Genomic DNA, 55030 nt, shown 5'->3' with positions numbered 1-55030 from the left:
TGACGAGGACGTTGTTCATGAAGGCCTCCTTCGTGTCGAGGGTCTCCACGCTAGGTGGCCCAGCGTTGCGGCGAGGTTGCATGCTGATCGAACCGGAGGGTGATCAGCCCTAGGACCTTTCGCTGGTGCCCCGGCTCCTCAGCCGGAGTCGACCCCCTACGCCAGCAGGAGGGACCCCGAGAGGTTGATCATGTTCGTGAACCGCCGCGTCCGCATGACACCATCACACCGCATCGACGCTGAAGGGGGACCCCACCAGGCGTGCCGCGCCGTCACCGGGGAGGCCAGTCGAGCCCGATGTCGAGCACCCGGGCGCTGTGGGTGAGCCATCCCACGGAGATCAGGTCCACCCCCGACTCGGCGACAGCCACCGCGGACTCGGGAGTGATGCGCCCGGACGCCTCGGTGACCAGCCTGCCGGCCACCAGGTCCACGGCCTCACGCAGCTGGTCGGGGCCCATGTTGTCGAGAAGGACCGCGTCCACCGGGAGCGTCAGCAGCTGGCGCAGCTGGTCGAGGGTGTCGACCTCGACCTCGATCTTGACCAGGTGCTCAACGTTGGCGCGCGCTCGCGTCACCGCCTCGGCGAGTCCCCCGGCGGCAGCGATGTGGTTGTCCTTGATGAGGACGGCGTCGTCCAGTCCGAACCGGTGGTTCCCGCCGCCACCGCACCGCACGGCGTACTTCTGCAGGGCGCGGAGGCCGGGGATGGTCTTGCGCGTGTCCACGACCCGGGCCCCGGTGTGTGCGACGGCGTCCGCGATGGCGGCCGTTCCCGTGGCGACCCCCGAGAGGTGCCCCAGAAAGTTGAGTGCCACCCGCTCGCCGCTGAGGAGCCCGCGGGTGGGTCCGGTGGCGCTCCCGATCGTGTCGCCGGGATGGACGCGGGCACCGTCCTGCATGGCCCACCGCACCTCGATGCGGGGGTCGACCAGCTGCCACGCGAGCGCGGCGCAGGCGGTGCCGGCCACCACGCCGCGCTCCCGCGAGACCAGGACGACCGTGGACACCTGGTCATCGGGGACGATGCTGTCGGTGGTGAGGTCACCCGCCTGGCCCAGGTCCTCCCGCAGGGCGGCCCGGACGAGGGGTTCGATGACCAGTGTGGGCAGTGCTCTCATTGCTCCTCCAGATCAGCCAGGCTCACCAGGGTGTGTGCGGCCTCTGACGTCGTGCGGGGGAAGTCCGTCCGGAACTGGGCGCCCCGCGACTCCTCCCGGCGCAGTGCTGACCGGACCACGAGGGAGCCCACCAGACCGGTGTCGTCGTCGAGGTGATTCCGCAGGGTTGCCAGGGCGGCGCGGAGGCTGTCGGCGTCCCGGAGCACGCCCGCAGCGGCGGTGACCACCGCGCGGACCTGCTGGACCTCCGGACCGGGGGCAGCGCCAGTGGCCCCGGCCCAGTGCCGGTCGGCCACGCCGGGGGTCTCCCGCTGCGGCGCATGGACCTCCTTGAGATGCTGGGCCACCCAGCGCGCGCACACGACCGCCTCCAGCAGGGAGTTGCTGGCCAAGCGGTTGGCGCCGTGCAGGCCGGTCGATGCCACCTCCCCCGCGGCGTACAGCCCCGGGACGGTGCTCTCGCCTCGCCGGTCCACCAGGACGCCGCCCATGTGGTAGTGCGCCGCGGGTCGCACGGGCAGCAGGTCCCTCGTGGGGTCGAGCCCGACCTCGCAGGCCTTGGCGTGGATGGACGGGAACAGCTCGGCGAAGCGCTCCCCGGGGTCACGGGTCGCGTCGAGGAAGACGCGGTGGCCCGCCTGCAACTGCGCCCACTCCGCGCGCGACACCACGTCGCGCGCGCTGAGCGGGTTCTTCAGCACCCGGTCGCCGTTGCCGTTGACCAGGACGGCCCCCTCGCCGCGGACAGCTTCGCTGACCAGCGGGAGCGGGTCGAGGTCGACGTCGAGCGCGGTCGGGTGGAACTGCACGAGCTCGAGGTCCCGGAGCACGGCTCCGGCGCGGAAGGCCAGGGCCAGGCCCTGACCGCGGGAGGACAGGGGATTCGTGGTGTGCGTGTACAGGCCGCCGATCCCGCCGGTGGCGAGGATGACCGCGGTCGCCCGCAGCTCGACGGGGCCGTCCGGCGTGTCGACGAGGACACCGGCGGCGCGGCCGTCCCGGACGAGGATCTCGCGGGCGGGGGAATGGTCCCAGAGCGCCACGGAGGGGGTGTGTCGGGCCGCGTCCACCACCGTGCGCAGCAGTTCGGCGCCGGTGCAGTCGCCCTGTGCATGGACGATGCGGCGCCGGCTGTGGGCCCCCTCCAACCCGAGCCGCAGTGAACCGTCGGGATGGCGGTCCCACCGCGCGCCGTGGTCGGTGAGCCACCGGATGGCCCCGGGGGCCGCACGCGTGACGGCGTCCACGACATGGGGGTCGCAGAGCCCGGCGCCGGCGGCGACGGTGTCGGCGGCGTGGCGGACCGGGTCGTCGTCCGGACCCACGGCGGCGGCGACACCCCCCTGCGCCCACCCGGTCGACGTCCCGGTCGACACCGCCCCCGCGCTGAGGACGATGCACCGCAGGGGGGCCAATTCGAGGGCGCACGCCAAGCCCGCCAGGCCGGCCCCGACGATGACGGGCCCGCCTGCGTCGACGACGCCGGAGACCGCCCGGCTCATGTCGGGGGCGTCCCGAGGTCGAGCATTCGCTGGACGGCCGCCCGCGCCCGCTCGGCCACGTCCCCGGCGACGGTGACCTCATGTGTCATGGTCTCCAGGGCGTGCCGGATCGCGGCGAGCGTGTTGCGCTTCATGTGGGGGCACAGGTTGCAGGGGCGGATGAAGTCGAGGTCCGGGTACTCCTGCGCGACGTTGTCGCTCATCGAGCACTCTGTGATCAGGGCCACGCGGGTCGGCCTGCGCTCGGCGACGAACCCCACCATCTGTGCGGTCGAGCCGGAGAAGTCGGCCTCGTCCACGACCTCGGGCGGGCACTCGGGGTGGGCCAGCACCGTCAGGCCCGGGTGCTCACGGCGGAGCTGGGCGATGTCGCCGGGGGTGAAGCGCTCGTGCACCTCGCAGGCCCCCGGGTGCGTGACCACCTCCACGCCCGTCTGGCGCGCCACGTTGGCCGCCAGAAAGCGGTCGGGGATCATGATGACCTTCGGCACGCCGAGGCTCTCGATGATCTGCACCGCGTTGCCGGACGTGCAGCAGACGTCCGATTCCGCCTTGACGGCCGCGCTGGTGTTCACATAGGTCACCACCGGGACGCCGGGGTGCCGGCGGCGCAACGCGCGCACGTCCTCGGCCGTGATCGACTCGGCCAGCGAGCAGCCGGAGCGCAGGTCGGGGATCAGGACGGTCTTGGAGGGGTTGAGCAGCTTCGCGGTCTCGGCCATGAAGTGGACGCCGGCGAGCACGATGACGTCGGCCTCCACGGCGGTCGCCTCGCGGGCCAGGGCCAGGGAGTCGCCGACGATGTCGGAGACGCCGTGGAAGATCTCGGGGGTCATGTAGTTGTGACCCAGGATGACCGCGTTGCGCTCCTTCTTGAGCCGCAGGATGGCGTCGACGTCGTCCGCCATCGTCGCCCACTCGACGGAGGGGATCACGTGCTCGACCCTCCGGTAGAGCTGTCGGGCGGTCGGTGTGGTGGTCATGAGGCCTCCCAGCCTTTTCTGGTCTCGACAACCCCCTTATGCTACATCTGAGCATAAGGGCTGCCAAGTCGGCTCCCCGGTGGGGATCGGCACGACGGCTCAGCGGACGCGGCTGGCGGGAAGCTTGGTTCCGGCGGCCTGCCGCTCCTGGAGGACTGCGCGGCGGAACCGGTGGAGCCGGGCCGGACGGCCGCCGGTGTCGGCCAGGCGATCCGTCTCCTCGACCAGTTCCTGCTGATCGATCAGGCGACGGAAGTTCTGGGTGTGGACGACGCGCCCTGCCAGCGCCTCGACGCAGGACTGCAGGGCGCGGAGCGTGAACTCCTCGTCGAGCAGTTCGAAGACGACCGGGCGGTACTGGATCTTGGCGCGCAGCCGGGCCACGCCGGTGGCGAGGACCCGACGGTGGTCCCCTGACATCCGGTCGCCGGGGACCAGATCCTCGTCGGGTCGTCGCCACCGGTCGGGGGACTCGGGGACCAGTCCCGCCTCGTACAGCAACTCGTAGCGCTGGAGCGCCAGTTCCGGCTGCCAAGGGTGCCCGTCGAGACCGAAGGTGACGGCGCAGCGCTGCCATCGCGCGGCGGCGTCGCTCCCTCCGGCCTCGGCCCAGGGCGCCAGCGCGGCGCCGAGGTTCCCGGTCGCCCTGCGGAGGTCCTCCCACGGCATGAGGTCGTACCACCGTTGCCAGCCGCCCTGCGCGTCCCCCGCGGCCGGGGCGGCGTCCACGGTGAGGCCGAGATAGGAGATGGACAGGTGGCGTCCGGATGAGCCCGCGCGGTCGACGTCGGCGAAGGTGTACAGCTGCTCGAGGAAGCCGAGCTGGCGCCCGGTCTGCTCCTCCGCCCAGGCGCGCGTGGCGGCCTGCAGGGAACGGTGGCTGGGCAGCAGGGGCCCGGCCGGCAGCCGTGGGGGGTCGCCCAGGGCGAGCACGCACGGCTCACCGCCGACCATGGCCACGATGACGGCCAGCACTTCGGCGGAGATGGCACTCACGTGACCTCCTCAGCCCGCCGGGATGCCGCCACGGTACCGCAGCACGGGCTCCCGGCCCGACTGCGGTACCGTGGGACGGACCCGGTGTCGCCCGGGTCAGTGGGGGGACCTGAGCTGTGACGACCGTTTCCGCGCGCGCCGAACCGGCGCGGCGACCTGTGCTGCGCCTCAACCCTGGGCGGTGGTTCGAGCCGTGGCCCTCGCCGGGCGCCCGGCCCGGCTACCGGAGCGAACTGCAGGGCTTGCGCGGGGTCGCCATCGGCATGGTCGTGGCCTACCACATCTTCTTCTCCCGGGTCAGTGGCGGCGTCGACGTCTTCCTGCTGATCTCCGCGTTCCTGATGACCGGTTCGTTCGCCGATCGCATGGAGCGCGGCAGGCCGTTGCGGATCGTGCGGTATTGGATCAAGGCGTTCAAGCGGCTGCTGCCGCCCGCCGTCGTGACCGTGGTCGGGGTACTGGTCCTGATGCGGTTGTTCTACCCCGCCTACCGCTGGCGCGAGATCCTCGCCCAGGCGCTCGCCTCGGTGTTCTACGTCGAGAACTGGCATCTCGCGGCGTCATCCGTGGACTACTACGCGAGCGACAAGTCGCTCGCCAGCCCCCTGCAACACTTCTGGTCCCTGTCCGTCCAGGGGCAGGTGTTCCTCCTGTGGCCCCTCCTGTTCGTGCTGGCGTCACTGCTGGCCCGACGGTTCGGCTGGAGCGTCCGCCGCGCCCTCACGGTGGTGTTCGGTGGCGTGTTCGTGGCGTCGCTGGGCTGGTCGGTCTGGGCCACCTCGCACCAGCAGGTGCATGCCTACTTCGACACCTACGCCCGGCTCTGGGAGTTCGCACTGGGTTCGTTGCTCGCCATCGGCCTTCCTGTGATCGAGCGGAGGTGGGGCTTCGGCCCGTCGTCGCGCGGCGGGCTGCAGCCGTTCCGGACGCTGCGGGTGCTGGCCGGGTGGACCGGGCTCGTGAGCATGCTGGCGGTCGGTCTCGTCGTCGACGTCGAAGGTGCCTTCCCCGGCTGGATCGCCCTGTGGCCCCTTCTGTCGGCCTGTCTGGTGATCGCCGCCGGCAACACCGGGACGCCCTGGGGCGTCGACCACTGGCTGTCCTCCCCGCCGCTGCGCCGGCTGGGTGACATTTCCTACAGCCTCTACCTCGTCCACTGGCCGATCCTCATCACCCTGCTCGTCATCCAGGACACGGCGCGCCCGGGCCGGCTGGCGGGATTGGTCCTCGTCCTCGTCGCGCTGAGGGCCGGCTGGGTCCTCACCAAGCACGTCGACGCGCCCATCCGCCGCTCGAGCACGCTTGCGACGCTGCAGGGCCGGGCGGTCCTGGTGGTCCTCCTCTCGCTGGTGCTCGGGGCGGGCCCTGCGCTCGTCATGCGCCAGGCGCTGGACATGCAGGCTGCCCGGGCCCTCGCCGCGTCCGCGGTCGACCACCCCGGCGCGGCGGTCCTCACGGGAGGAGCTGCGCCGACCGACCCGTCGGTGCCGCCGATCCCGCTGCCCCAGGACGTGCCTTCGGACTGGGTCGGTACGGACCGAGCCTGTTCGGGGCGGCTGGCCCCGGACGACCCGGTCCTGCAGGCGGCGTGCGGCATGACGAACGGTGAGGAGGGCAAGGTCATCGTGGTGGTCGGCAACTCGCGCGCGCAACAGCTCAACGGGGCGCTCAAACCACTCGCCGCGCTGGGCGGCTACACCATCGTGGCCGTGCTCAAGGGCGGGTGCCACTACGCCTTCGAGGGCGTCGACGGGGCCTGCCTCGACTGGAACGAGCGGGTCCGCGACTACCTGCTCCACCTGCGGCCCCGGGCCGTGTACACGACCACGACGTTCGTGCCGGGTGGGGATCAGGGTGAGGTCGCCATCCCGGGCATGGCCGCCTCCGTGACAGAGCTGACCGCGGCCGGCATCGACGTCATCGGACTCCGCGACCAGCCGCGCCTGCCGATGAACCCCATCGCCTGCGCCAGCGAGCGCTCGATTGAGCAGTGCACCATCCCGACGCGGGGGATGCTGGCGGACGAGGACCTGAACGCCCCTCTGGTCCTCGCCGCGCAGCGCCCGGGCCGCTTCCACCCGATCGACCTCACGCCCTGGATCTGCCCGGACGGTGAGTGTCCGCCGGTCATCGGCAACGTGTTCGTCTACCTCGACGCCGCGCACCTCTCCGGGGTGTACGCCGCCACGCTCGCGCCGGTCCTGAACGAGCAACTCGAGGCGAGCGGGTGGCGCTGGTAGGACGGACCTGCCGCCACCCCGGCACGTACATCGCCCGCGAAGTGGGCATCGATGTCGGGCTGCCAGGTTCGTCCACGGTTTCAGCCGCGGTACGGACGCCGCACGACCCAGGCCCCGGCGTCCGGCCCGACCGGCCGGGGGACCCCGTCGACGAGCGCGAGCTCGACCGGCTCGGTGAGCTCGCCCACGAACCGGCCCTCGTCGTCGGCGTTGCGGAACGCCATGAGCAGGGTCCGTCCGGTTCCGCGCTCGCGGACCGGGCGCGCCACGTAGTAGCGGTCGTCGGTGAGCTGGTGCGCGCCGGCGATGTCGTAGGGTCCCAGGGGCCCGGCCGCCGGGGCGATCCAGGTGCCCCCTGTGGTCTCCGGACGCCGCTCCTCGGGCATGTCGCCGGCCATGCAGTTGAAGAGCAGGAACTGCTCCCCGCCCAGCTCGACCGTCTCCATGACCTCGAGCTGGCCGAAGCCCTGACCCACGGCCGACAGGGGCGGCTGCAGGGTCCACGCCCGCAGGTCCGGGGACGTGGCGTGCCCCACGACACCGCGGTCGAGGCGGGGGCCCTCCGGCATCCGGGCCGTGATGAGCATGTGCCAGCCGTCGCCGTCCGGGTCCCGGAAGACCCACGGGTCGCGGAAGGCCTCGTCGTGCCACGCCCCGTCCGACAACTGCTCGTAGAACGGCTTCTCCGCACGCAGCAGGGGAGCGGGCGCCTTCGTGAAGGTCTCGAGGTCGGGTGAGGTGGCCACCGAGATCGTCTGGACGTTGCCGGCGGTCGTGAGCGTCGCACAGGTGTAGAAGAGGTACCACAGGCCGTCGTCGTCGCGGACGACCGAGCCGGTCCAGGTGGCCAGGTCGTCGGCCTCGCCCGGGGCGCCCTTCGCCACGGCGTCCGCGCGCCGTTGCCAGGAGCGCAGGTCGCGGGAGACGGCGTGCCCGATGGTGGCGTTGTGGTGCCGCAGGTCGGGGTCGCCGAGCGACTTGGGTGCGTGGAGGAAGAACAGGTGGTAGTCGGTGCCGTCGTCGACGACCCAGAAATCCCAGACCCACGAGTCGGTGAGTGCGAACATCAGCCCTTCACCCCGCTCGAGGCGATGGAGTTGATGAACGCGCGCTGGAAGGCGACGAACAGGGCCAGCACGGGCACGGTGATCATGCTGGCGTAGGCCATGATCTGGCCCCAGGCGGTGCCCGAGGCGGAACTCATCTGCTTGAAGTAGTCGATGCCCACCATGGCCGGGCGCAGGCCCTCGGACTGGACGACCATGAGCGGCCACAGGTACTGGTTCCAGGCCGGGAGGAAGGTCAGGATCGCCACGGTTGCGACCGCGGGCCCGGCCAGCGGCATGACGATGCTCCGGTAGATCCGGAACCAGCCGGCGCCGTCGACGGTCGCCGCCTCGTCCAGCTCCTTCGGGATCGAGTCGAAGTACTGGTAGAAGAGGTAGATCGAGAACGCGTTGGCGATGAACGGGATGATCTGGACCTCGTAGGTGTCCAGCCAGCCGACCGTCAGTCCGTCTCCGGTGAGGTAGGGCAGCTGGTTGACCCACCACAGCAGCGGTAGGGCGAGGGTCTCGAAGGGCACGATGAGCGTGGCGAGGATGACTCCGAGGATGATCTTCTGGCCCCTGAACTCGATCCGGGAGAGTGCGAAGGCCGCCATGGAGTTGACCAGCAACCCGAGCACCACGGTCGCCACCGCGATGATCACGGAGTTCATCAGGAAGGTCGCGAACGGCACCCGACCGAACACGCCGGTGTAGTTGTCGAGGCTGATGTCCCCGACGGGCAGGAAGGCCGCCGGTGAGCCGAGGTCGGCGAAGATCTGCAGGTCCGGCTTCAGGCTGGACATGATCATGAACACCAACGGCAGGCCGAACACGAGGCACAGCACGATCCGCAGCACCATCACCAGGGTGGGACGGAGCCAGGAGCGACGCTCGCCCGCGGTGTGGAGTCCGGGTTGGGCGGGGGCGTCGGCGACGTGGGCGAGGTGGTCGCTCATCGGGTGACCTCCTTGTCACGGGTCAGGTGGCGCTGCGCGAGGGACACGGCGAGCACGATGGCGAAGAACACCAGGGAGATGGCGGACGCGTAGCCGGTCTGCTGCTGCTGGAAGCCGGCACGCACCGCCATGAAGACCACCGTCGAGGTGGAGTCCAACGGTCCGCCCTGGGTCATGATGTTGACCTGGGTGAACAGCGAGAACGCGGCGATCGTGATGGTGATGAGGATGAAGACGCGCGTCTGCCGGAGTCCGGGCCACGTGACGTTCACGAACTGCTGCCACGTCGAGGCCCCGTCGAGGGACGCGGCCTCGTAGAGCTCGCCGGGGATCGTCTGGAGGCCGGAGAGCCAGATGACCATGTGGAAGCCGACGGCCTGCCAGATCGACAGCAGGATGATCGCGAACAACGCCCACGCCGGGTCGCCCAGCCAATCGGGACCGGCGATGCCGACCTTGGCGAGGAGGACGTTGATGAGCCCGTTGGGCTGGTACATGAAGGTCCACAGCATCGAGACCACGACCATGGACGTCACCACGGGCAGGAAGTAGACGGTGCGGAAGAAGTTGGTGCCGCGGACCTTGGCGTTCACCAGGACCGCGAGGCCGAGGGCGAGGCCCGCCTGCACCGGCACGATGACGGCGGCGAAGATGACGGTGTTGAGCAGCGACTTCCAGAACGTCTCGTTCTCGAACAGCCGGACGAAGTTGTCGAACCCGATGAACCGGGCCGGCACCGGGGAGATCAGCCGCGCGTTGGTGAACGCCAGCCCGAAGGTCAGGAAGATCGGGATGATGAGGAACGTCACCATCAGGAGGACCGCCGGCGTCAGCATGGCGACCCCGACCGAGGTGGGGCGCTTGGCGGAACGCCGGGGTGGGCGGAGCGTGCGGCCCGGCGGAAGGGCCTTGGGAGCAACAGGTTCGGCGACGGCGGTGTTCACGCGCTGCTCTCCTTTCTGGTCGGAGGGAGAAGGAGCCCGGGGGCCGGAACCGGCCCCCGGGCGACGGGTCACTCGTAGTGGTTGTTGGCCTTCTGGTTCTCGTCGATGTCCTTGACCGCCTGGTCGAGGGCAACCTTCGGGTCGGCACCGTTGAGGATGTCCTGGGCGGCCTTCGTGAAGGTGGTCGCGATGAACGGGTAGCCGGGGGTCTCCGGCCGCATCACGGAGTACTTCTTGGAGATCTGCCGGAACACGTCGTTCGTGCCCCCCGGCTCGAACCCCGGGACCATCGCGGCCGCGGCGTCGGTGGTCGGGATGTTGTTGGTGTCCTTCGCGACCTTCGCGACGTACTTGTCCTGGGCGGCGAACTTCAGGTAGTCCAGGGCGCCCTCGGGCGAGGGGCAGCCGGTGGAGTATCCCCACGTCCAGCTGCCGCCGCCGACCTTGCCGCCGTTGCCGAAGTCGACCGGCGGGGCGAAGATCACGTCGTCGCCGAACTTCTCGCGGGTCGGGACGGCCGTCCATGAGCCGTTCCAGAGCAGGGCGGTCTTGCCGTTCATGAAGTCGGCGGCCGGGTCCGCGCTGGACTTCTTCGGCATGTAGCCCTCCTTGGCCATGGTGGCGAACCACTGGGCCCACTCGACGGCCTCGGGTCCGTTGAGGACGCCCTCGGCGCTCTTGTAGTCGCCGCGGTCGATGAGGTCACCGCCGAAGCTCTGCAGCTGGGGCGAGTAGCCGTACGGCCACCACTCGCCGGTCCAGCCCGTCGCCATGTCGACGGGGTACTCGAAGTCGCCGGAGTCCTTGATGGTCTTCACCGCGGCCATGAACTCCTCGCCGGTCCAGGGCTGGTCGACCGACGGGACGCGGATGCCGTACTTCTCGAGGATCGACGCACGGGTCACCCAGGCGAGCGAGACGTCGTAGTAGCCGTAGGCGTACACCTTGTCGTTCCACTTCGCGACCGTCGACGGGAGGAACGTGGAGAGGACGTCGTCCATGCCCTCGATGGGGGCGAGGTAGCCCGCCCACGCCCAGTTGGCCACGTTCGGCTGGTCGATGTCCAGGATGCAGGGCAGCTTCCGGGCGGACGCCGCCGCCACGACGGACTGGTTGTACGAGTCCTGGGGGAAGGCCTGCAGCTCCACCTTGTACTGGGACTGGCTGGCGTTGTAGTCGTCCACGACCGTCTGGATCGCCCCGAGCTCGCCCTTGTTGCCGGCGTTGTGCGTCCACAGGGACAGGGTCTGCGTCGCGCCGGGCGCGGCGGTGGTGCCGGCGCCAGGGCTGCCGCCCTTGGAGCAGGCGGCGAGCGAGATGGTGAGGGAGGCTGCGACGACCGTCGCCGCGACCATCTTGGCTGTGCGCTTGAGCACGGTTCCTCCGTTGGATCCTGGGGAGCCGTGGTGGCTCCGCGTCTGCCGGTGATGCTAAAACCATTTAGCAGGAAGAAGCTAACACCGCCGGGACCTGGATGCAAGAGGGTGCTAAGTCGATTTTGCAGAAGGGGCCGGTATGCTCGACCCCGACGGATGACGAAGGGAAGGCCCATGGCGAAGCGCGCGACCCTGGCCGACGTGGCGCGGCTGGCCGGGCTGTCCCCGACGACGGTCAGCCTCGTGTTGAACAACCGCCCCAACTCGCGTCTGTCGCCGGAAGCCGCCGAGCGCGTGCGGACGGCCGCGGCGAAGCTCAACTACCGGCCCAACCCGGCGGCGCGGGGCCTGCGCCTGGGGAAGACCCGGACCGTCGGCTTCATCTCCGACGAGGTGGCGATCACCCGGTACGCGTCCGCCATGATCAGCGGCATGCTCGAGGAGGCCGAAGGGCGCGACCACACGGTGCTCATCGCCGAGTCCGGACGCCGGCTGGACAGGGTCGCCAAGGCGCTCGACCTCATGCTCGACCGGCAGGCCGACGGCATCCTGTTCGGCCACATGGGCGCCAAGCTGATGGAGGTCCCACCGCTGGCCGTCGACGTGCCGGTGGTGCTGGCGAACGCGCGTTCCACGCGGGGGCACCCCTGCGTGCTTCCGGACGAGTACCGGGCCGGGTACGACGCCGCGCGTCACCTGCTCGACCGCGGCCACCGCAGGATCGGCTTCATCGGGCGGTCGGACGCCCTCCTCGACCCGGCCCTCTCGGTGACGGTGGGCGCGCGGTACGCCGGTCTGGACGCCGCCCTTGCCGAAGCGGGCGTCGGGTTCGTGCACCAGGTGGAGGGCATCTCGTGGGAGCCCGACCTCGGCTACCGGGGCGTCGGGGAGATCCTCGACGTCGGACCCGTCACCGCGATCATCGCGGCCAACGACCGGGTCGCGTTCGGGGTGTACCAGTGCGCCCAGCAGCGCGGGCTCCGGATCCCGGACGACCTGTCCGTGGTGTCGTTCGACGACGAGTACCTCGCGTCCTACCTCCGCCCGCAGCTGACGACCCTGCAGATCCCGTATCTGGAGATGGGCCGGACGGCGATGCGCCACGTCCTCGACGGTGACCCGCCGCCGGAGACCCTCGTCCCCATGCCGATCCAGGAACGGGGCTCGGTGCGCGCCCTCACCTGAGCGGGCGTGCGCCCCGGGTGCGGAACGCCAAGGCCATCGCGACGGCCCGGGTGGCTCCGTGCAGGTCCGGCGTTCGGGCGGCAGGGAGGGCCATCAGGCGGTAGCATGCTCGCGGCAACCAATCCGCGAGGTGCCCGAGTCGACGAGGGTCGGCCGGGAGAATCGGGAAGCCGGTGTGAATCCGGCACAGGGCCCGCTGCGGTGAACCCGAGCGGCCGACCAAGCGCACCAGCGCAGCCACTGGACGTCGTTCCGGGAAGGTGGTCGGCCGTGGTGAAGGGAAGTCCGAAGACCGGCCTCGCGACCACTGCCGCCCCGCTCGTGGGGTGGCCCGACCACGGAGCCTGCCATGATGTCTCGAAGCCTGCCCACCAACGACCTGTACGACGTGATCTCCCGCCGGCGCGATGTCCGCGCGGAGTTCACCGGAGCACCCCTGGCGGACGGAGTTCTGAACCGTCTCCTGGGTGCAGCGCATGCTGCCCCGAGCGTGGGCCTCAGCCAGCCCTGGGATTTCATCATCGTGCGTGACGGAGACACCCGTCAGGCGTTCCAGGAACACGTCGAGACCGAGCGGCAGGCCTACGGGCGAACGCTCGACGGCGAGCGACGCCGGCTCTACGACGGGATCAAGATCGAGGGGATCCGGGAATCGACCCTGGGGATCGTCGTGACCTACCACCCCGGACGCGGTGGGCCCGGCGTGCTGGGGCGGAACACGATCGATGACGCGGGCCTCTACTCGGTGGTGGCGGCCATCCAGAACTTGTGGCTGGCCGCGACCGCAGAGGGGCTGGGTGTGGGCTGGGTCTCCTTCTACAGGGAGGCCTTCCTGCAGCAGCTTCTCGACATCCCCGACGGTGTCCGGCCGGTGGCCTGGCTCTGCGTCGGGCCGGTGAGCGTCCTGCACGAGACGCCCGACCTCGAGCGGCGCGGCTGGACACACCGGCGGCCGCTGGAACTCGCCGTCCACCAGGAGCGCTGGGCGGGCGACCGCTGACACACGCTCCCCGCGGCTGACGGGCCGCGGCGGAACGGTGGGGGTGGCTGCCGACCCCGGCAGCCACCCCCACCTCAGGGCTTCACTCCTTGCCCGAGACCGCGAACGACGCGAACGTCGCCATGTCGCGCAGGATCGCGGCCGAGGCCTGCACGATGGGCAGCGAGGTCAGCGCACCGGACCCCTCTCCGAGGCGCAGGTCCATGTCGATGACCGGCGTCAGGGCGAGGGTCTCGAGGGCAGCCCGGATGCCCGGTTCCGCCCCGTCGTGACCGGCGATGAGGTATCCGCGGACATCCGGGGCCAGGGCGACGGCGGCCAGGGCCGCCGAGCACACGATGACCCCGTCGAGGATCAGCGGGACGCCCGCCGCCGCAGCCCCCAGCACGAACCCCGCGATGGCGGCGTGTTCGAACCCGCCGACCGCGGCGAGCGCCGCCAGGGGGTCGTCCGCGGTGGCCCCGTTCACCTCGATGGCGCGCGCGACCAACTCCGCCTTCAGGCGGAGCCGATCCCCTTCGGCCCCCGCACCGGGCCCCGTCACCTCGGCGGCGGGGCGTCCGGTGAACACGGAGACGAGCGCGGCGGACGGGGTGGTGTTCCCGATGCCGACCTCGCCGGCGATCAGGCAGCGGTATCCGTCGGCGACGGCCTCCCGGGCCGCCTCGATGCCGGCCTCGACGGCCTGTCGGCACTGCTCGATGCTCATGGCCGGACCTGCCGTCATGTCGGCGGTGCCGGCGGCGACACGACGGGTGCGCAGCAGCGCGTGCTCGGGCAGTGCCTCGAGCGTGCCGACGTCGTAGACCCGCACGTCGGCGCCGGCGTGCCGGGCGAGCACGTTCACGGACGCGCCTCCGGCCAGGACGCTCCGGACCATCTGCACCGTGACCTCCTGGGGCCAGGGCGAGACGCCGTGCGCCTGGACGCCGTGGTCGCCGGCGAACACGCAGACGACGGCGGGGGCCGGCAGGGGAGGCGGGCACTCGCCGTAGATCGCGGCCAGCGTGTTGCCGAGGGTCTCCAGGCGGCCCAAGGCGCCCGGGGGCTTGAGCAGCTCGAGCTGCCGCTCCTCGGCCGCTGCCCGGGCATCGGCGTCCACCGGGGCGATGGCGGCCAACGTGCGCGCGAGCAATGAGTCGGACGGTGTGTTCATCGGTTCTCCTTCGTGATGTTCCCACCGGTGGCCGGTGGGTGGCTGGTGGGGTGTGGGGTGCACCCGGGGGCGGTCAGCGCCCCGAGCGCGGTGACCAGGCGGCGGGTGGTGTCGGCATCCCTGACGGAGACGCGGATCCAGGCCGGTCCCAGGCCGGGGAAGCTCTCGCCGCGGCGCACGGCCAGGCCGGCCTCCGCCAGCGCCTCCCGGACGGAGCCGGGGCCGGTGGGGGAGGTGTCGACCAGGACGAAGGGTGTGCGGGGGGAGCCGGCGACGGCGAAGCCGGCGCCGGCCAGCGCCTCGACCAGGTGGCGACGGGCGGCGTCCGTGGCCCGCGCCACGCCGGACGCCTCGGCGCGCGCTGCCGGCGTCGCCGTCGCCACCATCGCCCGGACTGCGGGGGTGGGGACGGCCCAGGGGGGCTGCTGCACGGCCAGCCGGGCGACGAGGGCAGGGTCGCCCACGACGTAACCCGCCCGTACGCCCGCCAGCCCCCACAGCTTCGTCAGCGACCGGACGACGAGCACCCCCGCGGCGTCGCCCACCAGTGACTCGGGCTCACCCTCGACGTAGTCCATGAACGCCTCGTCGACGAGCAGCGTCCGGCCCGGACGTCGCAGCGCCAGGAGCGTCGCCCGGGCGTGGAGGGCGCCCGTCGGGTTCGTGGGGTTGCCCACGACGACGAGGTCGGCGTCCTCCGGCACCAGGGCCGGGTCGAGGAGGAAGGGTGGCGGCAGGATGACGCGCCGGACGGAGAGCCCGGCGCGCCTCAGGGCTGCCTCCGGTTCGGTGAACTGCGGGTGAACCACCACCGGACGCCGTGCGCCCAACCCGCGGGCGACCAGGGTGAACGCCTCGGCCGCGCCGGCCGTGGGCAGGACGCACTCCTCGGGGACGCCGTGGCGGGTGGCCAGGGCGGACCGGGCCTCCCGGGCGTCCGGGTAGGCGGCCCAATCGGCGGGGGAGCCGAGGGCCTCGGCGAGCCAGGGTGGCGGCCCCGGACGGACGTTGACCGCGAGGTCGACGAGCCCGGGTGCCGCGTCGGCGTCACCGTGGTGGGCCAGGTCGGGTGGGGCCGCGCCGACCGGGACCTCGGGGGTGGTCCACCGGGTCCCTGCGAACCGGGCGGCCGCCTCGGCGAGACGCTGCGCCTGCTCGGGATGGCCCGCCCAGTGCACGTGGCGATACGACGCGTGGACCGTCGGGGTGAGGACATCCCCGGCGGGCTCGGTCACCGTGCGGTGGAACTCGTGGAAGCGGACCGGTTCGCCGGGCCTGGCCACGACGGACGCCGCCGCGAAGGGCTCCTCGTCGTAGCGCAGCGTCAGCCGCGGACCCATCCGGGCCGTGACCGGCACGGCCCCGGCCATCGGCAGGCCGTCCAGGGAATCGGCCAGGTACAGCAGGCCGGCGCACTCGGCGACGGTCGGCAGCCCCGCGGCCACCGCGGCGGCCACGTCGGCGCGCAGGGGTGCGTTGCGGGTGAGTTCCTCGGCGTGGACCTCCGGGAAGCCGCCGCCGAGGTACAACCCCGCGGTTCCCTCGGGCAGGTGCGGGTCGGCCAGCGGGTCGAAGGTCACCACCTCGCAGCCCGCAGCGTGCAGCAGCTCGGTCGTCTCGGCGTACCGGAACGTGAAGGCGCGGCCCGCCGCGACGGCGATGCGCGGGCGTCCGGGGACGGGGGCCACCTCCGCGCGGGGGTCCCACGGACGGGCGTCCAGGGCCGGCGCGGAGCGCGCCAACGCCATCACGGCGTCGAGGTCGACGTGGTCGGCCATGGTGCGCCCGGCCGCAGCCACGGACGCCTCCGCACCCGCGCGCTCCGCTGCGGGCACGAGCCCCAGGTGGCGGGCGGGTACGGCGACGGCGTCCGTGCGGGGGACGGCGCCGAGCACGGGCAGGCCGGTCTCCTCGATCGCGCCCCGCAGCTCGGCGAGGGCCCGGGGGCTGCCGACGCGGTTCAGGATGACGCCCGCGACGCGGGTCGCGGGGTCGTACGTGGCCAGGCCGTGCACCACGGCGGCGGCCGTGCGCGAGGTGTGGGCGGCGTCCACCACCAGCACGACCGGGGCGCCCACGAGGCGCGCGACGTGCGCGGAGGATCCGAAGCCGCGGGTTCCGAGGCGTCCGTCGAAGAGCCCCATGACCCCTTCGACGACGCACACGTCGGCCCCTGCGGAGCCGTGGAGGAGCAGGGGGGCGATGCGCTCCTCGCCACAGAGCCACGGGTCGAGGTTGCGTCCGGGCCGGCCGGTGGCGAGGGCGTGGTAGCCGGGGTCGATGTAGTCGGGACCCACTTTGGCGCCGGCGACCCGCAGACCGGCGCCTCGGAGTGCCGCCATGAGCCCGACGGCCACGGTGGTCTTGCCGGCGTCGGAGGTGGAGGCGGCCAGCAGCAGGCGGGGGAGCATGACGGTTCGAGCCCCGTCAGCCCCCGGATGCCCCGCCTGCGCGTTCACGCCGCACCACCGCGCTGCGCGAGTGCCACGAGGGCGTCCACGTCGAGGTGTGCCTCGACGGCGTCCGCGAGGGTGTCGATCATGGCCTCGCGCCGGGCGGCGTGACCGGGGGCGGCGGGTTCCGGTCGCCAGGGGCGGCCCGTCGTGGCGGCGACGCGGGCGAGGAAGGCGTGCCGGAAGGCGTCGTCCTCGAAGGCGCCGTGCAGCATCGTCCCGAACGTCTCCCCGACCCGGCAGCCGTCGAGGAAACCCGTGACGGCGGTGGTGGGGGTGCACTGGCCGTGGTGGATCTCGTAGCCGGGCACGGAGAGCCCTTCCCAGTGGTGCGTGGCGCGGATCGTGGTCTTCTCGCCGAACGTGACCTCGACGGGCAACAGGTCCAACCCGGGGACGGTCCCGACGCCGGACTCGATCTGGTCGTGGATCGTGGTGGCGAGCATCTCGTAGCCGCCACACACGCCCAGCGTCGGGCGGCCCGCGGCGTGCCGGGCCCGCACGACGGCGTCCAACCCGCGCGCCCGCAACCAGGCCAGGTCGGCGACGGTCGACCGGGTCCCCGGCAGCACCAGGAGGTCGGCGTCCGCGCAGGGGGCCGGGTCGGTCGTCACCACCACCCGGACGCCGGGGGTGTGGGCCAGGGCGTCCACGTCGGTGGCGTTCGACACGCGCGGGAAGCGGACGACGGCGACGGTGAGGGTTCGGTCGTCGGGGGCGGGTGACGGCTCGTGCCCCCACCGCGCCACCTCGAGGGCGTCCTCGCCGTCGAGCCAGACGTCCGGCAACCACGGCAGGACGCCCAGGCACGGCATTCCGGTGCGGCGCGTGACCTCGTCCAGCCCCGGCCGCAGGATGGCCTCGTCGCCCCGGAACTTGTTGATGACGTAGCCGCGAAGCAGGGCCCGGTCGTCGTCCCCCACGAGCGCCCACGTGCCGAACAGCGAGGCCAGGACACCGCCCCGGTCGATGTCCCCGACCAGGACCACCGGCAGCCCGAAGCGGGTCGCCAGCCCCAGGTTGACGTAGTCGCGCCCGCGGAGGTTGATCTCGGCCGGCGACCCCGCTCCCTCGACCACCACCAGCTCGTGCGCGGCGGCCAGCCGGGTGTAGGCCGCGAAGGCCGCCTCGGCCAGGTGCCCTCGTCCGGTCGCGTACTCGCCGGCCTCGAGGACGCCGGCCGGGCGTCCCTCGACGACCACGAACGCGCGGCGGTCCGTTCCGGGTTTCAGCAGGACGGGGTTGTGGGTCGCGGACGGCTCCACGCGGGCGGCCTGCGCCTGCAGGTACTGCGCGCGACCGATCTCGGACCCGTCCGCACAGACCGCGGAGTTGTTGGACATGTTCTGCGCCTTGAAGGGCGCCACGTCGGTGCCACGACGTGCCAGGGCCCGGCACAGGCCGGTCACGACCAGGGACTTCCCCGCGTCGGAGGAGGTGCCCGCGATGAGGATCCCGGTCATCGGTCCTCCCCGGCACGCTGCCGCCCGGGGGCCGCCACCCGCTCGCCGCGACTAGACAAGGCTGAGCCCCGCGACCGCACCGACGACCGTGATCGACGGTGGCCGGACGCCGGCCTCCCGTGCGCGGGCCGCGATGTCCGTGATCGGGCCGCGCACCACCGCCATGTCGGGGAGGAAGGCGCTGGTGACCACCGCCGCGGGCGTGGCCGGTTCCAGGCCGCCCGCCACGAGGGCCGCCGCGATGGCGTCCAGGTGACGGACCCCCATCAGGATCACCAGGGTCACGCCGGCACGGGCCAGCGCCGGCCAGTCCACCGTGCTGTCCGGGTCGTCGGGTGCGACGTGACCCGACACGACGGCGAAACCCTGCGTGAGGGACCGGTGCGTGACGGGCATGCCGGCCAGGGCCGGGGCCGCGATCGCCGAGGTCACCCCGGGGATGACCCGGACCGCCACCCCGGCCTCGGCGCAGGCCAGCCATTCCTCCCCGCCTCGGCCGAAGACGTAGCCGTCGCCTCCCTTCAGCCGGACCACGCGGCGTCCCGCCCGGGCGTGCCGGATGAGCAGCTCGTTGATCTCCTCCTGCGGCGTCGAGGGCCCCCCGGGCCACTTCCCGACCGGGATCAGGTCGGCGTCCGGTCTGGCCTCGTTGAGGACCTCCTGGGGTGCGAGGTGGTCGTACAGCACCACATCGGCCTGCCTGATGGCCCGCAGGCCCGCCACGGTCATGAGGTCGGGGTCGCCGGGGCCGCCGCCGACCAGGACGACGGTGCCGGGGATGAGATCGGTCATGGGGCTCCTTGCAGTCGGGTGGCTAGGGTGGTGCGGGTGCAGCCAGAGGATTGTGGGACGGTGCCCGGGTTGCCCGACGAGGCGTTCGAGCACGACGGGCTGATCACGAAACGACACCAGCGGGCCAGCGCCTTCGCGTACCTCCGGCCGAAGGCCGGGGAGCTCCTGTGGGACATCGGCACGGGCTCCGGCGCGATGGCGATCGAGTGGGCCAGGGCCGCCACGGGCGCACACGCGGTGGGCCTCGAGCAGCGACCCGACCGGGCGGCACGGGCGCGTGCCAACGCCGAACGCCTGGCCCCGGGCCGGGTGCGGGTGCTGGAGGGGGAGGCCCACACGCTGCTGCCCGGCCTGCCCACCCCGGACGCCGTGTTCGTCGGCGGCGGCGCGACCGCCGACATCCTGGGCGCCTGCTGGGACGCGTTGCCGCCCGGGGGCCGCATGGTCGTCCACGGCATCACGCTGGAGACCGAGGAACTGTGCGTGGCCCAGTACCGGGCGCACGGCGGGGCACTCGCCCGCCTCCTGGTGGAGCACGCCGAGCCCCTGGGTCGGTACCTGAGCTGGCGACCGCAACGCCCGGTCATCCAGTGGTCCTGTACGAAGACCCCCTGAGCAGGGCGATCACGTCCTCCCGGGTCCGGGGCCGCCCCTCGAGCCCGAGGTGGGCGGCGAGGTCGAGCGGCCAGGGACGCGCCAGTCGGCTGCGGCGCAGCAGGTCGTCGTCGGCGAGGACGTCGACCGCCGGGCCCTGGACCACCGTCCGCTCCACCACGACCGCGACCTCGTCGGCCCAGCGGAGCGCGAAGTCCGCGTCGTGGGTCGCGACCGCGAGGGTCGTCCCGAGTGCGCTGAGGCGCGCGAGCGCCGTGTCCATGTCGGTGACCCCGGCAGGGTCCAGCCCCGCGGTGGGTTCGTCGAGGATGAGGACCGCGGGACGCATGGCGACCGCCCCCGCCATCGCCACGCGCTTGCGCTCGCCATAGGACAACTGGTGGGTCGCGCGGTCGGCCAGGTGCGCGACGCCGAGCAGGGCCAGCGCCTCGGCGACGCGCTCACGGACGGCGGGCTCGTCGAGGCCGAGGTTCAGGGGCCCGAAGGAGACGTCCTGGGTGACGTCGGCGGAGAACAGCTGGTCGTCCGGATCCTGCATGACCAGCTGGACGCGGCGACGGTGCGCCCGCAGCGCGGGGCGGTCGTGGCGCAGCGGCACCCCGTCCAGCGTGACCTGCCCGTGGTCCGGGCGGTGGGAGCCCGCCAGGCAGCGCAACAGGGTCGTCTTGCCCGACCCGTTCGCGCCCAGCAGGGCGACCCGGCGACCGGCGGGCAGCGTCAGGGTGGCACCGGCGAGCGTGGGCGGACGCCCGGGCCACGCCAGGGTCACGGACTCGGCGCGCAGCGCCACCCCCCGGGTGGCCGTCATCGCAGCACCGCCAGGCCCACGAGACCCCACACCGCGGCGAGGAGGGCCACGGACCCCGTGACGAACCGCGCCGAGGCCTGCCGCGTGGGCGGCAGGACGCGCAGGTCATCGTCGAGCCCGCGCGCCGCCAGGCCCTCCTGGAGGCGCAGGGCCCGGTGCCAGGTCCGGACGAGGACCGAGCCCAGACCCGACACGGCCGCGCGCCAGCGGAGCGCGCGGGCGTCCGGGCCCGTTGGGGCGTCGCCCAGCCGGGCGACTGCGGCGGCGTGCACGCCACGCGCCGTCTCCAGCACGACGAACACCAGCCGGTAGCTGAGCGAGGCGATCTCCAGCAGCGGCCCGGGGACACGCAGACGCCGCATCCAGGTGAGCAGGTCGACCATGGGAGTGGTGGTGGCCAGCAGCAGCAGGGCGAGGGTGCCCGCCCCGGCCCGTGCGGAGACCTCGACGGCCCGGGTCAGGGACGCGTCCTCCCACCACAGCGGGCCCAGGGCCCACCGGGCGGCCGGGGAGGCCTCCCCGACCCGCAGGGCGATCGAGACGGCGCCGATCAGGATGAAGACGCCCGGTGGTGTGACCGCCAGGGCCATCAGGCGTGCCGGGATGCGCGCCGGGCCCAGCGCCAGCGCCAGCGAGGCCGCGGCGACCAGCGCCGCCCCCGGCCAGGGTGGTGCGGCGAGCGCCGTCACCAGGAGCCCCCCGCAGAGGAGGACCTTCTCGCCCACGCGGACCCGGCGCCACGGGCCGGCCCACGCGGCGTCGTCGAGAGCCGTGATCAGCACCTCACCCACCGGCCCCGTCGGTCGGGGGCCGGTCGGCCGGACGCGGGGGATCCCCGCGTCGCACTCGGCCGAGTCGACCGAGTGCGTACCCCAGGACGCCGGCCCCGAGCGCCGCCTGGGCCGCGAACAGCAGGCCCTCCCCGGCGGCGTCGGGCGGGGGGAGCAGCGGCGTCGCCCAGGGGCGGACCCCCGCGTCCTGCAGCAGGGAGGTGACCAGGGCGTCCGTTCCCTCGACGGTGCCGGTGCCGGGGGCGAGCAGGGGCGGCAGCACCAGGATGCCGGCGAGGCAGGCGAGCAGCCCCACGGTCGTCAGGTGCCGACGCTCACGCACGGGAGGACTCGGGGGTCGGCGTGAGGAGGCCGCGGCGCTCGAGCTCGGGGGCCGCGACCCGGGCGAGGTACCGCAGGAGCAGGACGCCGGCGATCCCCTCCGCGAGGGCCAGCGGGATCTGGGTCACGGCGAAGACGGCGAGGAACCGGGCGAGCGACCCCGCAAGGCCGGTCTCCGGGTCGGGGTAGGCCAGGGCGAGTTGCACGGAGGCCACCACGTAGGTGGTCAGGTCGGCGCCCGCGAGGGCGGCGAAGACGGCGGTGCCGGCGTGGAGCCGGCGCAGCGCGCGATACAGGGCGTAGCCCACCCACGGCCCCGCGATCGCCATGGAGAACACGTTGGCGCCGAGCGTGGTGAGACCGCCGTGGGCCAGCAGGAGCGCCTGGAACAGCAGGACCAGGGTGCCCAGGAAGGCCATGACCGGGGGCCGGAACAGGACGGCCCCGGCGCCGGTGCCGGTCGGATGTGAGGACGTGCCGGCGATGCTCGGCAGCTTGAACGCGGACAGCACGAACGTGAAGGCGGTCGCCGCGGCGAGCAGGAGCCTGCTCTCGGGGTTGCTCCGCGACTCGGCGATGACCGCCCGCGCGCCGTGGACGACGAACGGGGCCGACACGGCGCACCACAGTGCGGCGTGGAGCGGGGGCAGGAACCCCTCGGCGATGTGCATGGCACACTCCTTCTCGAGATGACGCGTCTCGATCAGGTCCGTGCGGGCTGAGTTCCTGACTTCGCCCTCAAGGGACGTCCACAGTGGCGCGACCGTGCCGGTGGTTCCCGGCTTCCTCAGTATCCGACGGAGATGTCGTGGTTGGATGCCCAGTGTCCCACACCAACCGGCCGGGGTGTGCGGGCGACCGCTAACGTGTGCTGTCCCAGCTCCCGAGAGGACCCACCGTGAGCACGTACGAGTACCTGACCGACGGTCAGGAGATCTACGCGCAGTCGTTCGCCATCATCCGGCGCGAGGCCGACCTGTCCCGGCTCCCGCAGGATGTGGGTCAGGTCGCGGCGCGGATGATCCACGCGGCCGCGCAGACCGACCTGGTCGACGACCTGGCCTGGACTCCGGGGGTCGTTTCCGCCTGCCGCGCCGCCCTGTGGGCGGGGGCCCCGATCCTGTGTGACTCGACGATGGTCGCCACCGGGGTCATCCGGTCGCGGCTCCCCGCCGGCAACGAGGTCGTCTGCCACCTGGGCGACCCGCGGCTGGCCGACCTCGCCGCCGCTCGCGGGACGACCAAGACGGCCGCCGCGGTCGACCTGTGGCTGCCGCAGCTGGAGGGCGCCGTGGTGGCGATCGGGAACGCGCCGACCGCCCTGTTCCGGCTGCTCGAGGTGGTCCGCGACACCGGCGTGAAGCCGGCCGGCGTCATCGGCGTCCCGGTGGGGTTCGTGGGGGCCGCGGAGTCCAAGCAGGCCCTGGTCGACAACCCGTACGGGCTGGAGTACCTGGCCGTGCGCGGACGCCGCGGCGGGTCGGCCATCACGGTGGCCGCGGTCAACGCGATCGCCAGCACCGCGGAGACGACCAACGACGCGCGTGCCTGACCAGGAACGCCTGGGGGGTCGGCGGGGGCAGTTGGCCAGCTCCGGCCTGCGCCCCGGCTGGACGACCGGGGCCTGCGCCACGGCGGCGGCCACCGCGGCGTTCGTGGCACTGCGGTCCGGAGAGTTCCCCGACCCCGTGACCGTCACCCTCCCGCTGGGCCGGACGCCGGCGTTCGCGCTCACCGATGAGGCGCTGGGGGACGGCTGGGCGATGGCGGCGGTGACCAAGGACGCCGGGGACGACCCGGACGTCACCCACGGGGCCGTCATCCGCGTGACGCTCCGGCCGGCGGAGGCGGGCGGGGGCGTCCGGTTCGCGGCCGGGACGGGGGTGGGGACCGTGACCCTCCCCGGGCTGCCCCTGGCCATCGGGGAGCCGGCGATCAATCCCGGCCCGCGGGCCATGATCCGCGAGAACCTCACCGCCGCGGCCGGTGGGGTGGAGCCGGACGTGGTGGTCGAGGTCGGCATCGACGGTGGCGAGGCGATGGCCCGCCACACGCTCAACGCGCGCATCGGCATCCTGGGCGGGCTGTCCGTGCTCGGGACGACGGGGGTCGTGGTTCCCTACTCGTGCTCGGCGTGGATCGACTCCCTGCGCCGGGGCGTCGACGTCGCCCGGGCGACCGGGCAGGACCACGTGGCGGGCTGCACTGGCTCGACCTCGGAGCGGGTGGTCGCCGAGCTGTACGGCCTGCCGTCGGTGGCGCTGCTCGACATGGGCGACTTCGTCGGGGCCGTGCTCAAGTACGTCCGGGGGCACCCGGTGCCGCATCTCACCCTGTGCGGAGGGGTGGCCAAGCTGTCGAAGCTCGCCAACGGGCACCTGGACCTGCACTCGGCGCGCTCCCGCGTGGACGCCGAGCAACTCGCCCGCCTGTCCGTCGGGGCGGGGGCGGACCCCGGCCTGGCCGCCCTCGTGGCCGGCAGCAGCACGGCACTGGAGGCGGTGTCCCTGTGTGTCGACGCCGGTGTCCCGCTCGGTGACGCGATCGCGGAGGCCGCCCGCGCGGAGGCGCTGCGGGTCCTGCGCGGCGCGCCCGTGGCGGTCGACGTCGTGTGCATCGACCGCCACGGCGGGATCGTCGGACGGGCCGGTCAGGCCTGACCGGACTCCCGGGCTGCCCACGCCAGGACGGCCTCGACGGCGACGTCCCGCGCGCGGGCCGTCCGGCGCGGGTCACGGTCCCCCAGGACGCCGACGGTGAGCCCCGCCCCCGTGCCGGACGCCGGCGTGCGGGCCGAGCCCCCGCGGGCGTCGTCGCCGCGGGCGCAGAAGATCCGGCGGGCCTCCGCCCCTGCCGCCACCGCCTCGTTCACCGCGGCGACGTCGGTCAGTGCCAAGGCGTACCAGGCCCCCTCGAGGTCGGCGTCCGCGAACGGTCGGCGGTGCCACACCAGGCGTCCCTCGGCGGCCAGCGAGGTGATGAACGGGGTGGCCTCGGGCGCCACGACCTCGAGGGCGGCACCCGCCTCGAGGAACCGGCCCAGCCGTCGCGACGCCACCGCGCCGGCGCCCACCACCAGGACCCGGCGCCCGCGGAGGGCGAGCCCGGCGAGATAGACCGGCGCGCCGGCGTCCGGGTGGGTCGCCGCGGCCTGCCGATAGCGCTCCGCCACGACGGCGGCGAGTTCGTCGCAGTCACCGATGACGTCGGCGAGCCGCACCTCGGCGTCCGGGTGGGATTCCGCCCAGGCCGAGACATCCCGGGCCGACCAGCGGTGGAGGAGCCCGGGGAACAGGAAGTTCGGGGCCACGACGAGGCGACGGAACCCGACCGAGTAGGCCTGCGTGAGCCCGTCGGTGAGGGTGGGACGCACGACCTGGATGAACGCGGGCACGCAGAACCCGTAGCCGCCCTCCTCGCCGAGTTGCCGGGCCAGGCGGGCGTGCTCGGCGTTGGCGTCCGTCACGCTGCAGCCGCGACCCAGGAACACCACGGCGACCTCGCCGGGGTCCCAGTCGCCCGCCGCCTCGGCGATGCGGCGGCGCACCGCGCCACGGAGCCCGGGCTCGGGGCCCAGGTGCGAGGCGAGCAGGACGCGCGACCCCGGCACCCGGGCCCGGCCCTCTTCGGCGGCCTCGGGGATGTCATCACGGACATGTCCGCCCGCGCCGAGCATGAGGGGGACGAGCACGACCACCCCCTGGCTCCCGGACAGGCTGTCGGCGACGGCGTCGGCGATCGGCGGGTGGTCGAGCTCGACGTACCCGTCGCGGACGTCCACCCCGGGCAGCAGGGTGGCGACCCGTGCGACGAGCGCGCGGCAGGCCGCCTGCCCCTCGGGCACGCGCGTGCCGTGGGCGGCGATCACCAAGGGCGGTGGAGCCGTGTTCATGTGGTCATCCACCGGTAGTCGCGGGGCGTGACCATGAGACGGTCGCCGAAGCCGGTGGGAACCATGCGCGTCTTGGACGACCCCACGATCACGATGGAGTGCATGTCGACCCACTCCGGGTCGAACGTGGCCAGCGTCGCCACCCGGTGGTTCTCGTCCGGGCGCGAGGCGTCCTGGACGACGGCGACCGGCGTCTCGGGCGGCCGGTGGCCGGAGAGGATCTCCAGTGCCCGCGGCAGGTGTTCGGTCCGTTTGCGGCTCCGGGGGTTGTACAGGGAGACGACGAAGTCGCCTTCCGCGGCGGCCTGCAGCCGGCGTTCGATGATCGACCAGTCGGTGTGCAGGTCCGACAGCGAGACCGTCGCGTGGTCGTGCCCCAGCGGCGCGCCGAGGATGGCCGAGGCAGCCAGCTCGGCCGTCACGCCGGGGATGATCTCGACGTCGATGCCCTCGGTGCCCATTTCGAGGGTCGGGGACGCCATGGCGTAGATCGCCGGGTCCCCCCCCGCGACGAGGGCGACGGCCCGGCCCTCCCGGGCCTGGGTGATGGCGAGGCGGGCCCGGTCCTCCTCGGTGCCCATGCCGGTGGCGGACACCTCGGTGCCCGGCCGCAGGAACCCGCGGATCTGGTCCACGTAGGGGCGGTAGCCCACCACGAGGCTCGCCGAGGCGATGGCTCGGCAGGCGCGGGGCGTCAGGAGGTCGGCAGCGCCCGGCCCGATCCCGACGATGGCCAGGCTGCCCCGCGGGCGCACCCGCCCGATCGCGCACGTGGCCTCGCGGGTCTTGTGCTTGGGGACGATGAGGTCGGCGCCGCGGGCGAGGACGGACGCCTCGGCGACGCTCGGCGTCCCCACCGCCCGCTCGGGTGCCTCACCGGGGTTCGGGACCTCGAACGCCGCGAGGGTGTCGGCCGGGAACGTCTCGAACGGGACGCCGAGGCGGCCGGCCAGAGCGGTGAGCCCGTCCTCGTCGGCCTTGGCGTCCACCGAGCACAGGCACGCCACGGAGGCCCGGGCCAGCCCCGCCTCGGCGAGCGTGGCGGTGAGCAGTGCCTCGAGGGCGTCCACGTCGGTGCCGCGGTTGCAGCCCATGCCGACGACGAGGCTGCGCGGGTGCAGCAGGACCGTCGGCACGACGCCGGCCGGGGATGCCGCGGCGTCCGGATCGACCCACACGTCGGCGTCCGTCACCACGATGCGGGCCTCGGGGGGCGGCGGGGCAGGCAGCGTGCGCACGTGGACGCCGCGACGCTCGACCCGGGTGACGCCGCGCTCGGCCACGTTCGCGGGCAGGGCGGGCAACGGCCACGGCTGGGCGCGCACGACCTCGACCGGGCGCCCGTCCAGCACGGCCCGGGTCACGGTGGCGAGCTGGCCCGACGTCGCCCAGCCCAGGGTGTCGAGCCCGGGAACACCGAGGGCGTCGGTGGCTGTCGTGAGCACGGCCGTCGCCCCCAATCCGTCGGCGATCCGGCGGGCGAGGTCGTTGGCCCCGCCCACGTGCCCACCGATGAGCGGCACGCAGAAGCGGCCGGCCTCGTCCATGACGACCACCCCCGGGTCGGTCCGCTTGTCGCGCAGGAGGGGGGCGACGAGTCGCGTGGTCGCCCCGAGGGCGAGGTGGCTGATGATCAGCTCGCACTCGGCCCATGCGCGGGGAAGGTGCTCGGCCGCCGGGCCGTCGTAGCGCCTGGTCGGCCCCAGGAGGGCGTCGATCGCATCCGCCCGGGCGCGGGCGGCGGGCGAGTTGGTCAGCTGGCCGATGTGGTTCATGCGAGGACCTCCGGTCGGGGCCGGACGCCGCCGGCGATGGGGTGCTGGACGCCGAGGGCGTCCGGGTCGTCGGGGTGATGGGCCAGCACGAGGACGACGTGCGGTTGCGCCACGTCGGTGACGGCGAGCGCGTCGGCCGCCTCCAGGACGCGGACGCGCTCGTCGGACTCGCCGAGCCGTTCGGCCAGCACGTAGGTGCGGCCCAGGTCCGCCGTGGCACGCACCACGGCGGCGAACCCGTGACCGGGGTCCGTGAGGACGCCGACCTTCGGGTGGGTGCGGCAGGCGGCCAGCCCGGGCGCCGGATCGTTGCCGTGCAGGCTGACGAGCAGCGCGTCGTCCCAGGGCAACGCGACGGCCGCGAAGGCCAACTGCAGCGAGGTTACCGTCGGGACCACCCGGACGGGGAGCCCGGCCCGCCGCAGCCGTCGGACGATGCCGTAGAACAGCGGGTCGCCGGAGGCGACGACGAGGGCGTCGGCGTCCGGGGGCAGTGCGGCGAGCGCCTCCAGCGCGGGGGCGATCGGCCCCAGGACCACCCGACGGTCGTCGGGGACCGCGAGCGCGTCGAGGTGGCGGTGCCCGCCCACCACCACCGTCGCGGCCGCCGCCGCCGCGCGCAGGTCGTCGCCCGGGCGTCCGGCGTAGCCGTGGACGGTGATCATCGCCCCTCTCCCGGGTCGTGCACCGCGCCGGCGTCCCGCAGGAGACGGGCGGCGTCCGGGTCGGCGGCGCGGTGGCCGTGCCGGAAACCGGGGTGGTACAGGTGGCTGCGGCGGGGCGGGTCGGCCTCCGCGAGGGCCGGTCCGACGAGGATCACGGTGTGCTTGTAGAACCGGTGGTCCTTCATGGTGCTCGAGAGCTCGTCGAGGCGGCAGCGCAGCAGCACCTCGTCGGGCCAGCTGACGCGGTGCCCGATGACCACCGGGGTGTCCGCCGGGTAGCCGCCCGCGAGCAGTTCCTCCTGCAGGGCACGGTGGCGTGCCGCCGACAGGTAGAGCGCCATCGTGGTGCCGTGGCGCGCGAACTCGCGCACCGACTCGCGCGGCGGCATCGGCGTGCGGCCGCCCTCGAGGCGCGTGAGGATGAGCGACTGCGCCACCTCCGGCAGCGTGATCTCCACGTCGGCGCTCGCGGCGGCCGACGAGAACGCCGACACCCCGGGGATGGTCTCGTGGGCGAGCCCCAGTCGCCGGCACAGGGCGCGCTGCTCGGCGGTGGCCCCGTAGATCGACGGGTCGCCCGTGTGCACCCGGGCGATGAGGAGTCCCTCGTCGCGGGCGCGCTCCAGGAGCGGGACCAGGTCCTCCAACGACGCGGACGCGGAGTCCACCACCTCGGCGTCGGGTCGTCGGCCGGCGATCACCTCGGGGCTGACGAGCGACGAGGCCCACACGATCACGTCGGCGTCGGCGATCACGCGTGCCCCCCGCAGGGTGATCAGGTCGGGGGCGCCGGGGCCGGCGCCGACGAAGACGATGAGGCCGCTCACAACCGGCCCCCGATCGTCCGTCGGCGGGCGGGCACCAGGACGCTGGTGAAGTAGGGCGCGTCCTCCACGTCCGACAGCGGCACGACCCGCTCGTCCGGCAACCCCACGTCGATCCCGACGACTGCTTCCGCGGCCCGCTCACCGAGCAGCTCCCGCAAGGCGGCGAGGTGCCGTGCCGGCTTGTAGACCACGCACGTGTCCGCGATGCGGGTCACCTCGGCCAGTTGCTCGACGCCGGCCTTGAGGGGGACGATCGCGAGGACCTCGTCACCCTCGACCAGCGGGATCCGGGACGCCGCGGCCAACGCCTGCATCGCGGTGATGCCGGGCACGACCTCGACGGCGACGTCGGGACGACGGGCGACCACTGACGCGGCGAGATAGCTGAACGTCGAGTAGACGCTCGGGTCACCGACGGTGGCGAAGCTCACGGTGCGGGCCCCGGTCTCGAACGCCTCGAGCGCCGCCCGGGCGGAGGCGTCCCAGGCCTCGCTGCGCCGCCGCGTGACCCCGGACCGGTCGCCCATGACGAAGGGGACGCGGACGATGCGGTCGGCGGCCTCCGGCACGGCGGCCGCGACGATCGTCTCCGCGCGCCCGGCCCCGGAGCCGGACGCCTCGGTGCTGGGCACCAGGATCACGTCGGACGCCGCGAGGACCCGACAGGCCTTCAGCGTGACGAGCTCGGGGTCTCCGGGCCCGACGCCGACTCCGACGAGGATGGGTGGGCGGTCGGTCATGGGCAGGTCCTCCTGGTGGGCGTCGTGGTCGGGAGTGGGATGATGAGCGCCGCGGCCGCGATGAGGGTGGCGGCCCCGGTGACCGCGGTCACCAGCCGCGCGGCCCCCCGGACGGCGGCGGCGTCCGGGCGAGGTGCGTCGGGATCGCCGAGCGTGCCGCGCACCTCGACCCGGTCGCCGTACGTGTTGACCCCGCCGAGCCGGACGCCGAGCGCTCCCGCCCACGCCGCCTCGCACCATCCGCCGTTGGGGCTGGGGTGGTCGTGGGCGTCGCGGAGCATGGTGCGCCACGCCCGTCGTGGAGAGCCGCCGACCAGGGGTGCCAGCGCGCACGCGAGCGCGCCGGTGACCCGCGCCGGCACGAGGTCGAGCGCATCGTCGAGCCTCGCGGAGGCCGTGCCGAACCGGCGGTAGCGGGCGTTGCGGTGACCGACCATGGCGTCGAGGGTGTTGGCACCCCGGTGGAGGAGGAGCCCGGGAACGCCGAGGAGGGCTCCCCAGAAGAGCGAGGCGACGGCCGCGTCCGCCGTGTTCTCGGCCAGTGACTCGACCGTGGCGCGGCCGAGTTCGGCCGCGTCCAGGGCGGACGGGTCGCGTCCGCACAGGTGCGTGAGGCGCGCGCGGGCAGCGTCCAGGGCTTCGGACGCGAGGGCCGCAGCCATGGCGTCCCCCTCGCGGGCCAGGCTGCGCGACCCCACGACCGCCCAGGTGGCCAGCGCCGTGACGGCGGTGTGGGCGAGCGGACGACGGCGTGCGACCCGCTCGGCGGCCACCCCCAGGAGAACGACGGGGGTGAGGGCCACGACGGTGAAGGAGGCCCCGCGTGTCGTCCTGTCGGCGTGGAGGGGACGCTCCACCCGTGCAGCCCACGAGCCGAACCAGGCCACCGGGTGGTGACGGGCCGGATCGCCGAGGATCGCGTCGGCCGCCACGCCCAGCAGGAGGCCGAGGGCCCGCGCAGCGAGCGCGTGCGACCTCGGACGGGGGGGAGACATGCACGCGTCCTTCGTGGCCGGGGCCCGGCGGAGGGACGAGAGCGGTCTGCCCTTGTCCGCCCTTCCGTCGAGGGCAGTACCAAGAACGCACGCTCCAGGCGACCGGGCTCGTCCCCACCGGGGCATCACCGTTGCGGGACAGCGCCGGGTTTGCACCGGCTTCGCTGGAACGCGCGCACCGGCGGGATCGCCGGCGGGGCCACGCTAGCACTTGTCGCGGGCGTGTACTGGGGCGGTGGCGTGAGTCCGCCCCCGGATCCCGTCCAACGCCGTGACCTCGTCCCGCTCCCACGCACGCACGGTCACCGCAGCATTTGACGCGCGACCCGCCGGTCTGCAAACTCGTGGAGCAAGAAGTGACAGCGTGCACTGGGGGCGGTGGAAGTCCGCACCGGCGGTGAGAGTCCGCGACCCGACCACAGCCAGTGGTCGGTTGACCAGGTGAAACTCCTGGACCGACGGTCAGAGTCCGGATGGTAAGCGCACGCAGCGGTTCGCGGCAGTCTGCCGAGCGCCGTCGCGCCCCCGTTCGTGCACCCGGAACCGGGAGGGCGCCATGATCGCGTCGAGAGCTGAGCGCACAGCCATGGTGCGCGCGCTCGAGCTGGCCGCGTCCCCGGACGTCCCACCCGGCCCGAACCCGCGCGTGGGGTGCGTTCTCCTGAGCCCCGACGGGACGATGATCGCGGAGGGCCGTCACCGGGGAGCCGGGACGCCGCACGCGGAGGCCGATGCGCTGGCACAGGCCGGCCGGACCGCCCGCGGCGCCACGGCGATCGTGACGCTCGAGCCCTGCAATCACACGGGCCGGACCGGGCCGTGCTCCGAGGCCCTGCTGGCCGCCGGCGTCACGCGGGTGGTGTACGCACAGACCGACCCGAACCCCACCGCGTCCGGCGGTGCGTCGAGGTTGCGCGCCGCCGGCGTCGAGGTGCTGGGCGGCGTCCTCGCGGACGAGGCGGCCACGCTGAACCAGGCCTGGACGTTCGCCATCACCCACGGGCGCCCGTTCGTGACGTGGAAGTTCGCCACGACCCTGGACGGTCGCAGTGCCGCGGCCGACGGGACGTCGCGCTGGGTGTCGTCGCGCGCGGCGCGGAGCGACGCGCACCGGCTGCGTGCCGGGTGTGACGCGATCCTGGTCGGGACGAACACGGTCGTGGTGGACGACCCTCAGCTCACGGTGCGCGACGACGACGACCGGCCGTTGGCGCACCAGCCGCTGCGGGTCGTCATGGGTGAGCGCGCGCTCCCCGAGGGACACCGCGTGTTCGACGGGGCCGCCGCGACGGTGCGCCTGCGCACGCAGGATCCGGCCGCCGCCCTGGCCGACCTCCACCGCCGCGAGATCCGGCACGTGTTCCTGGAAGGTGGGCCCACCCTGGCCGCGGCGTTCCTGCGCGCGGGACTCGTGGACGAGGTCGTGGCCTATGTGGCCCCGACCCTGGTGGGGGGCGGGCGTCCGGCCGTGGCCGACCTGGGCATCACCACCCTGGCTGATGCCCTGCGCTTCACGGTGGGTGACGTGAGCGTCCTCCCGCCGTGGGACGCGGCCGACGCCGTCAACGTCCGGCTCACCCTGCTCCCGCCCCGCCCCCTAGACCAGCAAGTAGAGAGAAGGTCCTGATGTTCACCGGAATCGTGGAAGAACTCGGTACGGTCGTGGGGCTGCAACCCCAGGCCGACGCACTGCGCCTGACGGTGCGCGGGCCTCTGGCCACCGGCGACGCGAGGCCGGGGGACTCGGTCGCCGTCAACGGCTGTTGCCTGACGGTGGTGACGTGCGACGGCGAGGACTTCACCGCCGACGTGATGCAGGAGACGCTGGACAAGACCTCGCTGGGGTCACTCGAAGCGGGCAGCAAAGTGAACCTCGAGCGCGCCGTCACGCCCTCCACCCGGCTGGGCGGCCACATCGTGCAGGGACACGTCGACGGCACCGGTCGGATCCTGGCCCGGCAGCCGAGCGAGCACTGGGAGGTGGTGACGATCTCGCTTCCCGAGCACCTGGCGCGCTACGTCGTGCAGAAGGGGTCGATCGCCGTCGACGGCATCAGCCTGACGGTCGTCGCGACGGGCCGGGACGCAGACAGCGCCGGGCGGTCGGATGGCGGATCGGCGGACCAGGAGTTCACGGTGAGCCTCATCCCCGAGACCCTCGCACGGACCACCCTGGGCATCAAGCAGGTCGGCGATGTCGTCAACCTCGAGGTGGACGTCATTGCGAAGTACGTCGAGAAGCTGGTGGCCCGATGAGCACGGACACCCCAGCCGTCAGGCTCGACCCTGTCGAGCGGGCGATCGCCGACATCGCAGCAGGCCGGGCCGTCGTCGTGGTGGACGACGCGAACCGCGAGAACGAGGGCGACCTCATCTTCGCCGCTGCCGCGGCCACGCCGGAGCTGATGGCGTTCACGATCCGCCACTCCAGCGGCGTCATCTGCGTCCCCATGCCGGGCGAGCAGCTCGACCGGCTCGACATCGGCCCGATGACGGCCCGCAACGACGATCGCCAGAAGACCGCCTTCGCGGTCACCGTCGACGCCCGTCACGGCGTCAGCACCGGCATCAGCGCGGCCGACCGGGCCCACACCATCCGTGTGCTCGCCGATCCGGCGACCCATCCCGGCGACCTCACCCGCCCCGGGCACGTGTTCCCGCTGCGCTACCGGGAGGGGGGCGTCCTCGTGCGCCGTGGGCACACCGAGGCCGCCGTGGACCTCGCGCGGTTGGCCGGCCTGCCGCCGATCGGGGTCCTCGTCGAGATCGTGAACGACGACGGCACCATGAAGCGGGGACAGCAGCTGCGTGACTTCTCCGACCAACACGGGCTGACGATGATCTCGATCGAGGACCTGGCCAACCACCGGTACCGGGTGGAGCGGCTGGCCGAGCGGATCTCCGGGACCATGCTGCCCACCCGCTTCGGCGACTTCACGGCCTTCGGGTACCGGGACACCGTGGACGCCTCCGAGCATGTGGCGCTGGTGTACGGGGACGTCTCCGGCGAGGTGCCGGTGCTGACCCGGATCCACTCCGAATGCCTCACCGGTGACGTGTTCGGCAGCCGACGCTGCGACTGCGGTCCGCAGTTGGAGGAGGCCCTCGAAAGAATCGTCGACGAAGGGCGTGGCGTCCTGGTCTACCTGCGGGGGCACGAGGGCCGCGGGATCGGGCTGGCCGCCAAGCTGCGCGCCTACGAACTCCAGGACGCCGGTCTGGACACCGTGGACGCCAACCTCGAGCAGGGGCTTCCCGCGGACGCCCGCCACTACGGGGCGGCCGCGCAGATCCTGCGCGACCTGGGGGTCGGGTCGGTGCGTCTCCTGACGAACAACCCGGACAAGACGGCCGCGCTCGAGCAGTTCGGCGTCCCGGTGGCCGAGCGCGCCGCGCTGACCATCCGCCCCACCCACCACAACCTCGCCTACCTCACCACCAAACGCGACCGCATGGGCCACGACCTGCCGGACCTGGCCGGGTCGCCCGACACCCTGGAGGATCTCTGACATGAGCGGACACGGAGCACCGGACGCCAGCACCCTCGACGCGCGCGGACTGCGGGTCGCGATCGTGGCGGCGAGCTGGCACGCCACGATCATGGACGGCCTCGTCGCCGGCGCGCAGCGGGCCTGTCAGGAGGCCGGGGTCGAGCCCCTCCTCGTGCGGGTCCCCGGATCCTACGAGCTGCCGGTCGTGGCCGACGAGCTGGCACGCACGCACGACGCGGTCGTCGCGCTCGGGGTGGTCATCCGCGGTGGCACCCCGCACTTCGACTACGTGTGCAGTGCGGCCACCGACGGATTGAACCGGGTCGCCCTCGACCGGGGGACGCCGGTGGGTTTCGGGCTCCTCACGTGCGACACGGAGGCTCAGGCGCTCGACCGGGCCGGGCTGGACGGTTCGAGCGAGGACAAGGGCTTCGAGGCCGCACAGGCGGCCATGGAGACCGCCCTCACGCTACGGGAGCTGCGCCGGCGGGGTTAGACCCACGGTGGGCAGTGTGAGGCGCAGGACGGAGCCCCGTCCTGCGCCCGCGCTGGCGGCCGTCAGGCTGCCACCGTGCGCTTCGGCCAGCGCCTTGGCGATGGTGAGCCCGATGCCGGATCCGCCTTGATCGGCCTCCCTGGCGGAGTCCCCGCGGTAGAAGCGCTCGAAGACGTGCGCGAGTTGCTCGGCGGTCATGCCCTGGCCGTTGTCGGCGACGCTGATGGTCACCGCGTCCGGCGCGGTGGTGGACGTGACGCTGACACATCCCCCCGGTGGGGTGTGTCGGAGGGCGTTGGTGAGCAGGTTGCCGAGGATCTGGGCGATGCGCTGCGGGTCGGCCCGGACCGGGACGTCATCGACCCGGCCGGTGAGCGTGACGCCCTTGGTGTCGTAGGCGTGCCTGGCCTGCCGGACCGCAGGGTCGACGAGCTCGGACAGCGGTTGGACGCTGGTCTGGAGTCCGATGCGTCCTTCTTCGGCGCGGGACACCTCGTCGAGGTCGCGGGCGAGGCGGGTGAGGCGTTGTGCTTGCTGTTCGACGACGGCCCGGGTGCCGTCGTCCCAGGTGAGCACGCCGTCGGCGATGCCCTCGAGGTGGGCGTTGAGGGTGGCGATGGGGGTGCGCATCTCGTGAGCCAGGTCGGAGAGGAGGCGGCGACGGGTGTTCTCGACGTCGCCGAGGCGGTCGGCCATGGTGTTGAAAGCATCGCCGAGGGTGCTCAGCTCGGGTCCGCCGCCGGTGACGGTGACGCGGGCGTCGTAGTCGCCCCGGCTGAGGCGGCCGGCGGCCTGGGTGAGGTGTTCGACGGGCTGGCCCAGGCGGCGGGTCAGGTACCAGGAGATCCCCAGCGCGGCGGCGAGGGCGACCAGCAGCCCGACGGTGAGGGAGATCAGGCTGGCGTCGGCGAACGCACGTTCGATGTGGGAGACCTCGGCGGAGCCGAGCGGTTGGCCGGTGTCCAGGAGGTGGGCGTGGAACAGGGGTGGCCCGATGACGGCGGCGGTCAGCCCGGCGCTGCCCACGATGGCGAGCAGGACGATGGCCTGGGCGACGAACAGCCGGGTGCCGAGCCGCCAGGCGCCGATCGCGTGGAGCAGGCTGGTCACCCCCGTCCCATCCGGTAGCCGACCCCGCGGATGGTGGTGATGTAACGGGGTTCGGTGGGGTCGTCGTCGAGCTTCTTGCGGAGGTTGGCGACGTGGACGTCGACGACGTGCTCGTCGCCGACCCACGCGGTGTCCCAGACGGCGTCGATGAGCTGGCGGCGGGTGAGGGCGACGCGGGGCTGGGCGGACAGGGCCTCGAGGAGGTGGAACTCGGTACGGGTGAGCGCGACCGGTCGGTCGGCGATCCAGACCTCGTGGCCGGCGGCGTCGATGCGCAGGTCGCCGAACACGCGGTGCTCCTGCACTGCGGGGGCGGCCGCGGGGCGGCGGGGGCGGCGCAGCACGGTCTGGACGCGGGCGACGAGTTCGCGGTTGCTGAACGGCTTGGTGAGGTAGTCGTCAGCGCCCACGGACAGCCCGATGAGCCGGTCGACCTCGTCGCCGCGGGCGGTGAGGATGAGGATGTAGCAGTCGGAGAACGTGCGGACCTGGCGACACACCTCGATGCCGTCCAGCCCTGGCAGGCCGAGGTCGAGCACGATGACGTCGGGGTCCTCGGCCTTGGTCCGGGTGACGGCGTCGGGACCGGTGTGGGCCTGGACGACCTGGTGGCCTGCACGGGTGAGGTAGGAGGCGATCACGCCGGCCAGTGCCCGCTCGTCGTCCACGACCAGCACCTTGGTCGTCGGTGTCGTCCCTTCACTGGTCATGCCGCCAGTATGGACGGAACACCCCTTCGCGCCGAACCGCGGCCGGCTTGCCCCGAAAGGATCTTGACCAGATCTGAACCCCGACCAGACCCCGACCCGAGACGCACGGGCAACAGTGACAGGAGATCACGGGAGGGGGCCTCATGGGCTGGGGCATGGGGGTGCTCATGGTCGTCGCCACGGTCGCCTTCTGGGCGATCGTGCTGATGAGCGTTCGATCCCTGTTGCTCCTCGGGCGACCTGCGATGGGGCGCTGCCCCGGAGCCCCCGACGAGACCGAAGCCCCTGCCCAGCGGCCGCCGCTTCGGACCGGCTCCTCCTCCCCGTCCCGAACAGCACCCATCGAAAGGCACGCATGACTGGCATGTCCCGACGCACGCTCCTGATCGGCGGTCTCGGCCTCGGCGCCGCAGCCCTGGCCGGCTGTTCCGCCGCGCCGTCCGCCGGCCCCGCTCCCTCCACCGCCGGGCCGATGCCGACGCTCCTGCCGGCGACCCCGAGCCCGGGCCAACGCGTCGTCGAGCAGGTGCTCACCGCGAAGCCGGTGACCCTCGACCTCGGCGGCACGACCGTGTCCACCTGGGCTTACGGCGACACGGCCCCCGGCCCGCTGGTGCGAGCCACGGCCGGCGACTTCCTGCGGGTGCGGCTGGACAACCAACTGCCCGCGGAGACGACCATCCACTGGCACGGGATCCGCTTGCACAACGCGGCGGACGGGGTGCCCGGCATGACCCAGGACCCCGTCCCGGTCGGCGGATCGTTCACCTACGAGTTCACCGCCCCGGATCCCGGAACCTACTTCTTCCACCCGCACGTCGGCGTCCAGCTCGACCGCGGCCTGTACGCCCCGCTGATCATCGACGACCCCCACGAGCCCGGCGCCTACGACGCCGAGTGGGTCGTCGTGCTCGACGACTGGGTCGACGGTACGGGACGCACCCCCGACGACGTGCTGGCGAAGCTCATCGCCGACGGGGGCCCTGCCTCCCGTGGTGGCATGGGCGGCATGGGTGGCATGGACCACGGCGGTCACGGCGGCAACGCCCTGCAGCCGTGGGGCGACGCCGGCGACGTGACCTATCCGTACTTCCTCGTCAACGGGCGGGTGCCCGCCGCGCCGGCCTCGTTCGACGCCAAGCCCGGCCAGCGCGTGCGGATCCGGTTGATCAACGCGGCCTCCGACACGATCTTCACCGTCGCCCTCGGCGGCCACCGCCTCACCGTCACGCACAGCGACGGCTTCCCGGTCGAACCGCAGGAGGTCGACGCCCTCTACATCGGGATGGGGGAGCGCTACGACGTGGTCGCCACGCTCGGCGACGGAGTGTTCCCGTTGGTGGCGCGGCCCTTCGGCAAGACCGAGGGCGGGCAGGGACTGGCGCTGCTCCGCACCGGATCGGGCGACCCGCCCGGGCCCGGCACGGTTCCCGCGGAGTTCAACGGGCGGATCCTGCTCGCCACGGACCTGCGTCCGGACGAGTCGGTGAAACTGCCCCCGCGATCGCCTGATGCCACCGCGCTGCTCTCGCTGGAGGGGTCGATGCGCCCGTACCGGTGGGGAATCAACGGCGCCCCGTTCGGGCAGAACGAGCCCCTCACGGTGCGGGAGGGGCAACGGCTGCGGCTCAACGTGATGAACATGACGATGATGACGCACCCGTTGCACCTGCACGGGCATACGTTCGCGCTCCCGTCGGGGCTGCGGAAGGACACCGTGCTGCTGGCGCCGATGCAGTCGATGGCACTCGACCTGGACGCCGACAATGTCGGCGACTGGATGATCCACTGCCACAACATCTACCACGCCGAGGCGGGGATGATGATCGGCCTGCTCTACCAAGGGTGAACGGGAACGGTGACGCGTCCTTGACGGTGATCCGGGGGGGCAACGCGCGTCCATCGAACGATGGATGCCGCAGCGTTGAGCGCCTGACGGGGGTCCGGCGAGCATGGTGGTCATGCTCGTGATGGCGATAGTCCTGATAACTGCTGCGCTCGTTCTCTACTCGTCGGGGGTGTGGTGGGAACGCAGGGTCGGCACGCTCCGCTGGAGTCATGTGGGCCTCTTCGGCGCGGGGCTCGCCCTCGACGCCTCGGGGACCGCGCTGATGACCCTCATCGCCAGAGCGGACGCCGGACGTCCCGCCGGCCTCAGCGGCGCCCTCAACACCATCATGGCGGTCACGGGAGCGGCCGCCCTCGCCCTGATGGCGCTCCACCTCGCCTGGGCCGTGGCCGTTCTGCTCCGCAACCGCGAGAACGAGCGGCTGGCCTTCCACCGGTTCTCGCTCGCCGTCTGGGGCCTGTGGCTGCTGCCGTACGTCACCGGGGCGCTCGGCTCCGCCGCCTGAACCGTGCTCCACACCACCGTCCTGAAAGGAACCCCCATGCTCTCGAAGCTGTTCACCTCGGCCGCCGTCTGGACCGGACTGGGGCTGGCCTCTGGCCTGTTCTACCGCGAGTTCACCCGCCAGACCGACTTCACCGGCGTCACCCAGCTCTCGGTCGCACACACCCACGCGTTCGCGCTCGGCACCACGGTCCTGCTGGTCGTGCTGGCCCTGGCCAAGGCGTTCTCCCTCGACCACGATCGCCGCCTGCGCCTGTTCCTGCTGTTCTGGAACGCCGGCCTGACCCTCACCTTCGGCATGATGCTCGTCAAGGGTTCACTGCAGGTGCTCGACGTCCCCTTCGCGACCTCGCCGATGCTCGCGGGCGTCTCCGGGTTGGGCCACATGACGCTCGCGGGGACGTTCGTCCTGTTCTTCCTGATCCTGCGCCGGGCGCTCAGGACGGACGCCGCGGTTCCGGCAGCCGCGGCGTCCGACCTGACGATCGGGTGACACCGCTACGGTGAGCCGGGAGGAGGGAGCACGATGAGCGCGACGCCCCAGTCGTCCGTGGCAGCCGGGCTGCTGCGGGTCGGTCAGAGCGCCCTGTTCGTCGTGCTCCTGCTCATCGGTGTGGCCCGGGGTGCCCTGGCCGGCGGCGGCTGGCCGCTGTACGGAGCCGGCGCTGCCGTCGCGGTGCTGTTCGGCGCGGGGCTCCTCGCCCACCGCCGGATCGGGTCCACCGGCCGTGCCGTCTGGGTCGTCGCCCTGCTGGCCGGGGCCGCCGCCCTGATGTTGCTGTCCCCTGACTTCGTCTGGCTCGCGTTCCCGGTGTGGATGTGGGTCGCCCACCTGCTGCCCCTGCCCGCGGCCCTGGCGCTCACCGCGGTCAGCGTGACGGGTGTGATCATGGTGTTCCACCAGCAGGGCCAGTACTCGACCGCCGCCGTGCTGGGGCCGATCATCGGCGCGCTGGTGGCGGTGGGCCTGTCCCGGGGTGCCCTCCGCCTCCAGCGCGAGGGCGAGGAGCACCGGCGCCTGCTCGCCCGGGTGCTCGCGTCGCAGGCCGAGGCCGCGGCGTTGTCGGACGAACTGGTCCGTGCGCAACGGGACGCCGGCATCCTCGCCGAACGCACCCGGCTGAGCCATGACCTGCACGACACGATCGCGCAGGGCTTCTCCTCGATCCTGCTGCTGGCCCGCGCCGCCGCCCGCGAGCCCGACCCGCAGCGCGTCCAGGACCTGTTGGCACAGATCCGGGCGGCGGCGTCCGACAACCTGGCCGAGTCGCGGCGCATCGTCTACGCGCTGGCGCCCGAGGACCTCGCCGCGGGCGGACTCGCCGCACCGCTGGCCCGGATGACCAGCGAACTGGCCGGCCAGCTCGGCATCGAGGTGACGCTGGACGTGGACCCACTCCTGCCCCGGCTCGCGACCGCCAGCGAGGTCGCCCTCCTGCGCGCGGCGCAGGGGGCGCTCGCGAACGTCCGCCGGCACGCGGGGGCACGCCGGGTGGGCGTCACCGTGACCCGGGTCGACGCGCAGGTCCGCCTCGACGTGGTCGACGACGGGGTCGGGTTCGACCCGGCTTCCCTGGCGGAGGTCGGACCCACCCTCGACGGCGGCTACGGCTTGAAGGCCCTGCGCGCCCGGCTCGCCTCGCTCGGGGGTGGGCTCGCCCTCGAGAGCGAACCCGGGCGCGGCACCGCCCTGTCGGTCACGGTGCCGTTCGTGCCGGCCACGGGAGGGACTCCGTGATCCGCGTGTTGCTCGTGGACGACCACCCCGTCGTCCGTTCTGGCCTGAAGGCCCTCCTCGACAGCGAGCCCGCCGTCACCGTGGTGGGCGCGGCCGCGTCCGGGGAGGAGGCGCTCGCGCTCGTGGCCGAGCTGCACCCGGATGTGGTGCTCTGCGACCTGCGCCTGGGCTCGGGCATGGACGGCGTCACGGTCACCGACACGCTGCGGCGCGACGGCGCACGGCCGGCCGTGCTCATCCTGACCACCTACGACAACGACAGCGACATCGTGCGCGCGGTCATGGCCGGCGCGGCCGGGTACCTGCTGAAGGACGCCGAACCCGAGGTGATCCTCCAGGGCATCAGGGACGCCGCCACCGGCCGCTTGGTCCTGTCACCCGACCTGGAGCGGCGGGTGACCGACCGGATGGTCCGCGGCGTCCCGCACCTCAGCGACCGCGAACGCGACGTGTTGCGCCTCGTGGCCGACGGGCTGGCCAACAAGGAGGTCGCCCGCGCCCTCCACATCTCCGAGGCCACGGTCAAGACCCACCTCGTCCACATCTTCGGGAAGCTTCACGCCGACAGCCGGACCTCCGCTGTCGCCGCGGCCCGCACCCACGGGCTCCTCGCCTGACCGGTACGGCGACCGTCGGGCTCCCGCCCGGGAGGAGTGCCCAGCGTCTAGGCTGAGCGGACCGGACCGCCATCGGGTTCCCATCGGTTCCGGTGAAGGGAGACTCATGCTCAGCGGTTCCTTCCCGGACGGGTTCCTGTGGGGCGGGGCGACCGCGGCCAACCAACTGGAGGGCGCGCACCTCGCCGACGGCAAGGGACTCTCCATCCAGGACGTGATGCCCCGCGGCATCGTGGGTCCGCACACCGAGGGCGACGTGCCGCTCAACCTCAAGCACGATGCCGTCGACTTCTACCATCGCTACGCCGATGACATCGCCCTCTTCGCCGAGATGGGCTTCACGGTGTTCCGGTTCTCGATCGCGTGGAGCCGCATCTTCCCCCACGGCGATGACGAGGCCCCCAACGAGGCCGGGCTCGCGTTCTACGACCGGGTCCTCGACGAACTCGAGCGGCACGGGATCGAGCCGCTGGTCACCCTCAGCCACTACGAGACGCCGCTGCACCTGGCCAAGGCCTACGACGGTTGGACCGACCGTCGGCTGATCGGGTTCTTCGAGCGCTTCTGCCGGGTCGTGTTCGCCCGGTACGGGCACCGCGTCACGTACTGGATCACGTTCAACGAGATCAACTCGGTGCTGCACGCCCCCTTGATGTCAGGTGGCATCTGGACGCCGAAGGAACGGCTCAGCGCCCGGAACCTGCACCAGGCCGTCCACCACGAACTCGTCGCCTCCGCGCTGGCCACGAAGCTGGCCCGGGAACTGGCGCCCGGCGCGCAGGTGGGCTGCATGATCCTGGCCATGCCGACGTACCCGCTCACACCGTCCCCGGGCGACGTGCTGGCCGCCCGTCGGCTCGAGCACGAGAACTACGCGTTCGGCGACATCCACTGCCGCGGCGAGTACCCCGGCTACCACCTGCGGGCGCTGCGGGAGCAGGGCGTCGAACTGGACATCACCGACGAGGACCGCGCGCTCCTGCGCCACACCGTCGATTTCGTGTCCTTCAGCTACTACGTCAGCCAGTGCGCCACCGACGACCCGCAGGGTGCGGAGCCGGGGGTCGACCTGTTCGCCGGTGTCAAGAACCCGCACCTGCCCGAGACGGAGTGGGGCTGGCAGATCGACCCGGTCGGGCTGCGGGTCGTGCTCAACGACTACTGGGAACGCTGGGGCAAGCCCCTGTTCATCGTCGAGAACGGGCTCGGCGCCACCGACGCGCTGGTCGTCGTCGACGGCGTCCCGACCGTCGAGGACGACTACCGCATCGACTACCTCCGCGACCACCTCGTGCAGGTGCGCGAGGCCATCGCCGATGGCGTCCACCTGCTCGGCTACGCGTGGTGGGGGCCGATCGACCTCGTCAGCGCCGCGTCCGCGCAGCTGTCCAAGCGTTACGGGTTCATCTACGTCGACCGCAACGACGACGGCACGGGCACCCTGAACCGGTACAGGAAGAAGTCGTTCGGGTACTACCGCGACATCATCGCCAGCAACGGCGCCGTGCTCACGGACCCCTGAGCGTCCAGCTCCCGGCGCAGCGCCCGCCAGACGTGCTGCTCGGGGGCTCGCGCCCGGTCATCACGCGACGGTGAAGGTGCGGGAATCCCGGTCCGGCGGGCGCGTCGACTCACCGCCGGAGGGGTCTGAGTCGTGGACCTCGAAGACGTACGAACCCGGCGGCAGCGTGAGCGTGAGCTCCCACGGCGCGAATGCCTGGCCCTCGGTCGTGGTGACGAAACCCTCCTGGATCACGGTGCCGTCCGGGCGCATCACGCGCCAGGGAAGCGTGGCCTCGAACACGTTCGCCTCGCCGGACAGCCGGACCGGTGAGGTGACCGACTCCGCCTCGCCCGGCGAGTCGATGCCGACGAGCAGTCTCACGTCGAGCGCGTCCTGCCGGGTGAGGGGTTCATCCCAGGACAGGTGCCCCCAGGATGCGGGCTCGCCCTCGATGGTCGCCAGGACGGGCGCCGTGGGATCCACCGCGCCGGTGACGGTCCAGACCAGCTGCTGCACCATGATGGCCTCGCCGGACGCCCCGACGTTGGCTCCCCGAGCCTCACCCGACAGGTTCACCGAGATGACGCCGGCGCGCTGTTCGATGCCGAGCACGCGGGTGTCCTTCGGCCATGAACTCAGGTAGTCGGGGTCGTGCGGTCCGGCGATCATCCCCTCGACCGCGCCCCGCGCGTCCGCCGCCTCGCGCCGGGACTCGCGGACCAGCCGGAAGCCCCGCGTGGTGTCCACGACGAAGTAGACCAGTCCCATCGGGGCGGCCGGTGTCGGCGTGATGATCGGGGACGGCGACGGGGAGGTGGGGGAAGGTGTTGCGGAGGACACCGCCGTGGGGCCCGCGGTGGGCGCGGGAAGAGGGGCCGGGGAACACCCCGCCAGGAGCAGCATCACGGTCGCGACGACGGGCCAGTGGGGGGCCATGGCATGCCTCCTCCGAGGAGCGTTGCGCCATTTTATCGTGCCGGGGTGCCTTGCGGGTGGGTGCCTTCAGGCAAGCAGGATCCGGGTGAGGTGCCGTGCCGCCTCGGGGATGTCGTCCGGGAGCGGTGTCGCCCCCCGGACGCCTGCCGCTGCGGCCCCACCCGCCCACACCGGTACCGACGGTGCGGCCAGCGCCTCGACGACGAGGGTCGCGGCCGCGGCGTCCTGGGGGGAGTGCGCAGCCACCACGGCGGCGCGCGGACGCTGGACGAGCGCCGCGGAGAGCCATTCCTCCGCCGGAAGGTCGGCCCCCAAGTAGAGCACGTTGGGGCCGAGCCGGCGCAGGCAGGCGGCGAAGGCGTAGAGCGCCAACTGGTGGCGGGACCCGGCCGGGAGCCCGACGAGCACCGTCGGCCCGTGGGCGTCCGCGGCCACGTCGGCGAACGCGGACGCCACCGCTGTCATCAGGCCGGCGGAGGCGAAGTGTTCCTGCGCCACCGAGACCCGTCCGTCCGCCCAGGCGTCCCCCAGTGCACGGAGCTGGGGGATGAGCCATGTGGTGACGACGACTTCGAAGTCGGACGCCGCGAAGGCCGCATCGATCGTCTCGCGCAGTCTCGCCGGATCCAGCGAGGTCGCGGCGGCGACGAGGTCGGGGGTGCCGGTCCGCTGGGCCGCCTTGCGCGAGCCGGCCAGGCTGGCGGCCGCCTGCGCCGGTCGCATCCCGCACTCGACGCGGGCGGCCATCTCGCGGAGCATCGCGATCTGTGTGGGATCGTAGAGCCGGTAGCCGCCCTCGGTCCGCTCGGGTGCGATGACCCCGTACCGCCGTTCCCACGCACGCAGTGTCGCAGTGGGGATGCCGGTGAGTGCCGCAGCCTGGCTGACCGTGTACACCCTTCCCTCCTTCGCGAGGCGTCGGTGAAGAGCTTATACAAACATTGGACGAATGTCTTGCGTGGCGTGCATGTGCGGTCTACCGTGGCGGAGAAAGTTGTACAAACATTGGACGGAGCCATGACGAGCCATCCCACTCACCCCCGCCACGAGGTTGCGCCATCACCCGTCGGCGACGATGTCGTCCTGCTCGACGAGCGGGCTCGCCCGATCGGGCGAGCCGACCGGCGCCGGGTCCACACGGACGCCACGCCGCTCCACCTGGCCTTCTCCACGTACCTCTTCAATGCCCGGGGTGACGTCCTCGTGACCCGACGCGCCCTGGGCAAGGGCACGTGGCCCGGTGTCTGGACGAACTCGGCGTGTGGCCACCCGCGCCCGGGGGAGGACATCGAGGCCGCGGCCCGACGCCGCATCCGGGAGGAGCTGGGCCTGGTGGTGGGACCCCTCATCCCGCTCCTGCCCGACTTCCGCTACCGGGCCACGGACGCCTCCGGCATCGTGGAGAACGAGGTGTGCCCCGTCTACGCCGGGTTCGTCGCCGGCGAGGATCCCCGGCCGGACCCGGCCGAGGTGGCCGACTGGGCCTGGGTGCCCTGGGAGAGCCTCACCGCCGCCATCACCGCGACGCCCCACGTGTACAGCCCGTGGGCGGCGCGTCAGGTGCCGCTCATGGTCGCCGCGATGGCGTCCGGAACCTCGTTCGGGCGCCACTCGAGCCCCGACCCGGACGCCGTCCACCGCGACGTGGACTCCCTGCTGGAGGGCGAGCTCGCGGCCCTCGCCGAGGACTGGGAGGAGTTCTCCGCAGGCCTGGGGGTCGATGTGCTGCGCCAGGACCTGCCCGGATGGTTGCGCGGCCTGCTGATCGGACGGGGCAAGCGCGTCCGCACCACCATGGCCTACTGGGGATTCATCGCCGCCGGCGGCGTCCACGGCGAGGGTGGGTACCAGCACATGGTCCGGGCGGCGGCCGCCGTGGAGCTGCTCCACCTGTTCGCGCTGCTCCACGACGACGTCATGGACGAATCCGACCAGCGCCGGGGGCGCCCCTCGGCCCACGTCGAGGCGACCGGGTGGCACCGGGACGCCTCGGCCCTGGGGGACGGCGTGGTGTTCGGCCGCAACCTGGCGATCCTGCTGGGGGACCTGGCCCACGCGCTGGCCGACGGCCTGGTCGACGGGCTGCCCTCCGCCATGCGCGCAGCCTGGCGCGACCTGTCGGTGGAGTTGATCGCGGGCCAGCGCGCCGACCTGACCGGCGCGGCGTCCGGACGTCGCGACCGCCGGCACGCCGAGCACGTGGCCCGCACCAAGTCGGGCCGCTACACGGTCACCCGCCCGTTGCACCTGGGGGCCACGGCTGCGCGGGCACCCCAGGAGGTCCTGGACGCGCTCGTGACCTGCGGTGATCACCTCGGCTCGGCCTTCGCGCTCCGCGACGACCACCTGGGCGTGTGGGGCGACCCGGAGCTGACCGGCAAGCCGGCCAGCGACGACCTCTACGAGGGCAAGGCGACCGTGCTGCTGTCGCTGGCCCGCGAGCACCTGACGGGAGGGGCCGCTGACCTCCTGGAGCGCGTGGGCACACCGTGCTTCGGCCGCGAGGACGTCCCCGCCCTGGCGGACGCCCTGCGTGCGGCCGGCATCGACGTCATGCTCGAGCGCCTGATCGCCGACGAGGTCCAGGCGGGGTTGGCGTGCCTGGAACGGGCGCCTCTCGCCGAGCCCGGCGTGGTCGGCCTCACGGACGCCGCCCGCACGATCGCCTGGCGGTCGGCGTGACGGCACGGGGTGGGGCGAGCGCCCGGCCGGGCGGCGCCGGCCGGCACACCGTCGTCGTCGGTGCCGGCCTGTCCGGACTGGCCGCCGCCCTGCACCTGGCGGGCGGGGGACACCGCGTCACGATCGTCGAACGCGAGTCCGTTCCCGGCGGGCGCAACGGCATGCTCGAGCGCGACGGGTTCCGCTTCGACACCGGACCCACCGTGTTCACGATGGTCCCGCTGCTGGAGGAGGCGTTCCGGGCGGTGGGCCGCACCGTCGGGGACTACGTCACCCTGCAGCTGCTCGACCCGGCCTACCACGCCTTCTTCGCCGACGGCTCGCGCCTGCTCGTCCGCCCCGGGCACGAGAAGATGCGCGAGGTCATCGAGGCCGAGAGCGGCCCGAAGGACGCCCGCGCGTTCGACGACTTCGTGGTGTGGTTGCGTCGCCTGAACGACGTGGAGCTGCCCCATTTCATCGACACCAACTTCAACTCCCCGCTGGGCCTGTTCCGCTCGCCCCGCGCGGCGGCGGAGCTGCTGCGGCTGGGGGGATTCAAGCGTCTCGGGCCCGAGGTCTCCCGCCGGTTCTCGGACGAACGCCTCCACCGCGTGTTCAGCTTCCAGGCCATGTACGCCGGCCTGGCACCCGACCAGGCGCTGGCCCTGTACGCGGTCATCACGTACATGGACTCGATCGAGGGTGTCTGGTTCCCGGAGGGTGGCATGCACGCGGTGCCGGCGGCGATGGCGCGCGCTGCGCGGGACGCCGGGGTGGAGATCCGCTACGAGGCGACGGTCGACCACGTCACCCGCGCGGCCGGGGGCCGGGCGTCCGGCGTGCTGCTGGAGAGCGGCGAGCGGCTGGCCGCGGACACGGTCGTGGTGACGTGCGACCTGCCGGTGGCCTACGAGCGGCTCCTGCCCGGGGTGACGCCGCCGGTGGTCGTCCGCCGCGGTCGCTACTCGCCCAGCGCGCTGGTGTGGCACGTCGGCGTCCGCGGTCAGCTGCCCGAGGCGACCGGTCACCACAACATCCATTTCGGGCACGCCTGGTCCGACGCGTTCACCGACCTGCTGGTGCGCGGCGTCCCCATGCGGGACCCGTCCCGCTTCATCGCCGTTCCCTCGGTGGACGACCCGGGGGCGGCGCCGACGGGGGCCCACACCCTGTACGCGCTCGAGCCCGTGCCGAACATGGCCGTGGGGCGTCTTGACTGGGGTGTGGAGGGTCCGCGGCTGCGGGACCGGTTGCACGCCTTCCTGGGTGACTTCGGGTACCCCACCGACATCGTCACCGAGCAACTCGTCACCCCTGCCGACTGGTACGCGCAGGGAATGGCGGCCGGGACGCCGTTCGCCCTGGCCCACACGCTGCCGCAGACCGGGCCCTTCCGGCCACGCAACGTCGACCGGCGGGTGCCCGGCCTGGTCTTCGCCGGCTCCGGCACCACGCCGGGTGTGGGCATCCCGATGGTGCTCATCTCGGGCAAGCTCGCCGCCCAACGCGTCCAGGAGATGGACCGATGACCGACCTCGAAGCCGGCTACCGGCGCTGCGGCGAGCTCACGAAGCAGTACGGCACGACCTACTACTGGGGGGCTCGCCTGCTGCCGCCCTCCCAGCGCCGCGACGTGTTCACGGTGTACGCGCTCTGCCGCCTCGCCGATGACATCGTCGACGAGCCCGGCCGCGTCGACCTGGCCGTCCCGCAGGAGGGGACGCCCGCGGAGCGGCTGCACGCCTTCCGCGCCACGTTCTTCCGGGCCCTCGGCGCGGGCTCCGACGAGCCGGTGATGGCCGCGATCGTCGACAGCGTCCGGCGGCGGGGGATCGACCCGGAGTGCTTCGAGCGGTTCTTCGCGGCCATGGCGACCGACCTGGAGCGCGACACCTGGGAGACGTGGGAGGAGCTGCGGGACGGCTACATGGAGGGCTCGGCGGCCGTGATCGGCGAGATGATGCTGCCGGTGCTCGAGCCCTACTCCGCCGAGGCGAAGGAACCCGCGCGGGCGCTGGGCAACGCGTTCCAACTCACGAACTTCCTGCGTGACGTCGCCGAGGACCTGGATCGGGGGCGGGTCTACCTGCCGCAGGCAGACCTGCGACGCCACGGCGCCGACCCACGGCTGCGGACCGTCACGCCGGCCTGGCGCGCGATGATGGCCGAACAGGTGGCGCGCGCCCGCGCCCTGTACGCACGGGCGGAGGAGGGCCTGCCCCTGCTCCCTCCCGCTTCGCGGCGCTGCGTGGGGACGGCCCTGGTGCTCTACAGCCGCATCCTCGACCGCATCGAGGCCGCCGGTCACGACGTGTTCGGCGGGCGGATCCGTGTGCCGGACGCCGAGAAGCTGGCCGTGGCGCTGCGGTCGGTCACCGTCGGGGTGCCGCGCCGCTGACGGCGCCGGACGTTCCTCGGGGCGGTCCCGGAGGGGGTGCCGGCGACCCTTGACACGTTCTCCCGGACGGGGAAAATCTAACCAGTTGCCCGTCCGGATGGCCGAGGGGGCCAGCCGTGCACGGTGCAGACCGGCGAGGGCGGGTTCGCACCCGTCCATGACACTGACGGAGGGAGAATCGTGTACCCGGCCAAGGATGCGCACGAACTGGCGATCCTGCTTCGAACCAGCCGTGACCTCGACATCGTCGGCGACGTGACCGCCACCGTCGCGGGCCCGTCCGACCTGCTCGCGTGGGCGCTGGTCCTGTCCCGACCGGAGGTGGTCGCCTGGCGGGCCAAGGATTCCGGCCATCGCTACCTGCACGTCACCGCGGCTCGCAACCGGTCCCCGGTGCGTGGACGGGTCACCGCCGTCCTGGACTGCGAGCAGCACCGGGGCTTCTGGTCGGCGATCGGCCTGGACGACCTCACCCACGGCGCACGCAGGAACCTGGGAACCGCGGCGCTGTCCGCGGCGTGGGACCTGATGCCCCTGACCCCGCGCGACACCGGCCAGGCGGCCCCTCCCGAGCCCCCGGTCGTCGATCAGGACGTCGATCCGGGCCGGGAGGACGGTGCCGGCGGCTGACCGGCCGCCTCAGCGAACGGGACGGGCCAGGATGCCCCGCAAGGGCACGGTCCACAGGTCCTCGCCCCGAACGCCCCAGCCGCGGAGCAGCTCGTTGGCGGCCAGGAAGCCCGTGGTCGCGGCACGCTCCATGAGCGCCACCGGGTGGTCGCAACGCACCCAGTCGCCCGCGAGCACCAACCGGGGCGAAGGCGTCCGCACGCCGGGACGCACCTCCCACGGCTCCGGCGTGATGAGGGCGCAGTCGTCGCGGACCAGGACCTCCCGGTGCTGCACGGCGATCGCACGCGTCTCGGGGAACACGCGGTGCAGTTCGTCCTCCAGCGTGGCGGCCACCACGTCCGCCGCGGCCGGGTCGGACGCCACTTCGGGGGCGCAGGCGTAGGCGTGCAGTTCGACCACCGAGCCGCCGGTCGTCCGGGCCCAGTCGGCGGCGTCGGCCTCGAAGCGCTCCAGCACCGACACGTTGTCGAGGGGGCCGTACCCGGTGGTGCCCAGGAAGGCGGGGCGGTCGGCGTCCACGGAGTGCTCCAGCCAGAGCCGGACGACCACGAACGGGGGCGCGTTGCGCGTCGCTGCGACGGCGGCCCGCCAGGCGGGGTCGGCGTCCGGCAGGGGCGCGATCAGCTCCCGGGCGGAGCGCGGGTCGGCCGCCAGGACGCAGGCGTCCGCCTCGACGAGGTCGCCGGAGACCCGCGCGGTCACCCGGTCGACGCCGATCGCGAGGTCGCTGACGGGGGCCCCCGTGCGCACCGTGACGCCGAGGCCCCCCAGGTGGCGGGCCAGGGGTGCCCACAGGGCGGTGTCGTAGTCGTCGTCGGGCACGTCGAAGAGCAACCCCTCGGCGGACCCGAGGAAGTAGGTGTGGAACATCGCCACCAGTTCGCCGGCGCCGAACTCGCGCGGGTCGGCGAAGAAGGAGCGGGCGAAGACCTCCAGGGCCAGGGCGCGCGCCGCGGGCGGGAAGCGCAGCCGATCCAGGAACGCCGCTGCGGACTCGCCGTCGTGGGCGGCGTGGGTGCCGGGGAACCGAGTCCTGAGCAGCTCGAGGGCCGCGGGCACGTTGACCCGGGCCAGCGTGGCGAGGGTGAACGAAGGGCTGCGGCGCACGAACTCCAGCACCGACCACGGCGGCGTGGTGGGCAGGCCGGTGAACGAGTCACGCAAGCCGTCGGGGCGCTGGAGCGGATAGTCCTCGACGGGGGTGAGGAAGCCGAGGTCCGGGTCGACGCGACGCAGCAGGGCGCGCAGGTTGTAGTACTGCCGGAAGAAGGCGTGGAAGCCCCGGCTCATCGTCCGCCCGTCGGCCAGCGGCCAGGCGGCCACCCGGCCGCCGAGCCGGTCGGACGCCTCGGCCAGGGTGACCCGCACGCCGCGTTCGGCCAGGACCGTCGCCGCGGCCAGCCCCGCGATGCCGCCGCCGACGACGAGGACGTGCCGGCCGGGATCCGCGCGTGCGGCGCCATCCGGGGCGGGGTGGTGCACCGCGCGCCGGTCGCGGCCGGGGAGGGCGCTGCGTGGTCCGGGCCGGCTCATGCTGCCTCCGGGGTGCGCGTGCGACGCCCGAGGTGCTCCCACACCAGGAGGGTGAGGGTGACCATCACCCAGCCGAAGCCGAAGTCCTCGACCGGGATGTCCCAGGGGAAGCGGACCCCCGCGTGGTGCGCCGGGTTGTAGAGGACGATCGGGTCGCTCAGCTTGGTCAGCCAGCCGTCGACCCAGACCTGGAAGAAGAAGACGATCGCGATGGCCAGCCAGTACTGGAACCGGCGGAACAGTCCCGTCCGCAGCCAGAGGAGTTCCACCGCGACGAGGGCGGGGACGGCGAGCAGGGTGAGGGCGGTGTACTCAGGCATGCGCGTCCTCCTTCCCGCCGCGGACTTGCCCGAGGACGGTGCCGGCGGCTTCGTAGGTGAGGAGGCCGCACACCGGGATCACGAGGAAGAACACCAGTTCCTCCAGCGGCATGGGGCCCAGCATGACGCCGGTCGTGAACCGGGGGCTGTAGGACCAGTGGTCGCGCACGATCCCGAGGATGTCCCAGGCCGCGAACACGACCAGCGTCGGCAGCATCGCCAGCGCCAGGCGCACCGGCCGTCGGTAGACCCGAGCCCGCAGCAGGAACTCCAGGGGCAGCGTGATCAGCACGCAGGCGGCCATCAGGGCCAGGTACTGGTAGCGGTCGTCCATCAGGGCCGTCTCCTCGCGATGGTGGCCGATGCCTCGAGCCGGAGGCGGAGGCCGCGCAGCGTGTAGCCGGCGATGAGGTCGTCCCAGCCCAGCATCGGCTCGTCGAGCAGGACGGGGTCGCGCGCCAGCAGGCGGGTGAGCAGCACGTCGGCCTCGAGGACGGCCAGCGGCTGCCCGGGGCAGCGGTGCGCACCGTCGCCGAAGCTGAGCACCGCCTCGTTGACGCCGGCCGGCAGGCGGCGGCCGGGGCACAGGGTCAGCGCGTCGGCGCCCACCGCCTCCGGGTCGGCGTTGGCCTGCCGGACGGCGACGTCGAGCAGGTCCCCGGCTGCCACCGCCCAGGTCCGGTCACCCTCGGTCAGGGTGAAGGGTGCCGTGGCGCGCCGGTACAGGTGCCCGACCACGGGTTCGAGGCGCAGGATCTCGTTGAGGATCGCCAGCCGCTCCGTCCGCTCCGCGGCCCGGTAGCGGTCGGCCAGGGCGTCGTCGGCCAGGAGGTGCCAGGCGGCCATCGTGATGAACTCGCGGGTGGTCACCATGCCGGCGGTGCCGTAGGTGAGGCACTCGACGAGGATGTCGGCGTCGGTGTAGCCCTCGGCGATGAGGTGGCTGACGATGTCGCCGGCCGGACGCCGCCGGCGCCGCCGGATGGCCGGGCGCACATCGGCCAGGTGGAACCGGACGAGGGGGACCACGCCGTTGGCCGCGGCCAGGGCCCACTGCCGCGGCGTGCGACCCAGGCGCGGCAGGGCCAGGTCGAACGGTGGCTGCCGGAAGAACGAGACCAGCCGGCGGGCCAACGCGGGCACCGGTGATTCCGTCAGGCCCACGACGTGCCCGGTGACCTCGACCGCGTAGAGCAGGGCCAGGTCGTCCAGGGCGAACACCTCCCGACCCCGTCCGTCGAGCAGCGCGTCGGCCCGGCGCTCCATCAGGGAGAGGTAGCGGTCGGCGACCACCGCAGGGGCCAGGAACCGGGCCACCCTGGTGCGTTGTTCGTCGTGCAGCGGGCCGTCGGAGATGAGGATCGGGTGGTGCCGCAGCCACCCCTGCGGGATCCACTCGGCCGTGAACCCCGCCTGCGTGGTCTCCCGGCGAGCCCGCAGTACCTGGCGCGCGACCGCAAGGGACCGGATGCGCCACAGGCCGCCCTCCTTGGCCACGCGGGGCACCTCGCGCTCGTCGGCGCGCGACGCTCGGCGGCTCGGTGCAGGCGCGGTCACGAGGGCTCCTTCGCGGTCGGTCGACCCCCACCGTAGCGCGCAGGTCCGCCACTTGTACAATGTTTGTCCAATCCCTACGCTGGCCCCATGAGCGCGATCGTCTGGCTCCGTCGCGACCTGCGCCGAGCCGATCTCCCCACCTTGGCGGCGGCCCACGACCGCGCCGCCGGGGGCGAGGTCGCGGTCTGCTTCGTCCTCGACCCCGCTTTCCTCGACACGGCGGGCGCCGCCCGCCGGGCGTGGCTGGCGGCGACCCTGCTCGCGCTGCGGGAGGCCTACGACGGGCGCCTGACGCTGCTCCAGGGCGAGCCGGACACGGTGCTGCCGGCGTTCGCGGAGGCTCGGGGGGCGGGGTCGGTCCACGTCTCCGCCGAGACCGAGCCCGCCGGGGCCGCGCGTGATGCACGGGTCCGGGCCGCGCTCGCCCGGGTCGGCGTCACCTGGGTCGAGACGGGCAGCCCCTACGCGGTCACGCCCGGACGGGTCCGCACGCGGGAGGGGAAGCCGTTCGAGGTCTTCACCCCCTTCGCCAGGGCATGGCGCGGGCACGGTTGGCGGGCCCCGGACGAGGAGCCACCCGGCCTGGTCCTCGCTCCCGCCGCTCCCGCGGACGACGCGTGGGCCACCCTCGAGGCGGCGCTGGAGGGGCCGGGCGTACCCGCGTTGCCGCCCGCCGGGGAGCAGGCCGCGTTGGAACGGTGGCACGCGTTCCTGGGCGACGGGCTGGCGGGGTACGCGACGGGTCGCGACCGCCCGGACCTCGACGCCACTTCCCACCTCTCGCCGTACCTGACGTTCGGCGTCCTGCACCCGCGCACGTTGCTGGCCGACCTCGAGGCGTACGGGGGGCCGGACGCCGAGCGGTTCGTCACCGAACTGGCCTGGCGGGAGTTCTACGCCGACGTGCTGCACCACCACCCCGACAGCCTGACCGCCGACCTGCGGCCCGCACTGGCCGGCATCCGGTACGAGGACGGCGCCGACCTGGTGGCGGCGTGGCAGCAGGGGCGCACGGGCTACCCGCTCGTGGACGCCGGCATGCGCCAACTCCTGGCGACCGGCTGGATGCACAACCGGGTGCGCATGGTGGCCGCCAGTTTCCTGACCAAGGACCTGCACGTGTGGTGGCCGGTCGGCGCCCGGTGGTTCCTGGACCACCTCATCGACGGCGACCTCGCCTCGAACACGCACGGGTGGCAGTGGACCGCCGGCACCGGGACCGATGCCGCCCCCTACTTCCGGGTGTTCAACCCCGTCCTGCAGGGGCTGCGCTTCGACCCCGAGGGTGACTACGTCCGCCGGTGGGTCCCCGAGTTGGCGCACCTGGCCGGGGCGAGCGCCCACGAGCCCTGGGCCGTGGGGGACGGCTACGCGCACGGCTATCCCGAGCGCATCGTGGACCACGCCGCCGAGCGGCGCGAGGCGCTGGCCCGGTACGCCGAGGCGCGGGGGGCGGTGGGGTCGGGTGCCTGAGCTGAGGGGCGCACCCGTGGGCCGCCGCGGGCCGCTGGCCGAACTGCACGCCTTCTTCCGGGCCTCGCTGCTCAGCCCCGTGGGGACGCGCCTCCCCGAGACGCGCGCGCAACAGGTGCGCCGTCGCGTCGTGGTCGCCGTCACGGTGCTGGCCGGTGCGCTCGCCCTGGGCTGGGCGCTGGCCATCCGCCCGGGTGACCCGTTGTTCTACGGCGCGGCCCTGGGCGTGGCCGGCCTGTGGGGCGCCGGGGCGCTGGCGTCCGGACCCCTGCGTCTGGGTCGGGGCCGCACCCGCTCCGGAGGGGCGAGCCGCGGCGTCCTCCAGGGGCTCATCCTGGGCGCGATGCTGTTGGCGGTCTTCCTCGCCGGCGCCTTCGTCATCGCGCGTGTTCCCCTGCTGCGGGCGCCGGTCGACGACCTGCTGGACCACGCCCGCGTCGGTTCGGTGTGGGTCGTCGCGGCGATCACCGTCCTCAACGGCATCGCCGAGGAACTGTTCTTCCGGGGAGCCGTCCACGCCGCGATCGGCCCACGGTGGGACCTCCTCGGCTCCACGGCGCTCTACACCGCCTCCACCCTGTTCACGGGCGTGCCGCTGCTGACGTTCGCCGCGGCCTGCCTCGGCCTGCTCACCGCGGCCCAGCGCCGCGTCACCGGTGGCGTCGCCGGACCCATCGCCGCACACCTCACCTGGTCGCTCGGGATGCTCTTCCTGCTCGGCCCCGTCCTCACCCTGGGAGGCTGACCATGGCCAGAACCGCACTCGTGACGGGCGCCACCGGCACCATCGGCGGCGCCCTGGTGCCCGCCCTGCTCGACGAGGGCTGGGCGGTGCGCGTCCTGACCCGCCAC

54 protein-coding genes and 3 riboswitches (2 of these 57 running past the window's edge) are annotated in these 55030 nt (G+C 73.1%); of the genes, 23 read left to right on the top strand and 31 right to left on the bottom strand.

Annotation, left to right across the window (positions count from 1 at the left end):
• The 5 genes from AC5YDA_RS05385 to AC5YDA_RS05365 form a co-directional block, all read right to left on the bottom strand.
• Positions 1 to 19 carry the start of an SDR family oxidoreductase gene (locus AC5YDA_RS05385; protein ID WP_496190028.1) on the bottom strand. The gene continues 755 nt to the left of window position 1, outside the view, so only the first 19 of its 774 coding nucleotides appear in the window; the start codon lies at positions 17 to 19; its stop codon lies off the left edge, out of view.
• Positions 20 to 272: 253 nt separating this feature from the next.
• A complete protein-coding gene (nadC, locus tag AC5YDA_RS05380) occupies positions 273 to 1121 on the bottom strand; it encodes a carboxylating nicotinate-nucleotide diphosphorylase (protein WP_496190027.1) in 849 nt (282 codons plus the stop codon).
• Positions 1118 to 2623, bottom strand: a complete 1506-nt coding sequence (locus AC5YDA_RS05375) for an L-aspartate oxidase (RefSeq protein ID WP_496190026.1) — start codon at positions 2621 to 2623, stop codon at positions 1118 to 1120. Before AC5YDA_RS05375 ends, nadC begins: the two co-directional genes overlap by 4 nt.
• Positions 2620 to 3606, bottom strand: coding sequence for a quinolinate synthase NadA (gene nadA, locus AC5YDA_RS05370; protein WP_496190025.1), 987 nt, complete (start codon positions 3604 to 3606; stop codon positions 2620 to 2622). The genes AC5YDA_RS05375 and nadA overlap by 4 nt, the downstream gene beginning before the upstream one ends.
• Before the next feature lie 99 nt (positions 3607 to 3705).
• Complete coding sequence (locus tag AC5YDA_RS05365; RefSeq protein ID WP_496190024.1) at positions 3706 to 4602, bottom strand: NUDIX hydrolase; 897 nt, start codon at positions 4600 to 4602, stop codon at positions 3706 to 3708.
• Positions 4603 to 4718: 116 nt separating this feature from the next.
• On the opposite strand from AC5YDA_RS05365, the gene AC5YDA_RS05360 reads away from it, so the two are divergent.
• Positions 4719 to 6842 (top strand): acyltransferase family protein, encoded by a 2124-nt coding sequence (locus AC5YDA_RS05360; protein WP_496190023.1) that lies wholly within the window; start codon positions 4719 to 4721, stop codon positions 6840 to 6842.
• A gap of 80 nt (positions 6843 to 6922) precedes the next feature.
• Here the strand turns inward: AC5YDA_RS05360 and AC5YDA_RS05355 are convergent, their stop codons facing one another.
• The 4 genes from AC5YDA_RS05355 to AC5YDA_RS05340 all read right to left on the bottom strand — a co-directional run bounded on the left by AC5YDA_RS05355 (position 6923) and on the right by AC5YDA_RS05340 (position 11167).
• Positions 6923 to 7909, bottom strand: a complete 987-nt coding sequence (locus AC5YDA_RS05355; RefSeq protein WP_496190022.1) for a hypothetical protein — start codon at positions 7907 to 7909, stop codon at positions 6923 to 6925.
• A complete protein-coding gene (locus tag AC5YDA_RS05350; RefSeq protein WP_496190021.1) occupies positions 7909 to 8847 on the bottom strand; it encodes a carbohydrate ABC transporter permease in 939 nt (312 codons plus the stop codon). The genes AC5YDA_RS05355 and AC5YDA_RS05350 overlap by 1 nt, the downstream gene beginning before the upstream one ends.
• The gene (locus AC5YDA_RS05345; protein WP_496190020.1) at positions 8844 to 9791 is read right to left on the bottom strand and encodes a carbohydrate ABC transporter permease; all 948 of its coding nucleotides are present in this window, start codon (positions 9789 to 9791) and stop codon (positions 8844 to 8846) included. Before AC5YDA_RS05345 ends, AC5YDA_RS05350 begins: the two co-directional genes overlap by 4 nt.
• A gap of 68 nt (positions 9792 to 9859) precedes the next feature.
• Positions 9860 to 11167: a sugar ABC transporter substrate-binding protein gene (locus AC5YDA_RS05340; protein ID WP_496190019.1), complete on the bottom strand. Its 1308-nt coding sequence runs from the start codon at positions 11165 to 11167 to the stop codon at positions 9860 to 9862.
• A 174-nt stretch (positions 11168 to 11341) separates the two neighbouring features.
• Here AC5YDA_RS05340 and AC5YDA_RS05335 point away from each other — a divergent pair, with 174 nt between their 5' ends.
• Both AC5YDA_RS05335 and bluB read left to right on the top strand, forming a co-directional pair.
• Positions 11342 to 12352 (top strand): LacI family DNA-binding transcriptional regulator, encoded by a 1011-nt coding sequence (locus AC5YDA_RS05335; protein WP_496190018.1) that lies wholly within the window; start codon positions 11342 to 11344, stop codon positions 12350 to 12352.
• 116 nt (positions 12353 to 12468) lie between these two features.
• A riboswitch (cobalamin riboswitch) is annotated at positions 12469 to 12667 on the top strand.
• 34 nt (positions 12668 to 12701) lie between these two features.
• Positions 12702 to 13352, top strand: coding sequence for a 5,6-dimethylbenzimidazole synthase (gene bluB, locus AC5YDA_RS05330; RefSeq protein WP_496190017.1), 651 nt, complete (start codon positions 12702 to 12704; stop codon positions 13350 to 13352).
• An 82-nt stretch (positions 13353 to 13434) separates the two neighbouring features.
• Here the strand turns inward: bluB and cobT are convergent, their stop codons facing one another.
• The 4 genes from cobT to cobA are packed head-to-tail and all read right to left on the bottom strand — an operon-like array spanning position 13435 to position 19216.
• Positions 13435 to 14508 (bottom strand): nicotinate-nucleotide--dimethylbenzimidazole phosphoribosyltransferase, encoded by a 1074-nt coding sequence (gene cobT / locus AC5YDA_RS05325; protein ID WP_496190016.1) that lies wholly within the window; start codon positions 14506 to 14508, stop codon positions 13435 to 13437.
• Positions 14505 to 16919, bottom strand: a complete 2415-nt coding sequence (gene cobBC, locus AC5YDA_RS05320) for a bifunctional hydrogenobyrinic acid a,c-diamide synthase/histidinol phosphate aminotransferase CobBC (RefSeq protein ID WP_496190015.1) — start codon at positions 16917 to 16919, stop codon at positions 14505 to 14507. The genes cobT and cobBC overlap by 4 nt, the downstream gene beginning before the upstream one ends.
• Before the next feature lie 44 nt (positions 16920 to 16963).
• Entirely contained in the window at positions 16964 to 18424 is a 1461-nt protein-coding gene (locus AC5YDA_RS05315) for a cobyric acid synthase (protein ID WP_496190014.1), read from the bottom strand.
• 51 nt (positions 18425 to 18475) lie between these two features.
• Positions 18476 to 19216 carry a uroporphyrinogen-III C-methyltransferase gene (cobA, locus tag AC5YDA_RS05310; protein WP_496190013.1) on the bottom strand — a complete coding sequence of 247 codons (741 nt, stop codon included), beginning with the start codon at positions 19214 to 19216 and terminating at the stop codon, positions 18476 to 18478.
• Positions 19217 to 19252: 36 nt separating this feature from the next.
• Between cobA and cbiT the strand changes: the two genes are divergently transcribed.
• Complete coding sequence (gene cbiT, locus AC5YDA_RS05305) at positions 19253 to 19831, top strand: precorrin-6Y C5,15-methyltransferase (decarboxylating) subunit CbiT (protein WP_496190012.1); 579 nt, start codon at positions 19253 to 19255, stop codon at positions 19829 to 19831.
• Here cbiT and AC5YDA_RS05300 read toward each other — a convergent pair.
• Genes AC5YDA_RS05300 through AC5YDA_RS05285 form a run of 4 tightly spaced genes read right to left on the bottom strand, consistent with a single transcriptional unit; the run spans position 19800 to position 22422 of the window.
• Positions 19800 to 20639 carry an energy-coupling factor ABC transporter ATP-binding protein gene (locus AC5YDA_RS05300; RefSeq protein ID WP_496190011.1) on the bottom strand — a complete coding sequence of 280 codons (840 nt, stop codon included), beginning with the start codon at positions 20637 to 20639 and terminating at the stop codon, positions 19800 to 19802. The genes cbiT and AC5YDA_RS05300 overlap by 32 nt on opposite strands.
• Complete coding sequence (gene cbiQ / locus AC5YDA_RS05295) at positions 20636 to 21430, bottom strand: cobalt ECF transporter T component CbiQ (protein ID WP_496190010.1); 795 nt, start codon at positions 21428 to 21430, stop codon at positions 20636 to 20638. Before cbiQ ends, AC5YDA_RS05300 begins: the two co-directional genes overlap by 4 nt.
• Positions 21423 to 21752 (bottom strand): energy-coupling factor ABC transporter substrate-binding protein, encoded by a 330-nt coding sequence (locus AC5YDA_RS05290; protein ID WP_496190009.1) that lies wholly within the window; start codon positions 21750 to 21752, stop codon positions 21423 to 21425. The genes cbiQ and AC5YDA_RS05290 overlap by 8 nt, the downstream gene beginning before the upstream one ends.
• Positions 21745 to 22422, bottom strand: a complete 678-nt coding sequence (locus AC5YDA_RS05285; RefSeq protein ID WP_496190008.1) for an energy-coupling factor ABC transporter permease — start codon at positions 22420 to 22422, stop codon at positions 21745 to 21747. Before AC5YDA_RS05285 ends, AC5YDA_RS05290 begins: the two co-directional genes overlap by 8 nt.
• Before the next feature lie 200 nt (positions 22423 to 22622).
• On the opposite strand from AC5YDA_RS05285, the gene AC5YDA_RS05280 reads away from it, so the two are divergent.
• Both AC5YDA_RS05280 and AC5YDA_RS05275 read left to right on the top strand, forming a co-directional pair.
• Complete coding sequence (locus AC5YDA_RS05280; protein WP_496190057.1) at positions 22623 to 23303, top strand: precorrin-8X methylmutase; 681 nt, start codon at positions 22623 to 22625, stop codon at positions 23301 to 23303.
• Positions 23296 to 24411, top strand: coding sequence for a cobalt-precorrin-5B (C(1))-methyltransferase (locus AC5YDA_RS05275; RefSeq protein WP_496190007.1), 1116 nt, complete (start codon positions 23296 to 23298; stop codon positions 24409 to 24411). The genes AC5YDA_RS05280 and AC5YDA_RS05275 overlap by 8 nt, the downstream gene beginning before the upstream one ends.
• Here AC5YDA_RS05275 and AC5YDA_RS05270 read toward each other — a convergent pair.
• From AC5YDA_RS05270 to AC5YDA_RS05245, 6 genes are read right to left on the bottom strand one after another with little or no spacing between them, the layout of a single operon-like run.
• Positions 24402 to 25643, bottom strand: a complete 1242-nt coding sequence (locus AC5YDA_RS05270) for a CbiX/SirB N-terminal domain-containing protein (RefSeq protein ID WP_496190006.1) — start codon at positions 25641 to 25643, stop codon at positions 24402 to 24404. The two genes, AC5YDA_RS05275 and AC5YDA_RS05270, sit on opposite strands and share 10 nt — an antisense overlap.
• Positions 25640 to 27418 (bottom strand): precorrin-3B C(17)-methyltransferase, encoded by a 1779-nt coding sequence (gene cobJ / locus AC5YDA_RS05265; RefSeq protein WP_496190005.1) that lies wholly within the window; start codon positions 27416 to 27418, stop codon positions 25640 to 25642. The genes AC5YDA_RS05270 and cobJ overlap by 4 nt, the downstream gene beginning before the upstream one ends.
• Positions 27415 to 28083, bottom strand: a complete 669-nt coding sequence (gene cbiE / locus AC5YDA_RS05260) for a precorrin-6y C5,15-methyltransferase (decarboxylating) subunit CbiE (protein ID WP_496190004.1) — start codon at positions 28081 to 28083, stop codon at positions 27415 to 27417. The genes cobJ and cbiE overlap by 4 nt, the downstream gene beginning before the upstream one ends.
• Positions 28080 to 28910 carry a precorrin-4 C(11)-methyltransferase gene (cobM, locus tag AC5YDA_RS05255; RefSeq protein ID WP_496190003.1) on the bottom strand — a complete coding sequence of 277 codons (831 nt, stop codon included), beginning with the start codon at positions 28908 to 28910 and terminating at the stop codon, positions 28080 to 28082. The genes cbiE and cobM overlap by 4 nt, the downstream gene beginning before the upstream one ends.
• A complete protein-coding gene (cobI, locus tag AC5YDA_RS05250) occupies positions 28907 to 29650 on the bottom strand; it encodes a precorrin-2 C(20)-methyltransferase (RefSeq protein WP_496190002.1) in 744 nt (247 codons plus the stop codon). Before cobI ends, cobM begins: the two co-directional genes overlap by 4 nt.
• On the bottom strand, positions 29647 to 30645 hold the full coding sequence (locus tag AC5YDA_RS05245; RefSeq protein ID WP_496190001.1) for a cobalamin biosynthesis protein: 999 nt from the start codon (positions 30643 to 30645) through the stop codon (positions 29647 to 29649). Before AC5YDA_RS05245 ends, cobI begins: the two co-directional genes overlap by 4 nt.
• Before the next feature lie 102 nt (positions 30646 to 30747).
• Positions 30748 to 30805, bottom strand: a riboswitch (cobalamin riboswitch).
• A 200-nt stretch (positions 30806 to 31005) separates the two neighbouring features.
• Positions 31006 to 31135: riboswitch (FMN riboswitch) on the top strand.
• Positions 31136 to 31201: 66 nt separating this feature from the next.
• Between AC5YDA_RS05245 and ribD the strand changes: the two genes are divergently transcribed.
• Genes ribD through ribH form a run of 4 tightly spaced genes read left to right on the top strand, consistent with a single transcriptional unit; the run spans position 31202 to position 34632 of the window.
• On the top strand, positions 31202 to 32272 hold the full coding sequence (ribD, locus tag AC5YDA_RS05240; protein ID WP_496190000.1) for a bifunctional diaminohydroxyphosphoribosylaminopyrimidine deaminase/5-amino-6-(5-phosphoribosylamino)uracil reductase RibD: 1071 nt from the start codon (positions 31202 to 31204) through the stop codon (positions 32270 to 32272).
• Entirely contained in the window at positions 32272 to 32901 is a 630-nt protein-coding gene (locus AC5YDA_RS05235) for a riboflavin synthase (protein WP_496189999.1), read from the top strand. Before ribD ends, AC5YDA_RS05235 begins: the two co-directional genes overlap by 1 nt.
• Positions 32898 to 34154, top strand: a complete 1257-nt coding sequence (locus AC5YDA_RS05230) for a bifunctional 3,4-dihydroxy-2-butanone-4-phosphate synthase/GTP cyclohydrolase II (RefSeq protein WP_496189998.1) — start codon at positions 32898 to 32900, stop codon at positions 34152 to 34154. Before AC5YDA_RS05235 ends, AC5YDA_RS05230 begins: the two co-directional genes overlap by 4 nt.
• Before the next feature lies 1 nt (position 34155).
• Positions 34156 to 34632 carry a 6,7-dimethyl-8-ribityllumazine synthase gene (ribH, locus tag AC5YDA_RS05225; RefSeq protein ID WP_496189997.1) on the top strand — a complete coding sequence of 159 codons (477 nt, stop codon included), beginning with the start codon at positions 34156 to 34158 and terminating at the stop codon, positions 34630 to 34632.
• Here ribH and AC5YDA_RS05220 read toward each other — a convergent pair.
• Together AC5YDA_RS05220 and AC5YDA_RS05215 are read right to left on the bottom strand one after the other, a co-directional pair.
• Positions 34606 to 35742, bottom strand: a complete 1137-nt coding sequence (locus tag AC5YDA_RS05220) for a sensor histidine kinase (RefSeq protein WP_496189996.1) — start codon at positions 35740 to 35742, stop codon at positions 34606 to 34608. The genes ribH and AC5YDA_RS05220 overlap by 27 nt on opposite strands.
• Positions 35739 to 36452, bottom strand: a complete 714-nt coding sequence (locus AC5YDA_RS05215; RefSeq protein ID WP_496189995.1) for a response regulator transcription factor — start codon at positions 36450 to 36452, stop codon at positions 35739 to 35741. The genes AC5YDA_RS05220 and AC5YDA_RS05215 overlap by 4 nt, the downstream gene beginning before the upstream one ends.
• A 355-nt stretch (positions 36453 to 36807) precedes the next feature.
• Between AC5YDA_RS05215 and AC5YDA_RS05210 the strand changes: the two genes are divergently transcribed.
• From AC5YDA_RS05210 to AC5YDA_RS05185, 6 genes are all read left to right on the top strand, one after another.
• Positions 36808 to 38301, top strand: a complete 1494-nt coding sequence (locus AC5YDA_RS05210; RefSeq protein ID WP_496189994.1) for a multicopper oxidase family protein — start codon at positions 36808 to 36810, stop codon at positions 38299 to 38301.
• A 103-nt stretch (positions 38302 to 38404) separates the two neighbouring features.
• Complete coding sequence (locus tag AC5YDA_RS05205) at positions 38405 to 38806, top strand: HsmA family protein (RefSeq protein ID WP_496192828.1); 402 nt, start codon at positions 38405 to 38407, stop codon at positions 38804 to 38806.
• A gap of 36 nt (positions 38807 to 38842) precedes the next feature.
• Positions 38843 to 39298 (top strand): DUF2871 domain-containing protein, encoded by a 456-nt coding sequence (locus AC5YDA_RS05200; protein ID WP_496189992.1) that lies wholly within the window; start codon positions 38843 to 38845, stop codon positions 39296 to 39298.
• A gap of 33 nt (positions 39299 to 39331) precedes the next feature.
• Positions 39332 to 40543, top strand: coding sequence for a sensor histidine kinase (locus tag AC5YDA_RS05195; protein ID WP_496189991.1), 1212 nt, complete (start codon positions 39332 to 39334; stop codon positions 40541 to 40543).
• A complete protein-coding gene (locus AC5YDA_RS05190; RefSeq protein WP_496189990.1) occupies positions 40540 to 41160 on the top strand; it encodes a response regulator in 621 nt (206 codons plus the stop codon). Before AC5YDA_RS05195 ends, AC5YDA_RS05190 begins: the two co-directional genes overlap by 4 nt.
• 106 nt (positions 41161 to 41266) lie before the next feature.
• Positions 41267 to 42682, top strand: coding sequence for a glycoside hydrolase family 1 protein (locus tag AC5YDA_RS05185; protein ID WP_496189989.1), 1416 nt, complete (start codon positions 41267 to 41269; stop codon positions 42680 to 42682).
• 60 nt (positions 42683 to 42742) lie between these two features.
• On the opposite strand, the gene AC5YDA_RS05180 is transcribed toward AC5YDA_RS05185, so the two are convergent.
• Together AC5YDA_RS05180 and AC5YDA_RS05175 are read right to left on the bottom strand one after the other, a co-directional pair.
• Entirely contained in the window at positions 42743 to 43600 is an 858-nt protein-coding gene (locus tag AC5YDA_RS05180; protein WP_496189988.1) for a Gmad2 immunoglobulin-like domain-containing protein, read from the bottom strand.
• Between the two features lie 66 nt (positions 43601 to 43666).
• Complete coding sequence (locus AC5YDA_RS05175) at positions 43667 to 44497, bottom strand: MerR family transcriptional regulator (RefSeq protein WP_496189987.1); 831 nt, start codon at positions 44495 to 44497, stop codon at positions 43667 to 43669.
• Between the two features lie 120 nt (positions 44498 to 44617).
• Between AC5YDA_RS05175 and idi the strand changes: the two genes are divergently transcribed.
• From idi to AC5YDA_RS05155, 4 genes are all read left to right on the top strand, one after another.
• Positions 44618 to 46282, top strand: coding sequence for an isopentenyl-diphosphate Delta-isomerase (idi, locus tag AC5YDA_RS05170; RefSeq protein WP_496189986.1), 1665 nt, complete (start codon positions 44618 to 44620; stop codon positions 46280 to 46282).
• The gene (gene crtI / locus AC5YDA_RS05165; RefSeq protein ID WP_496189985.1) at positions 46279 to 47793 is read left to right on the top strand and encodes a phytoene desaturase family protein; all 1515 of its coding nucleotides are present in this window, start codon (positions 46279 to 46281) and stop codon (positions 47791 to 47793) included. The genes idi and crtI overlap by 4 nt, the downstream gene beginning before the upstream one ends.
• Positions 47790 to 48662, top strand: coding sequence for a phytoene/squalene synthase family protein (locus tag AC5YDA_RS05160; protein ID WP_496189984.1), 873 nt, complete (start codon positions 47790 to 47792; stop codon positions 48660 to 48662). The genes crtI and AC5YDA_RS05160 overlap by 4 nt, the downstream gene beginning before the upstream one ends.
• 180 nt (positions 48663 to 48842) lie before the next feature.
• Positions 48843 to 49292, top strand: coding sequence for a hypothetical protein (locus AC5YDA_RS05155; RefSeq protein ID WP_496189983.1), 450 nt, complete (start codon positions 48843 to 48845; stop codon positions 49290 to 49292).
• Positions 49293 to 49301: 9 nt separating this feature from the next.
• Here AC5YDA_RS05155 and AC5YDA_RS05150 read toward each other — a convergent pair whose 3' ends face one another.
• From AC5YDA_RS05150 to AC5YDA_RS05135, 4 genes are read right to left on the bottom strand one after another with little or no spacing between them, the layout of a single operon-like run.
• Entirely contained in the window at positions 49302 to 50828 is a 1527-nt protein-coding gene (locus AC5YDA_RS05150) for an FAD-dependent oxidoreductase (RefSeq protein WP_496189982.1), read from the bottom strand.
• On the bottom strand, positions 50825 to 51148 hold the full coding sequence (locus AC5YDA_RS05145; protein ID WP_496189981.1) for a lycopene cyclase domain-containing protein: 324 nt from the start codon (positions 51146 to 51148) through the stop codon (positions 50825 to 50827). The genes AC5YDA_RS05150 and AC5YDA_RS05145 overlap by 4 nt, the downstream gene beginning before the upstream one ends.
• Positions 51141 to 51482 (bottom strand): lycopene cyclase domain-containing protein, encoded by a 342-nt coding sequence (locus AC5YDA_RS05140; RefSeq protein WP_496189980.1) that lies wholly within the window; start codon positions 51480 to 51482, stop codon positions 51141 to 51143. The genes AC5YDA_RS05145 and AC5YDA_RS05140 overlap by 8 nt, the downstream gene beginning before the upstream one ends.
• Positions 51482 to 52705: a cytochrome P450 gene (locus tag AC5YDA_RS05135; protein WP_496189979.1), complete on the bottom strand. Its 1224-nt coding sequence runs from the start codon at positions 52703 to 52705 to the stop codon at positions 51482 to 51484. The genes AC5YDA_RS05140 and AC5YDA_RS05135 overlap by 1 nt, the downstream gene beginning before the upstream one ends.
• An 87-nt stretch (positions 52706 to 52792) precedes the next feature.
• On the opposite strand from AC5YDA_RS05135, the gene AC5YDA_RS05130 reads away from it, so the two are divergent.
• The 3 genes in view from AC5YDA_RS05130 to AC5YDA_RS05120 are tightly spaced (at most 2 nt apart) and all read left to right on the top strand, a layout consistent with a single transcriptional unit that may run on beyond the window.
• Complete coding sequence (locus AC5YDA_RS05130) at positions 52793 to 54178, top strand: cryptochrome/photolyase family protein (protein WP_496189978.1); 1386 nt, start codon at positions 52793 to 52795, stop codon at positions 54176 to 54178.
• Complete coding sequence (locus tag AC5YDA_RS05125; protein ID WP_496192827.1) at positions 54171 to 54923, top strand: CPBP family glutamic-type intramembrane protease; 753 nt, start codon at positions 54171 to 54173, stop codon at positions 54921 to 54923. The genes AC5YDA_RS05130 and AC5YDA_RS05125 overlap by 8 nt, the downstream gene beginning before the upstream one ends.
• 2 nt (positions 54924 to 54925) lie before the next feature.
• Positions 54926 to 55030, top strand: partial view of an NAD(P)H-binding protein gene (locus AC5YDA_RS05120; RefSeq protein ID WP_496189976.1) — the 5' end (the start) only. Its footprint extends 945 nt past the window's final position; only the first 105 of its 1050 coding nucleotides appear in the window; it begins with the start codon at positions 54926 to 54928; its stop codon lies beyond the right edge, outside the window.

This window comes from Propioniciclava sp. LT294 (genome assembly GCF_059516005.1).
Note: the sequence above shows the minus strand (reverse complement) of the source record. Positions and strands in the feature narration are given on the sequence as shown.

Bases quoted from the DNA above. Each gene is read 5' to 3' on its own strand.
- nadC (WP_496190027.1), bottom strand. From the start codon at position 1,121: ATGAGAGCACTGCCCACACTGGTCATCGAACCCCTCGTCCGGGCCGCC.
- AC5YDA_RS05375 (WP_496190026.1), bottom strand. From the start codon at position 2,623: ATGAGCCGGGCGGTCTCCGGCGTCGTCGACGCAGGCGGGCCCGTCATC.
- nadA (WP_496190025.1), bottom strand. From the start codon at position 3,606: ATGACCACCACACCGACCGCCCGACAGCTCTACCGGAGGGTCGAGCAC.
- AC5YDA_RS05355 (WP_496190022.1), bottom strand. From the start codon at position 7,909: ATGTTCGCACTCACCGACTCGTGGGTCTGGGATTTCTGGGTCGTCGAC.
- AC5YDA_RS05350 (WP_496190021.1), bottom strand. From the start codon at position 8,847: ATGAGCGACCACCTCGCCCACGTCGCCGACGCCCCCGCCCAACCCGGA.
- AC5YDA_RS05335 (WP_496190018.1), top strand. From the start codon at position 11,342: ATGGCGAAGCGCGCGACCCTGGCCGACGTGGCGCGGCTGGCCGGGCTG.
- bluB (WP_496190017.1), top strand. From the start codon at position 12,702: ATGATGTCTCGAAGCCTGCCCACCAACGACCTGTACGACGTGATCTCC.
- cobT (WP_496190016.1), bottom strand. From the start codon at position 14,508: ATGAACACACCGTCCGACTCATTGCTCGCGCGCACGTTGGCCGCCATC.
- cobBC (WP_496190015.1), bottom strand. From the start codon at position 16,919: ATGCTCCCCCGCCTGCTGCTGGCCGCCTCCACCTCCGACGCCGGCAAG.
- AC5YDA_RS05315 (WP_496190014.1), bottom strand. From the start codon at position 18,424: ATGACCGGGATCCTCATCGCGGGCACCTCCTCCGACGCGGGGAAGTCC.
- cobA (WP_496190013.1), bottom strand. From the start codon at position 19,216: ATGACCGATCTCATCCCCGGCACCGTCGTCCTGGTCGGCGGCGGCCCC.
- AC5YDA_RS05300 (WP_496190011.1), bottom strand. From the start codon at position 20,639: ATGACGGCCACCCGGGGGGTGGCGCTGCGCGCCGAGTCCGTGACCCTG.
- AC5YDA_RS05285 (WP_496190008.1), bottom strand. From the start codon at position 22,422: ATGCACATCGCCGAGGGGTTCCTGCCCCCGCTCCACGCCGCACTGTGG.
- AC5YDA_RS05270 (WP_496190006.1), bottom strand. From the start codon at position 25,643: ATGAACACGGCTCCACCGCCCTTGGTGATCGCCGCCCACGGCACGCGC.
- cobJ (WP_496190005.1), bottom strand. From the start codon at position 27,418: ATGAACCACATCGGCCAGCTGACCAACTCGCCCGCCGCCCGCGCCCGG.
- cbiE (WP_496190004.1), bottom strand. From the start codon at position 28,083: ATGATCACCGTCCACGGCTACGCCGGACGCCCGGGCGACGACCTGCGC.
- cobI (WP_496190002.1), bottom strand. From the start codon at position 29,650: ATGACCGACCGCCCACCCATCCTCGTCGGAGTCGGCGTCGGGCCCGGA.
- AC5YDA_RS05245 (WP_496190001.1), bottom strand. From the start codon at position 30,645: ATGTCTCCCCCCCGTCCGAGGTCGCACGCGCTCGCTGCGCGGGCCCTC.
- ribD (WP_496190000.1), top strand. From the start codon at position 31,202: ATGATCGCGTCGAGAGCTGAGCGCACAGCCATGGTGCGCGCGCTCGAG.
- AC5YDA_RS05235 (WP_496189999.1), top strand. From the start codon at position 32,272: ATGTTCACCGGAATCGTGGAAGAACTCGGTACGGTCGTGGGGCTGCAA.
- AC5YDA_RS05230 (WP_496189998.1), top strand. From the start codon at position 32,898: ATGAGCACGGACACCCCAGCCGTCAGGCTCGACCCTGTCGAGCGGGCG.
- ribH (WP_496189997.1), top strand. From the start codon at position 34,156: ATGAGCGGACACGGAGCACCGGACGCCAGCACCCTCGACGCGCGCGGA.
- AC5YDA_RS05215 (WP_496189995.1), bottom strand. From the start codon at position 36,452: ATGACCAGTGAAGGGACGACACCGACGACCAAGGTGCTGGTCGTGGAC.
- AC5YDA_RS05210 (WP_496189994.1), top strand. From the start codon at position 36,808: ATGACTGGCATGTCCCGACGCACGCTCCTGATCGGCGGTCTCGGCCTC.
- AC5YDA_RS05205 (WP_496192828.1), top strand. From the start codon at position 38,405: ATGGTGGTCATGCTCGTGATGGCGATAGTCCTGATAACTGCTGCGCTC.
- AC5YDA_RS05200 (WP_496189992.1), top strand. From the start codon at position 38,843: ATGCTCTCGAAGCTGTTCACCTCGGCCGCCGTCTGGACCGGACTGGGG.
- AC5YDA_RS05195 (WP_496189991.1), top strand. From the start codon at position 39,332: ATGAGCGCGACGCCCCAGTCGTCCGTGGCAGCCGGGCTGCTGCGGGTC.
- AC5YDA_RS05185 (WP_496189989.1), top strand. From the start codon at position 41,267: ATGCTCAGCGGTTCCTTCCCGGACGGGTTCCTGTGGGGCGGGGCGACC.
- AC5YDA_RS05180 (WP_496189988.1), bottom strand. From the start codon at position 43,600: ATGGCCCCCCACTGGCCCGTCGTCGCGACCGTGATGCTGCTCCTGGCG.
- idi (WP_496189986.1), top strand. From the start codon at position 44,618: ATGACGAGCCATCCCACTCACCCCCGCCACGAGGTTGCGCCATCACCC.
- AC5YDA_RS05160 (WP_496189984.1), top strand. From the start codon at position 47,790: ATGACCGACCTCGAAGCCGGCTACCGGCGCTGCGGCGAGCTCACGAAG.
- AC5YDA_RS05150 (WP_496189982.1), bottom strand. From the start codon at position 50,828: ATGAGCCGGCCCGGACCACGCAGCGCCCTCCCCGGCCGCGACCGGCGC.
- AC5YDA_RS05145 (WP_496189981.1), bottom strand. From the start codon at position 51,148: ATGCCTGAGTACACCGCCCTCACCCTGCTCGCCGTCCCCGCCCTCGTC.
- AC5YDA_RS05140 (WP_496189980.1), bottom strand. From the start codon at position 51,482: ATGGACGACCGCTACCAGTACCTGGCCCTGATGGCCGCCTGCGTGCTG.
- AC5YDA_RS05130 (WP_496189978.1), top strand. From the start codon at position 52,793: ATGAGCGCGATCGTCTGGCTCCGTCGCGACCTGCGCCGAGCCGATCTC.